This is a genomic window from Falsihalocynthiibacter sp. S25ZX9 (assembly GCF_041205405.1).
Taxonomy (GTDB): domain Bacteria; phylum Pseudomonadota; class Alphaproteobacteria; order Rhodobacterales; family Rhodobacteraceae; genus Falsihalocynthiibacter; species Falsihalocynthiibacter arcticus.
The window spans coordinates 112,498-169,097 of record NZ_JBGFCD010000004.1; the positions used below are offsets into that span (position 1 = coordinate 112,498).

Annotated in this window: 58 protein-coding genes and 1 riboswitch (2 of these 59 only partly in view); of the genes, 19 read left to right on the forward strand and 39 right to left on the reverse strand. The window is 52.8% G+C overall.

Going from position 1 to position 56,600, the window contains the following annotated elements; translation table 11 throughout:
* The 9 genes from AB9F29_RS06395 to AB9F29_RS06435 all read left to right on the forward strand — a co-directional run.
* On the forward strand, positions 1-845 hold the 3' portion of the coding sequence (locus AB9F29_RS06395) for a type II and III secretion system protein family protein (RefSeq protein WP_369755005.1). Its footprint begins 595 nt before the window's first position; the window shows 845 of its 1,440 coding nt (coding positions 596-1,440); the start codon falls outside the window, past its left edge; it ends in the stop codon at positions 843-845.
* Positions 846-849: 4 nt separating this feature from the next.
* Positions 850-1,497 carry an OmpA family protein gene (locus AB9F29_RS06400; protein WP_335585025.1) on the forward strand — a complete coding sequence of 216 codons (648 nt, stop codon included), beginning with the start codon at positions 850-852 and terminating at the stop codon, positions 1,495-1,497.
* 196 nt (positions 1,498-1,693) lie between these two features.
* Positions 1,694-2,944 (forward strand): AAA family ATPase, encoded by a 1,251-nt coding sequence (locus AB9F29_RS06405; protein WP_335585026.1) that lies wholly within the window; start codon positions 1,694-1,696, stop codon positions 2,942-2,944.
* A 9-nt stretch (positions 2,945-2,953) separates the two neighbouring features.
* Positions 2,954-4,387, forward strand: coding sequence for a CpaF family protein (locus AB9F29_RS06410; RefSeq protein ID WP_335585027.1), 1,434 nt, complete (start codon positions 2,954-2,956; stop codon positions 4,385-4,387).
* A 5-nt stretch (positions 4,388-4,392) separates the two neighbouring features.
* A complete protein-coding gene (locus AB9F29_RS06415) occupies positions 4,393-5,361 on the forward strand; it encodes a type II secretion system F family protein (protein WP_335585028.1) in 969 nt (322 codons plus the stop codon).
* Positions 5,362-5,374: 13 nt separating this feature from the next.
* Positions 5,375-6,355, forward strand: coding sequence for a type II secretion system F family protein (locus AB9F29_RS06420; protein WP_039001489.1), 981 nt, complete (start codon positions 5,375-5,377; stop codon positions 6,353-6,355).
* Between the two features lie 5 nt (positions 6,356-6,360).
* Positions 6,361-6,924 carry a tetratricopeptide repeat protein gene (locus tag AB9F29_RS06425; RefSeq protein ID WP_039001490.1) on the forward strand — a complete coding sequence of 188 codons (564 nt, stop codon included), beginning with the start codon at positions 6,361-6,363 and terminating at the stop codon, positions 6,922-6,924.
* 18 nt (positions 6,925-6,942) lie between these two features.
* Positions 6,943-7,797 (forward strand): lipopolysaccharide assembly protein LapB, encoded by an 855-nt coding sequence (locus AB9F29_RS06430; RefSeq protein WP_039001491.1) that lies wholly within the window; start codon positions 6,943-6,945, stop codon positions 7,795-7,797.
* 2 nt (positions 7,798-7,799) lie between these two features.
* A complete protein-coding gene (locus tag AB9F29_RS06435; protein WP_369755007.1) occupies positions 7,800-8,303 on the forward strand; it encodes a prepilin peptidase in 504 nt (167 codons plus the stop codon).
* Here the strand turns inward: AB9F29_RS06435 and AB9F29_RS06440 are convergent.
* Positions 8,250-9,926, reverse strand: coding sequence for a hypothetical protein (locus tag AB9F29_RS06440; protein WP_369755008.1), 1,677 nt, complete (start codon positions 9,924-9,926; stop codon positions 8,250-8,252). The two genes, AB9F29_RS06435 and AB9F29_RS06440, sit on opposite strands and share 54 nt — an antisense overlap.
* 153 nt (positions 9,927-10,079) lie before the next feature.
* On the opposite strand from AB9F29_RS06440, the gene AB9F29_RS06445 reads away from it, so the two are divergent.
* A complete protein-coding gene (locus AB9F29_RS06445; RefSeq protein ID WP_039001494.1) occupies positions 10,080-11,390 on the forward strand; it encodes an ATPase in 1,311 nt (436 codons plus the stop codon).
* 87 nt (positions 11,391-11,477) lie between these two features.
* Positions 11,478-12,275: a crotonase/enoyl-CoA hydratase family protein gene (locus AB9F29_RS06450; protein ID WP_369755009.1), complete on the forward strand. Its 798-nt coding sequence runs from the start codon at positions 11,478-11,480 to the stop codon at positions 12,273-12,275.
* Here the strand turns inward: AB9F29_RS06450 and folD are convergent.
* The 17 genes from folD to ruvC form a co-directional block, all read right to left on the reverse strand.
* Positions 12,272-13,174 carry a bifunctional methylenetetrahydrofolate dehydrogenase/methenyltetrahydrofolate cyclohydrolase FolD gene (folD, locus tag AB9F29_RS06455; RefSeq protein ID WP_369755010.1) on the reverse strand — a complete coding sequence of 301 codons (903 nt, stop codon included), beginning with the start codon at positions 13,172-13,174 and terminating at the stop codon, positions 12,272-12,274. The genes AB9F29_RS06450 and folD overlap by 4 nt on opposite strands.
* The gene (locus AB9F29_RS06460) at positions 13,155-13,481 is read right to left on the reverse strand and encodes a chorismate mutase (protein WP_369755011.1); all 327 of its coding nucleotides are present in this window, start codon (positions 13,479-13,481) and stop codon (positions 13,155-13,157) included. Before AB9F29_RS06460 ends, folD begins: the two co-directional genes overlap by 20 nt.
* Before the next feature lie 60 nt (positions 13,482-13,541).
* Positions 13,542-15,218 carry a formate--tetrahydrofolate ligase gene (locus AB9F29_RS06465; protein WP_369755012.1) on the reverse strand — a complete coding sequence of 559 codons (1,677 nt, stop codon included), beginning with the start codon at positions 15,216-15,218 and terminating at the stop codon, positions 13,542-13,544.
* A 149-nt stretch (positions 15,219-15,367) separates the two neighbouring features.
* Positions 15,368-15,592: a DUF6500 family protein gene (locus AB9F29_RS06470; protein WP_369755013.1), complete on the reverse strand. Its 225-nt coding sequence runs from the start codon at positions 15,590-15,592 to the stop codon at positions 15,368-15,370.
* A 67-nt stretch (positions 15,593-15,659) separates the two neighbouring features.
* Positions 15,660-17,582, reverse strand: a complete 1,923-nt coding sequence (gene ftsH / locus AB9F29_RS06475; RefSeq protein ID WP_369755014.1) for an ATP-dependent zinc metalloprotease FtsH — start codon at positions 17,580-17,582, stop codon at positions 15,660-15,662.
* 82 nt (positions 17,583-17,664) lie between these two features.
* Entirely contained in the window at positions 17,665-18,936 is a 1,272-nt protein-coding gene (gene tilS, locus AB9F29_RS06480) for a tRNA lysidine(34) synthetase TilS (RefSeq protein ID WP_369755015.1), read from the reverse strand.
* Positions 18,933-19,778, reverse strand: a complete 846-nt coding sequence (gene ybgF, locus AB9F29_RS06485; protein ID WP_369755016.1) for a tol-pal system protein YbgF — start codon at positions 19,776-19,778, stop codon at positions 18,933-18,935. Before ybgF ends, tilS begins: the two co-directional genes overlap by 4 nt.
* A 3-nt stretch (positions 19,779-19,781) precedes the next feature.
* Positions 19,782-20,294, reverse strand: coding sequence for a peptidoglycan-associated lipoprotein Pal (gene pal / locus AB9F29_RS06490; protein WP_335585333.1), 513 nt, complete (start codon positions 20,292-20,294; stop codon positions 19,782-19,784).
* 69 nt (positions 20,295-20,363) lie between these two features.
* The gene (gene tolB / locus AB9F29_RS06495; RefSeq protein WP_369755017.1) at positions 20,364-21,686 is read right to left on the reverse strand and encodes a Tol-Pal system beta propeller repeat protein TolB; all 1,323 of its coding nucleotides are present in this window, start codon (positions 21,684-21,686) and stop codon (positions 20,364-20,366) included.
* Positions 21,683-22,735 carry an energy transducer TonB gene (locus tag AB9F29_RS06500; protein WP_369755018.1) on the reverse strand — a complete coding sequence of 351 codons (1,053 nt, stop codon included), beginning with the start codon at positions 22,733-22,735 and terminating at the stop codon, positions 21,683-21,685. The genes tolB and AB9F29_RS06500 overlap by 4 nt, the downstream gene beginning before the upstream one ends.
* Before the next feature lie 9 nt (positions 22,736-22,744).
* Positions 22,745-23,221, reverse strand: a complete 477-nt coding sequence (tolR, locus tag AB9F29_RS06505) for a protein TolR (protein ID WP_335585330.1) — start codon at positions 23,219-23,221, stop codon at positions 22,745-22,747.
* Between the two features lies 1 nt (position 23,222).
* Positions 23,223-23,918: a protein TolQ gene (gene tolQ, locus AB9F29_RS06510; RefSeq protein WP_335585329.1), complete on the reverse strand. Its 696-nt coding sequence runs from the start codon at positions 23,916-23,918 to the stop codon at positions 23,223-23,225.
* Positions 23,919-24,030: 112 nt separating this feature from the next.
* A complete protein-coding gene (gene ybgC / locus AB9F29_RS06515; RefSeq protein WP_039001505.1) occupies positions 24,031-24,423 on the reverse strand; it encodes a tol-pal system-associated acyl-CoA thioesterase in 393 nt (130 codons plus the stop codon).
* A 57-nt stretch (positions 24,424-24,480) separates the two neighbouring features.
* Positions 24,481-25,119, reverse strand: a complete 639-nt coding sequence (locus tag AB9F29_RS06520; protein WP_335585328.1) for a hypothetical protein — start codon at positions 25,117-25,119, stop codon at positions 24,481-24,483.
* A gap of 69 nt (positions 25,120-25,188) precedes the next feature.
* Positions 25,189-26,226 (reverse strand): Holliday junction branch migration DNA helicase RuvB, encoded by a 1,038-nt coding sequence (gene ruvB, locus AB9F29_RS06525; protein ID WP_369755019.1) that lies wholly within the window; start codon positions 26,224-26,226, stop codon positions 25,189-25,191.
* 3 nt (positions 26,227-26,229) lie between these two features.
* Positions 26,230-26,913, reverse strand: a complete 684-nt coding sequence (gene ruvA, locus AB9F29_RS06530) for a Holliday junction branch migration protein RuvA (RefSeq protein ID WP_369755020.1) — start codon at positions 26,911-26,913, stop codon at positions 26,230-26,232.
* Positions 26,910-27,431, reverse strand: coding sequence for a crossover junction endodeoxyribonuclease RuvC (ruvC, locus tag AB9F29_RS06535; RefSeq protein WP_335585325.1), 522 nt, complete (start codon positions 27,429-27,431; stop codon positions 26,910-26,912). The genes ruvA and ruvC overlap by 4 nt, the downstream gene beginning before the upstream one ends.
* Before the next feature lie 303 nt (positions 27,432-27,734).
* Between ruvC and AB9F29_RS06540 the strand changes: the two genes are divergently transcribed.
* Complete coding sequence (locus tag AB9F29_RS06540) at positions 27,735-27,932, forward strand: DUF1127 domain-containing protein (RefSeq protein WP_335585324.1); 198 nt, start codon at positions 27,735-27,737, stop codon at positions 27,930-27,932.
* Positions 27,933-28,097: 165 nt separating this feature from the next.
* Here AB9F29_RS06540 and AB9F29_RS06545 read toward each other — a convergent pair whose 3' ends face one another.
* The 5 genes from AB9F29_RS06545 to AB9F29_RS06565 form a co-directional block, all read right to left on the reverse strand.
* Entirely contained in the window at positions 28,098-28,448 is a 351-nt protein-coding gene (locus tag AB9F29_RS06545) for a hypothetical protein (RefSeq protein ID WP_369755021.1), read from the reverse strand.
* A gap of 102 nt (positions 28,449-28,550) precedes the next feature.
* On the reverse strand, positions 28,551-29,423 hold the full coding sequence (locus AB9F29_RS06550; RefSeq protein WP_335585322.1) for a 50S ribosomal protein L11 methyltransferase: 873 nt from the start codon (positions 29,421-29,423) through the stop codon (positions 28,551-28,553).
* A 93-nt stretch (positions 29,424-29,516) separates the two neighbouring features.
* A complete protein-coding gene (msrA, locus tag AB9F29_RS06555) occupies positions 29,517-30,161 on the reverse strand; it encodes a peptide-methionine (S)-S-oxide reductase MsrA (protein ID WP_369755022.1) in 645 nt (214 codons plus the stop codon).
* A 58-nt stretch (positions 30,162-30,219) separates the two neighbouring features.
* The gene (locus AB9F29_RS06560; protein ID WP_369755023.1) at positions 30,220-31,449 is read right to left on the reverse strand and encodes an MFS transporter; all 1,230 of its coding nucleotides are present in this window, start codon (positions 31,447-31,449) and stop codon (positions 30,220-30,222) included.
* A gap of 42 nt (positions 31,450-31,491) precedes the next feature.
* The gene (locus AB9F29_RS06565; protein WP_369755092.1) at positions 31,492-33,642 is read right to left on the reverse strand and encodes a primosomal protein N'; all 2,151 of its coding nucleotides are present in this window, start codon (positions 33,640-33,642) and stop codon (positions 31,492-31,494) included.
* 185 nt (positions 33,643-33,827) lie between these two features.
* Between AB9F29_RS06565 and fsa the strand changes: the two genes are divergently transcribed.
* The 4 genes from fsa to AB9F29_RS06585 all read left to right on the forward strand — a co-directional run bounded on the left by fsa (position 33,828) and on the right by AB9F29_RS06585 (position 37,083).
* Positions 33,828-34,481, forward strand: a complete 654-nt coding sequence (gene fsa, locus AB9F29_RS06570) for a fructose-6-phosphate aldolase (protein WP_039001514.1) — start codon at positions 33,828-33,830, stop codon at positions 34,479-34,481.
* 228 nt (positions 34,482-34,709) lie between these two features.
* The gene (locus AB9F29_RS06575; RefSeq protein ID WP_369755024.1) at positions 34,710-35,414 is read left to right on the forward strand and encodes a DUF484 family protein; all 705 of its coding nucleotides are present in this window, start codon (positions 34,710-34,712) and stop codon (positions 35,412-35,414) included.
* Positions 35,411-36,331, forward strand: coding sequence for a tyrosine recombinase XerC (locus AB9F29_RS06580; protein WP_335585318.1), 921 nt, complete (start codon positions 35,411-35,413; stop codon positions 36,329-36,331). Before AB9F29_RS06575 ends, AB9F29_RS06580 begins: the two co-directional genes overlap by 4 nt.
* A gap of 50 nt (positions 36,332-36,381) precedes the next feature.
* Positions 36,382-37,083, forward strand: a complete 702-nt coding sequence (locus AB9F29_RS06585) for a phosphatidylcholine/phosphatidylserine synthase (RefSeq protein WP_039001546.1) — start codon at positions 36,382-36,384, stop codon at positions 37,081-37,083.
* Here the strand turns inward: AB9F29_RS06585 and AB9F29_RS06590 are convergent.
* Positions 37,076-37,531: a methylated-DNA--[protein]-cysteine S-methyltransferase gene (locus tag AB9F29_RS06590; RefSeq protein ID WP_335585317.1), complete on the reverse strand. Its 456-nt coding sequence runs from the start codon at positions 37,529-37,531 to the stop codon at positions 37,076-37,078. The two genes, AB9F29_RS06585 and AB9F29_RS06590, sit on opposite strands and share 8 nt — an antisense overlap.
* Positions 37,532-37,587: 56 nt before the next feature.
* Complete coding sequence (ileS, locus tag AB9F29_RS06595; RefSeq protein ID WP_369755025.1) at positions 37,588-40,491, reverse strand: isoleucine--tRNA ligase; 2,904 nt, start codon at positions 40,489-40,491, stop codon at positions 37,588-37,590.
* 250 nt (positions 40,492-40,741) lie between these two features.
* On the opposite strand from ileS, the gene AB9F29_RS06600 reads away from it, so the two are divergent.
* Positions 40,742-41,158 (forward strand): group III truncated hemoglobin, encoded by a 417-nt coding sequence (locus tag AB9F29_RS06600; RefSeq protein ID WP_369755026.1) that lies wholly within the window; start codon positions 40,742-40,744, stop codon positions 41,156-41,158.
* On the opposite strand, the gene AB9F29_RS06605 is transcribed toward AB9F29_RS06600, so the two are convergent.
* Positions 41,155-42,162 carry a YcjF family protein gene (locus tag AB9F29_RS06605; RefSeq protein ID WP_369755027.1) on the reverse strand — a complete coding sequence of 336 codons (1,008 nt, stop codon included), beginning with the start codon at positions 42,160-42,162 and terminating at the stop codon, positions 41,155-41,157. The genes AB9F29_RS06600 and AB9F29_RS06605 overlap by 4 nt on opposite strands.
* Positions 42,159-43,574: a YcjX family protein gene (locus AB9F29_RS06610; protein WP_369755028.1), complete on the reverse strand. Its 1,416-nt coding sequence runs from the start codon at positions 43,572-43,574 to the stop codon at positions 42,159-42,161. The genes AB9F29_RS06605 and AB9F29_RS06610 overlap by 4 nt, the downstream gene beginning before the upstream one ends.
* A 114-nt stretch (positions 43,575-43,688) precedes the next feature.
* Here AB9F29_RS06610 and truA point away from each other — a divergent pair, with 114 nt between their 5' ends.
* Both truA and pth read left to right on the forward strand, forming a co-directional pair.
* A complete protein-coding gene (gene truA / locus AB9F29_RS06615) occupies positions 43,689-44,492 on the forward strand; it encodes a tRNA pseudouridine(38-40) synthase TruA (RefSeq protein WP_369755029.1) in 804 nt (267 codons plus the stop codon).
* A complete protein-coding gene (pth, locus tag AB9F29_RS06620) occupies positions 44,489-45,175 on the forward strand; it encodes an aminoacyl-tRNA hydrolase (RefSeq protein ID WP_369755030.1) in 687 nt (228 codons plus the stop codon). Before truA ends, pth begins: the two co-directional genes overlap by 4 nt.
* Before the next feature lie 2 nt (positions 45,176-45,177).
* Here the strand turns inward: pth and trpB are convergent, their stop codons facing one another.
* The 12 genes from trpB to AB9F29_RS06680 all read right to left on the reverse strand — a co-directional run.
* A complete protein-coding gene (gene trpB / locus AB9F29_RS06625) occupies positions 45,178-46,413 on the reverse strand; it encodes a tryptophan synthase subunit beta (RefSeq protein WP_335585310.1) in 1,236 nt (411 codons plus the stop codon).
* The gene (locus AB9F29_RS06630) at positions 46,406-47,104 is read right to left on the reverse strand and encodes a phosphoribosylanthranilate isomerase (RefSeq protein ID WP_335585309.1); all 699 of its coding nucleotides are present in this window, start codon (positions 47,102-47,104) and stop codon (positions 46,406-46,408) included. The genes trpB and AB9F29_RS06630 overlap by 8 nt, the downstream gene beginning before the upstream one ends.
* Before the next feature lie 9 nt (positions 47,105-47,113).
* A complete protein-coding gene (locus tag AB9F29_RS06635) occupies positions 47,114-47,473 on the reverse strand; it encodes a lipopolysaccharide assembly protein LapA domain-containing protein (protein WP_335585308.1) in 360 nt (119 codons plus the stop codon).
* 4 nt (positions 47,474-47,477) lie between these two features.
* Positions 47,478-47,759 (reverse strand): integration host factor subunit beta, encoded by a 282-nt coding sequence (gene ihfB / locus AB9F29_RS06640; protein WP_039001524.1) that lies wholly within the window; start codon positions 47,757-47,759, stop codon positions 47,478-47,480.
* Positions 47,760-48,043: 284 nt separating this feature from the next.
* Positions 48,044-49,720: a 30S ribosomal protein S1 gene (rpsA, locus tag AB9F29_RS06645; protein ID WP_335585307.1), complete on the reverse strand. Its 1,677-nt coding sequence runs from the start codon at positions 49,718-49,720 to the stop codon at positions 48,044-48,046.
* Between the two features lie 225 nt (positions 49,721-49,945).
* Complete coding sequence (locus AB9F29_RS06650) at positions 49,946-50,563, reverse strand: d(CMP) kinase (protein ID WP_369755031.1); 618 nt, start codon at positions 50,561-50,563, stop codon at positions 49,946-49,948.
* Between the two features lie 84 nt (positions 50,564-50,647).
* Positions 50,648-51,394: a tRNA (guanosine(46)-N(7))-methyltransferase TrmB gene (locus AB9F29_RS06655; protein ID WP_369755032.1), complete on the reverse strand. Its 747-nt coding sequence runs from the start codon at positions 51,392-51,394 to the stop codon at positions 50,648-50,650.
* 69 nt (positions 51,395-51,463) lie between these two features.
* Positions 51,464-52,636 (reverse strand): methionine adenosyltransferase, encoded by a 1,173-nt coding sequence (metK, locus tag AB9F29_RS06660; protein ID WP_369755033.1) that lies wholly within the window; start codon positions 52,634-52,636, stop codon positions 51,464-51,466.
* Between the two features lie 4 nt (positions 52,637-52,640).
* Positions 52,641-52,689, reverse strand: a riboswitch (SAM-SAH riboswitch).
* A gap of 33 nt (positions 52,690-52,722) precedes the next feature.
* Positions 52,723-54,225 (reverse strand): apolipoprotein N-acyltransferase, encoded by a 1,503-nt coding sequence (gene lnt / locus AB9F29_RS06665; protein WP_369755035.1) that lies wholly within the window; start codon positions 54,223-54,225, stop codon positions 52,723-52,725.
* The gene (locus tag AB9F29_RS06670) at positions 54,218-55,123 is read right to left on the reverse strand and encodes a transporter associated domain-containing protein (protein WP_039001529.1); all 906 of its coding nucleotides are present in this window, start codon (positions 55,121-55,123) and stop codon (positions 54,218-54,220) included. Before AB9F29_RS06670 ends, lnt begins: the two co-directional genes overlap by 8 nt.
* Positions 55,124-55,188: 65 nt before the next feature.
* Positions 55,189-55,707 (reverse strand): rRNA maturation RNase YbeY, encoded by a 519-nt coding sequence (gene ybeY / locus AB9F29_RS06675; protein ID WP_369755036.1) that lies wholly within the window; start codon positions 55,705-55,707, stop codon positions 55,189-55,191.
* Positions 55,691-56,600 carry the 3' portion of a PhoH family protein gene (locus tag AB9F29_RS06680; RefSeq protein ID WP_082802165.1) on the reverse strand. It continues 137 nt past the right edge of the window, so 910 of the gene's 1,047 nt are visible here — the last part of the coding sequence; its start codon lies off the right edge, out of view — the gene reads right to left on this strand; the stop codon is at positions 55,691-55,693. The genes ybeY and AB9F29_RS06680 overlap by 17 nt, the downstream gene beginning before the upstream one ends.

Sequence of the window (56,600 nt, forward strand, 5' to 3'; positions counted from 1 at the left end):
GCCTTCTTGCAAATGGTTCGGTCGGCACAACGGCTGGTTCTGGCCAATATTCCAACAGCACCCTATTGAACAACGCGATCAATAATGGGTCCACAGCTTCGACCAACGCAGGTGATCGTGCTGGCGCGATGCTCTTTGGCTTCAATGCGGGTGCAACACAAGTTGCCGTAATGCTCGAAGCCCTTGAAAGCAAGGGTGTTGTTCGTACGCTCGCAGAACCAAACTTGACGGCTATTTCCGGACAAGAAGCTAAATTCTTGGCGGGTGGTGAATACCCTGTTCCAGTCGCAAGTGAAACATCAAGCGGTGGATCAACAACAACGGTTGAATATAAACCCTTCGGTATTTCGCTAAACTTCATTCCACGCGTTGTTGATAATGACATCATAAACCTGTCGCTCAACGCCTCGGTTTCGAGCCTCGATACTTCAAACGGTATTGACGTGAACGGCTTCCGCATTGACGCCTTCAAAACGCGCGAAACCTCGACAACAGTTGAGATGCGCGACGGTGAGAGTTTTGCCATCGCCGGTTTGCTAATGGATGACTTTCAGGACCTTAACAGTCAGGTTCCATGGGTCGGGGACATCCCTATTCTTGGATCTCTTTTCCGCAGCGCCGAATACCAACGGGCCCAAACTGAACTTGTGATCATCATCACACCTCACTTGGTGACCCCAACGCGCGGCGAAGCCCTTGCTCTTCCAACGGATCGCATTCGAATCCCGACTGAAAGTGAGCTCTTTCTATTTGGCAAAGTTGCCGGTTCAAAAACACCTAAAGGCGTTGCCGGGGAAGTTGCCAAGCAAGAATTTGGCGGATCCTACGGTTACGTGATGGAGTAAGTAAATGCAGCGGTTTATGTCTAAAGCAGCCTTCGTAAAATCTTTCGCAATGGTTAGTCTAGTTGCAGTCGCCTCTTGTAGTACAGAAGCTGGCTCGGAATTGGACGAGGGCAGTTTCGGAAACCCGACCATGAACAATATATTGGTCGAAACCGGGCAAAAATCTTATGCCGTTGATTTGGCAAAGCGTTTTGCTGAAGAAACACCGTCAACAATCAATTTCGCATTCAACTCATCCCAGTTGGATGACAACGCCCGCGCCGCACTTGCGATTCAGGCAAAATGGATTGCCCAGTTCCCTGAAATGAAGTTCAAAGTCTATGGCCACACCGATCTGGTTGGCTCTGTGGCTTACAACAAGGCCTTGGGACTGCGCCGCGCACAAGCTGCGGTTAACTATATCGAAAGTCAGGGAATTAGCCGCAGTCGCCTTGCGGCTGTTGTATCATACGGTAAGTCTCAGCCTTTAATTGATACCAACAATCCAAATCGCGAAAACCGTCGTACAGTTACTGAGGTGGACGGTTTCTTAAAGAATCACCCAACCGTACTCAATGGTAAGTATGCAGAAGTGGTTTTCCGCGAGTATGTTGCAAGCGCAACTTACCAAACCGAACTGACTGGGACGGGTGCTGCCGGAAACAGTCAATAGTCTCAAGATACCGCACAATTATAGCTTTTTGGCCCTAATGTTGCCCAGATTGACTGCCATTCTCAAAAAATGGGAGCAGTACACGCAGAATGACTTGCGTGTATGGGCGACAACGGGACGATCCATCACTTGAGCAGTGTAATGTGGGTTGTCATTTAGAACCGTTTTCGTCCTTTAACAGAAGGACGTGAGGCAAATGACGAGTAACGCAATGCTGCAGCCAGAGTTGGCACCGATCGTAGCGTGTACCATCTCTCGCGATGTGCAAAACTTCGATCTTTTGATCGAGGACATGGAAACAGAACTCGGCGAGAGCTGGGGAGACTTGACGTTCCAAGACGCACTCGCTTTTTTAGGACAAGATGAAGCCCAAGGGCTTGAGTTCGTCGCCATCGCGGTTGACGACCAAGACGAAGAGGACCTGTCCCTAATATCCAACCTGATCACTGCGGCGAAAACCTCGGAAGTTAAGGTGATATTAATCGCCGACGATGTGAGCCCCATTGCTCTGCACAAATTATTGCGGTTGGGCGCGGATGATTTCATCCCCTACCCGCTTCCAGAAAACGAACTGCATGAGGCCATCGAACGGCTTCGCCAGAAACCGAGCCTTGCAGCCGCAGCGGTGGCGGAGGTTCCACTTACGACCACGCTTAAGGCGACCAATGACCATAGTGGCGTTGTTCTACCGGTCCACGGACTTGCCGGAGGCACTGGCGCGACTACTTTCGCTGTGAACTTGGCGTGGGAACTCGCGACAATCGACAAAAAGAACCCACCGCGCGTGTGTTTGCTTGATCTGGATTTCCAGTTTGGATCCGCATCCACATTCCTGGATTTACCGCGTCGCGACCTCGTTTACGAAATGTTGACGGATACCGACACGATGGACAGTGAAAGCTTCATGCATACGCTTTTGTCCTATAACGAGAAGCTCCACGTGCTGACGGCGCCTGCGGAAATCTTGCCGCTGGATATTATTGGCCCGGAAGAAGTACTAAAAATCGTTGAAACCGCACGGACCAACTTCGATTACGTGGTCATTGATATGCCTTCGACTTTGGTTGCGTGGACAGAAGCGGTTCTTCAGCAAGCGCATATTTACTTCGCGATGGTAGAATTGGACATGCGCTCTGCCCAAAACGCATTGCGGATGATCCGCGCCCTGAAGGCAGAACAACTGCCCTACGAGAAAATGCGTTTCGTACTCAATCGTGGGCCAAAATTCACGGATATTGCGGGAAAAACGCGGGTCAAGCGGATGGCGGAAAGCCTGGATATACACATCGAAGTCCAGCTGCCAGACGGCGGCAAGCAGATCGTGCAAGCAAATGACCACGGTCAACCGCTAGCCGAAAGCGCTCCGAAGTCTCCGCTTCGCAAAGAAATTCACAAACTGGCCCTGTCGCTACACAAGCACAATTTGGCTGAAGCTACAGGATCGTAAGGGGTTACCATGTTTTCACGTTACAGCAAAAAAGACGCCGTCACTTCAGCAGCTAAACTTGTGGAGGCCGCTCCAAAGGTTACTTCGAGCGCGCCCAAAGCGCCGAGCCTTCGCAAGGCTTTGGTCGCAGGAGCCGCTGCGCCCCAAGACAAAGAAGTTAAACGCAAATCCCGTCTCAGCGAGATCAAAGTTGAGATTCACAGTCGCCTATTGGACAACCTGAACTTAGCGGCCTTGGAAAAAGCGAGCGAAAAAGATTTGCGCGCCGAAATTCTTGCCATAGCAAGTGAGTCCCTGGAAGATATGGGAGTTGTTCTCAATCGCGAAGAGCGGGCGGCGCTGAACGGAGAGCTTTTTGACGAAGTGACCGGCCTTGGCCCGCTCGAACCTCTCCTGAGGGATGAGACCGTGAACGATATTCTCGTGAATGGCCCACAGCAAATATTCGTGGAGCGCGACGGGAAACTGGAACTCACCAGCATCACTTTTAAGGACGAAAAGCACCTTCTGCGGATTATCGACAAAATCGTTTCCGCCGTTGGCCGTCGTGTTGATGAGAGCAACCCTTATGTGGATGCGCGGCTTCAAGATGGCTCTCGTTTTAACGCCATGGTGCCCCCGGTTGCCGTGGACGGCAGCCTGGTCTCGATTCGTAAGTTCAAAAAGGACAAGCTGGGCATTGATGATCTGGTAAACTTCGGTGCCTTCACCGAGGAAATGGCCGCCTATCTACAGGCCGCCGTTGCCACTCGCTTAAATATCATCGTTTCTGGCGGTACTGGTTCGGGTAAAACGACCACACTGAACGCGCTTTCGTCCTTCATTGATAACGCCGAACGTATCCTAACAATCGAGGATACGGCGGAGCTTCAACTCCAGCAAACACATGTTGGACGCATGGAGAGTCGCCCGCCAAACGTTGAGGGCAAAGGCGAAGTTTCCGCGCGCGACTGTTTGAAAAACGCCCTTCGGATGCGCCCAGACCGTATCATTGTTGGGGAGACGCGTGGCGAAGAAGTTATCGACATGTTGCAAGCCATGAACACGGGCCATGACGGCTCTATGACCACAATCCACGCCAACTCGGCGCGCGATGGTGTCAGCCGTCTGGAAAATATGATCGCGATGGCCGGCATTGAGATGCCGCTCAAGGCTGTGCGCAGCCAGATTTCTTCGGCTGTTAACCTCATCGTTCAAGCCAGCCGCCTTCAAGATGGCTCGCGCCGCATGACCTCGATTACCGAAATCACGGGCATGGAAGGCGACGTGATTTCGATGCAGGAAATATTTAGATATCAACGTGTTGGACTAACCCCCGATAACAAGATTATTGGTCACTTCACAGCCACAGGTGTGCGCAGCCACTTCTCAGAGCGGTTCCGCATGTGGGGTTATGATTTGCCAGCCACCTTGTTTGAACCCACCAAAATGGCCGCGGAGTAAATGTTATGATTATCAGTGCAGCCCCTCTCATTTACGTCCTCATTTTCGTATCGGTATTGGTCCTTGTCGAAGGAATCTACCTGACAGTTTTTGGCAAATCCATTAGCTTGAACAGCCGCGTAAACCGACGCCTTGACATGCTGGAAAAAGGCGGCGGGCGGGAACAAGTTCTCGAACAACTTCGCAAGGAAATGGGGCAACACCTCAAATCGCGCGGCATTCCTCTCTATTCACTGTTGGCTGTTAAGGCGCAAAAAGCGAACATCGCCTTTTCACCCGCACAGCTTATTCTCGTGATGGTCGGGATGGCGGGCGTTGCCTTCCTCGGTCTGACAATCGCCACGGGGGCTTCCGCGCCAATTCGCGTTGGACTCGCGATCTTGATGGGTATCACCGCCGTTTTTATGTGGGTGAATGGCAAAGCCAAAAAACGTATGGCACTGCTCGAAGAGCAACTGCCTGACGCAGTTGAGTTGATGGTGCGCTCCCTGCGTGTTGGGCACCCCTTTTCGTCTGCAATTTCCATTGTCGCAAAAGAAGTTGCCGATCCCTTGGGAACCGAAATGGGCGTCATTGCCGATGAAAATGCCTATGGTCGCGACGTTGGCGAAGCGCTAAAACACTTGGCCGAGCGCATGGATATGCAGGATTTACGCTTCCTAGCGGTTGCCGTGACAATCCAGCAGGTATCAGGTGGTAACTTGGCCGAAATTCTGGACGGGTTGGCAAAAGTTATCCGGGCGCGTTTCAAACTTTTCCGCCGCGTGAATGCGATTACCGCAGAGGCTAAATGGTCTGGTATGTTCCTCTCCGGCTTCCCGCTTTTGGCCCTTGTTGGCATCAGCGTCCTTCAGCCAGATTACTATGACGGCGTGAAAGAAACCTCTGTCTTTATCCCCGCTTGCCTCGTTGTGGCTGGCTTCCTCACGGCGAACATTTTCGTAATGAGATCGCTTGTGAACATCAAAGTTTAGATCGGAGCACATCATGGGACTTATTGATACTTTCAAAACAATGCTGATCGACAACTTTGGGGATGTCACTGTCGGGCTTGCGATTATTGCGGGCGCCCTCGGAATTCTCCTCATTTTGGGCACCCTTCCGTTCTTAATGCGCAAGACGGTCGACCCATTGGACAAGCTGCGCCAGACACGGACCAATGGTGAGCAAGGCAAAACGCAAGCCTTGCGGTCGGGCAAGAACGACAAGTTGGAAAAATATTCCAACTTCTTGGAGCCACAAGACGAAGAAGAATACTCCGCTGTGCGCTTGAAACTTTTACAGGCTGGCTATCGCGATAAAACCTCGGTGCGCACCTATCATTTTGCACAATTCGCATTGGGTATTTTGGCGCTTATCCTTGGGGCCATCTATACTTTGACCCAATCAGGTTCAGAAGATGCGGGCCTGCAATCGTCGATGATGAGCATCCTCCTTCCCGGAATTATCGGTTATATGGCCCCAAAATACTGGGTAAACCGTCGTCTCCAAATGCGCCAAGAGGCGATCATCAACGGCTTTCCTGACTCCCTCGACTTGATGCTCGTCTGCGTCGAGGCGGGGCAATCCATGGACCAATCCATCCTCCGCGTAAGTGAAGAAATCCGCGCAGGATTTCCAGATTTGGCCGATGAGTTTGCCATCGTTGCCCACGAATCCAAAGCGGGTAAGGACAAGGTGCAGGTTCTCAACGACATGGCCGAACGCTGTGGTGTGCAAGACGTACGTAGTTTTGTGACCGTTTTGAATCAGTCCCAGACCTTCGGGACATCCATTTCCGATGCGCTCCGTGTCTATGCTGAAGAAATGCGCGACAAACGGGTGATGCGGGCCGAAGAAAAGGCCAACAAATTGCCAACAAAAATGACTTTGGCCACGATGATGCTGACAGTTCCGCCACTATTGATAATTCTTATTGGCCCATCGGTTTATGGTATTGCCACAACACTAGGAAGTGCGGGACTCTAGGTGGCATGACAGCCACGAAATTTGTTCTCCTCTTTGCCAGCCTCTTCTTAACCGCCTGTGATCCCACGGGCGGTTCTGGCGTGAATGGTACTCTCGCTCCGGGTGTTAGCTCCGAAAACGGCGTAGATGGCCTTCTCGTGGGACACCGATTGATGGAAGCTGGCGAATATGAACTCGCCCTTAAAGCCTATTTACGCGCCGCCTCCGAGCAGGGAATGACCATAGATGTGCTCAGCGCGCTTGGCTCGGTGAACCTGCGTCTTGGCCGATTGGGGCAATCTGAAAAACTGTTGCGACAAGCAGTGAAGAAGGACCCCACTTTCGTTCCTGCATGGAATAACCTCGGGGTTGTCCTGATGGAAACGGGCCAAACGGGTGAAGCCAGCCGCGTATTCCAAACGGCTTATGCCTTGGATAGTGGCGAAAGCGACTCAATCCGCAAAAATCTTCGCTTAGCGCTCGAAAAAATTGACAATACGACCTATGCTGAAGAAGATGTAAGTAATTACGAGTTGGTTCGGCGTGGTAGCAGCAGCTATTTACTCCTCGCGACTCCACGAGAGAATTGAGCAGTAAAGGACGCAAAAATGCGCCATCCAATTTTTCTAACGCTGTGCTTGAGCAGTGCAATAGCTCTTGCCGCCTGTGAAGACTCGTCGAATTCAGCCGATGTCAAACGTGCGATAAAAGACATTAACGTCATTGACGAGAGCAACCTGAACGACATCATGTTGACGGTTGCAGATCCAAATGAAGGCGTTCTCTATTACAAAAAAGCCGTCCTCAGCGACCCCAGTCGAATGGATTTCCATCGGGGCCTTGCGGTGTCCTTGGTGCGTGCCAAGAAACCCGATGAATCTTTGAGCAGCTGGAAAACCGTTGTTGCAAGCAGTGAAGGGACAAGCACCGATCAGGTTGATTACGCTGACGCGCTGATCCGATCCAATAAGTGGGATGAAGCCGAAGTCGTGCTGGATCAAGTCTCCCCCACAGTCGAAACTTTTAAACGGTATCGCCTCGAAGCTATGGTTGCGGACTCGAACAAAGAGTGGACCAAAGCGGATAGTTACTATGAAACCGCGGTAGGACTGACAACGACACCGGCAAATGTTTTGAATAACTGGGGCTACTCGATGCTGACCCGTGGGAATTACGCACGGGCCGAAAAGCTCTTTGGCGAGTCAATTTCCTATGACACCAAACTGTTTACTGCCAAAAATAATCTGGTATTGGCTCGGGGCGCACAGCGCAATTACGAAATGCCTATTGTCCCCATGACCCAAGAAGAACGTGCTTTGTTGCTTCACACGATGGCCCTTACCGCCGTCAAGCAAGGGGATGTGGCTACCGGCAAAGGTCTCCTCAAGGAATCGATTGATACCCATCCTCAGCACTTCGAAGCTGCGGTTCGATCCCTGACTGCCCTTGAAGGTGGCGCTTAACTTTGGATTTAGCACTTTCCGCTAGCGCGGCGAAAGTCTTCTTGCCTTTCGTCCTGCCCATTTGTGTTTGGGTCATGTTTAGCGATCTAAAGTACATGAAAATTCGCAATACAGCCGTCCTAGCGTTGGTCGCGATCTACGCGGTTATCGGCTTTTTCGCCCTCCCTTTAGATGTCTATTTTTCCGGCTGGATGCAGGGGCTTGTTATGCTCGTCGTGGGCTTTGTTGCCGCAAGCATAGGTTTAGTGGGCGCAGGAGACGCAAAGGTATTTGCCGCGATTTCCCCTTTCGTTGCGCGAGCGGATATCCCGAAATTTACGATTTTACTCGCAACCTGTTTGCTCGTCGGATTTGTTGCGCACCGGCTTGTGCGTGCTTCGCCTTTGGCGAAAAAACTCGCGCCCGAATGGGAAAGTTGGCATCGCAAAAAAGAGTTCCCTGCGGGGATTTCTCTAGGATTTTTGCTCGCGCTCTACCTCATTCTTGCTGCTTTTTTCAACGTCTAAGACGTCGATCCGAAAGAACCCATAAAGCGGCGTTTCATCCAAGGGCGTCAACAAAACATTCTCGCGGGCTTGGATTTCCGCGAGCATGGCATTGCGTACCGACAGAAGCGCGGGGCATTTGGGAACAAGAAGAAACTCAGCGTTCTCAAACCCCGGAAGCCCACCATAGTACCACGGTGCCGAACCTTTTGCGGGCGTCATCCCCGCTTCGATCCAATGCGCCGAAATCACGTCGGCAACATAAAGTGCCCCGCCCTTCGCGGGAATAATCTGGGAAATCGCACCCGAAATCGCATGAACTGTCGCAACCACACCCGTTTGGTTCTGACACTCGGGGAACACTATCCCACCTAACACGCGTGGTTCCTTTTCTAGAGGCTCCGAAACAAACCCTTCAAGACCACTCGCACCGCCATCCACCCTCTGAAGGGTTGAAACGGATTGGCTTCGGATATTTGCTGTCTGAATGTCCGCAGCGACAATCGGAAGAAAGGGTGCGTAGGAGGCTGTGTTTACGGCGTAATGGTGCAGGCTACTCGTCAGGATGTTCAGATAAACAGGGGCAACAATTGCGAGCGCTGCGCCAGACATAATCGCCGCCACCCCTCGCATACTCCAGCCCATTACATTGCGCAAATCCCGATCCGGACGGTTGGCCATAAGGAAAACCATGAGGAAAATGAGCCAAATCGGATCATTACCGAAATTCTGGAAAGTGATGTAATAGAAGCCCGGCAAGCAAATCAGAAGGAGAAGGGCCGCTTTGCCTTGCCCTGACTGCCGAAGCGTAACGCAGGCCATAAATGCCACAATTGACGTTGCCAAATACTGCGGGGCGGTCACAAGAGTCATAAGACTTTCACCGGGAAATGGCCGATTTTTAGACGTGGCGACCCGCATCAAATCATCAAAATAGGCACCCCAAAATGTGGACCCCATCATCAAGGTTGTCGCCGCAACGACACCGAGGCCAGCCAAAATGGCAACGCCGAGGCCCTTTTTGTTTTTGTGCAAAAGAAGGCCGACCACAACAGGTATGGCGAACCCCAGAAAAAACGTAACCTTCAAGAGCGCCAAAACGGCCATAATGACCCCAATGGCTGCCCCTTCAAACATGCCCGCCCTAGAAGAGGGTATGCGCGGCACCAAAACAGCAAGCGCAAGGCATGGCAGGCCAATAGCCCAAGCCCACCGGTTGTAATGCACCGAAATAGAGGAGGATGTATCGGTTTGCCCGCCAACCATCGAGGTCGCAATCGCAAGGATACTCACGCCAAAAAACACCGCACCAACCGGCCCAAGTCGCGAAATGCCAACCCAAACAAGAGCGGGTAACAAACAAAGTGCGAGCCCCAATTGAACGATTGCGAAGCTCATCCCAAAACCAACGTCAAAATTAGCCACCCAAAGTACCGGCGCGAACGCAAAAACCCCGATGGGCGTTTGAATATCAGTGTGAATTTCCCCACCCAATCTTAATCGCTGTAAAATATCCAAGAGATGGAGGATGTCGGATTCGTGCTTCCCCAAATACATGCCCCCCTTGGCAAGGGTCAGGCCTGAAAAGACAATTGTGGCTGCGAATAAAATCGTAAAAAGGAGAATTGAATTAATTTGTTTCATGGGTGCCTGCGTTAACTTTTAAGCAACACTAGCTGCAGACCATACGTCTTGCAAAACCTCCTGCGCGATTTTTGTGGTCATTCCTACAAAGCGCGGTAGAATCACCACAAAAAGAGCAGTTCTAACCAATTGGCAAACAAACAGGTATTTCAAATGTCTTATGAATCCACGGGTGTTGTTGCCCCCCCCGCCCCAAAACGTCTCAACGAGATGAACCTCTCGCCTGTGATGATGCGCGACATACTTCTGAAAACGCTGTTTCGGCAGAATATCGAAATGGTGTCTGAAATTGCCAAGGCTGTGTGCCTCCCAATGCCCGTCACCCAAGAATTGGTGGATATGGCCCGCGAGCAACGCTTACTTGAAGCGACAGGGACCCTTCACGCCAACTCGGGCAATGAAATGGGCTACCAACTAACCGATCAGGGTAAAGCACGTGCCTTAGATGCTCTAAGCCAGTCCGAATATTATGGCGCCATGCCGGTCCCCCTCGCGGTCTATCAGGAACAGGTCAAACGCCAATCGATCAGGAATATCATGATCAACAGGGCGCAACTGAACGGCGCAATGGGGCATTTGATCCTACCGCCAACGCTCCTTGATCAACTAGGGCCTGCGGTGAGTTCTGGGCGCTCAATCCTGATGTATGGCCCTCCTGGCAACGGGAAGTCCTCGATTTCGAACGGGATTCGCGACGCGCTTGGCGACAAAATTTTCGTACCGCGCGCCATTGAATATGCCGGTCAGGTGATCACGGTCTATGACCCGATTGTGCACAGTGCTGCAGAAGCGCAGGAGGAGGATCCAAACTCGCTGCGACGTGCCTCCAACCGTTTTGACACACGCTATGTGCGGTGCGAGCGCCCCACGGTTATCACCGGTGGCGAGTTGTCTCTCTCCATGCTCAACCTTGTCTACAACCCAACTTCCCGCACCTATCAAGCGCCTCTCCAGCTTAAATCCACGGGCGGCGTCTTTATTGTGGACGACCTTGGACGCCAAGAGGAGTCACCACAGGCTCTCATCAACCGTTGGATTGTGCCGCTTGAAGAGGGCAAAGATATCCTATCTCTACAATCGGGCGAAAAATTTGAGGTTCCCTTCGACACGCTGGTCATTTTCTCAACCAACTTCCACCCGAACGAGATTTTCGATAGAGCGGCTCTGCGCCGGATCTTCTTTAAAATCAAAATTGATGGTCCCGACCAAGAAGATTACATCAAGATTTTTGCCATGATGGCACGTCGCCGTAAGATGCCTCTTGATGAAGCCGCATTGGTGCATTTGTTGAAAAAGAAATATCCCGAAATCGACAACGTTTATGCCAACTATCAGCCTATCTTCCTGATCGACCAAATGATCGCGATTTGCGAGTTTGAGGGGATACCCTATCAGATGTCCCCCGACCTGATCGACCGCGCATGGGCCAATATGTTCGTAAAAGACGAGGCGATTATTCACTGACGGCTTGGCCTTTCCCTCGCGGAAGGGCTTGGAAAAAGGTTGAAACCACGGCAATCTTCTCCCTGAATGTCAAAGGAGAATGCTATAATGAAACGTGTATCCCTATCGATTGATGGGCCTGTCGCGATTGTTGCGCTCTGTCGTCCAGAAAAACGCAACGCGCTTGATCTGGAAATGATCCAAGCTATTGTCGAAACGGGTGAAGCATTGATGGACCGCAAAGACATCCGCGCGGTTGTCTTATGCGGCGACGGCCCGTCCTTCTGTGCAGGCCTTGATACATCCACATTTGGTACGCTCGTTGTGCAAATGTCCAAAACCGGTGGCATTACGGCGCGTACGCATGGAGAAAGCAACCTTTTCCAACGCGCAACAATGGTTTGGCGCGACTTACCGATGCCCGTGATCGCCGCAGTGCATGGGCACGTTTATGGCGGCGGCTTTCAAATTATGCTCGGCGCAGACATGCGGATCGCACGGCCAGACAGTAAGTTTTCGATCCGCGAGGGCAAATGGGGGCTTGTTCCCGACATGGGAGGCATGGCCCTCATGCCGCAACTGGCCCGCGACGACCTTATCCGGAAGTACATATATTCCGCAGAAGTTTTTAGTGGCGATGCCGCATTGAACGCAGGATTTATCACCGAAATCAACGGTGATCCAAAAGCCCGCGCACTTGAGATCGCTTGTGATATTGCAACCAAAAACCCCGATGCCATCCGCGTTGCGAAGGGGCTAATTGCAGAAATCGAACATGCGAGTGTACCTGACGTACTCATGGCGGAATCTGTAGCACAAGCAAAACTCTTAGGTACACCCAACCAGATGGAGGCCATCATGGCTGGATTAGAGGGGCGAAAAATGAACTATAAAGACCCCGTCTAAGCCGTCAGCCCCTCAGGTTCAGCTAGCCCGTTCGCGCGGCAGGTTGCTGTCAGTGTGTTCGCCAACAAGCATGCAATCGTCATGGGGCCAACACCCCCCGGAACCGGTGTAATAGCGCCAGCAACTTCCTTGACCGACGCGAAATCCACGTCGCCAACAAGCCGTGTCTTGCCCTCGCCTTTTTCAGGGGCGGGAATGCGGTTAATCCCCACATCAATCACAGTTGCGCCCTTCTTAATCCAATCCCCCGTTACCATCGCTGGCCGCCCAACGGCGGCCACAACGATGTCCGCAGCACGGACGACACTTGGTAAATCCTTCGTGCGACTGTGGGCGATTGTGACCGTACAGCTATCCCCAAGAAGCAGACTTGCCATAGGCTTGCCCACAATATTTGAGCGCCCAATGACCACAGCATTCAAACCGGAAAGCGTACCATGAAACTCGCGCAACATCATCAAACAGCCGAGCGGCGTACAAGGCACCATAGACTTTTGTCCTGTCCCCAAGCGCCCAACATTGGAAATATGAAACCCATCAACGTCTTTGGCAGGATCGATGGAATTGACCACCAAATCCTCGTTTAAATGCGCAGGAAGCGGCAACTGGACCAAAATGCCATTCACGCTAGGATCGGCATTTAGCTTCGCAATCAGCGCCAACAAATCGCCTTCAGAGGTATCCGCTTCCAACTTGTGTTCAAACGAATTCATGCCAACTTCGGTTGTCATTTTTCCCTTTGCGCGAACATAAACCTGGCTCGCAGCGTCTTCACCTACCAACACAACAGCCAGCCCTGGTGTAATGCCATTTTCATCGCGCAATCGGGTTACGTGGGTGGCCACTTTCTGACGCACTTTGGCTGCAAATGCTTTGCCATCAATCAACGTTGCTGTCATCGGGGCTCTCCTTGGGTGAGTTTAGAACGGCTTCTTCACGGGCAATCGAAAACCCGATCATTTCGCGCCATATGGATTCTGCGAGTGCTGGTGCAAGGCCGACAATCCGAGCCTGTGACGTGACTTTTTCAACGACATCTTCGACTCGAGCGGGGATGTTTGCCGGCAGGCCATCACGCATTTTGATCTCGGCGGCACGGTCGATATACTTCAACCGTAACGCCAGTTTCGAGACCAATTCACGGTCCAGCGCATCGATTTCGACGCGCAATTCCATCATGTTTTTACAGTTTTCTGGGTCGCGCATGGGCATTCCATAGTTTAGGTCGCCTTCTCATACGCCAATACGCGCCCGCCCTCAATGCGTCTAAAACAACCCTTCAATTTCGCCTTGGGGATTGAGTTTTATGGTCTCTGCGGACGGCACGCGCGGCAGACCCGGCATCGTCATGATCTCCCCGCAAATCGCGACAATGAACCCAGCTCCCGCCGCAAGCCGAACTTCTCGTACTGGCACAGAATGCCCAACGGGTGCGCCGCGCAAATCTGGGTCGGTTGAGAAACTATACTGCGTTTTTGCCATACAAATGGGGAGATGGCCGTATCCAGCATCCTCCCATGTGCGCAGTTGATCTCGAATTTTCTTATCCGCAAGGACTTCGTCGGCACGGTAAATTGACTTTGCAATCCGTTCTATTTTTTCAAACAGTGGAAGGTCGTCGGGATATAGTGGCGCAAATTGGCTGATACCTGCATCCGCAATCTCTGCGACACGCGTTGCCAGTTCTGTGATTCCCGCAGAGCCCTTTTCCCAATGCTTACAGAGAATCGCTTCAGAACCTTGTGACGCGACATAGTCTTTGACCGCTTGGATTTCAGCGTCTGTGTCGCTTGTGAAATGGTTGATTGCAACGACGACGGGCACCCCAAAGGATTTCATGTTGCCAATATGGCGTCCTAGGTTCGAACAGCCATGCTCCACAGCCTCGACGTTTTCCGCGCCAAGATCGCCTTTGGCGACGCCCCCATTCATTTTCATGGCGCGCACAGTGGCGACCAATACGACGCAATCAGGCGCAATGCCCGCCTTGCGACATTTGATATTCATGAACTTTTCGGCACCTAGGTCCGCGCCGAATCCAGCTTCTGTCACAACATAATCGGCCAGTTTTAGGGCCGTAGTGGTGGCGATAACCGAGTTACAGCCATGTGCAATATTCGCAAACGGGCCACCATGAACAAAGGCTGGATTGTTTTCGAGCGTTTGAACAATGTTGGGTTGCATCGCTTGTTGCAACAACACGGTCATCGCCCCATCCGCCTTAAGATCCCGTGCGTAAACGGGTGTGCGATCCCGACGATAAGCGACAATAATATCCCCAAGACGTTTTTCGAGATCCTTCAAATCCGTGGCCAAACACAAGATCGCCATGACTTCGGACGCCACCGTAATGTCAAAACCTGTTTGGCGTGGGAAACCGTTCGCAATCCCACCCAATGACGTCACGGTGTCGCGTAGGGCACGGTCATTCATATCGAGAACGCGGCGCCAAACCACACGACGCTCGTCGATTTCAAGTTCGTTGCCCCAATAGATATGGTTGTCGATCATGGCCGCCAACAGGTTGTGGGCCGACGTTATGGCATGGAAATCGCCCGTAAAATGGAGGTTCATATCCTCCATTGGTATAACCTGCGCATAGCCACCACCGGCGGCGCCACCCTTCATCCCAAAGCACGGACCCAGCGATGCCTCGCGAATACAGATTGCGGTTTTCTTTCCGATACGATTGAGGCCATCCCCCAAGCCAACGGTCGTTGTGGTTTTACCTTCGCCCGCCGGAGTCGGATTAATCGCGGTCACAAGGATGAGTTTGCCGTCAGTTTTACCCTTGAGGCCTTTGATGAAGTCGGCGCTGACCTTGGCTTTGTCATGACCGAAAGGCAAAAGATGATCTGTTGGAATGCCAAGTTTTTCGCCAATTTCCTGTATTGGTTTCTTGTTGGCTTCGCGTGCAATCTGAATGTCGGTTTTGAAAGTCATTATGGCCTCTGGTTCAAGGGAGCTTCACAACTGCTATACCTTGCCAGAACCGGTGCCACAGGCGCAATTCCGACATATCCCCCATAGAAAGCGCCGTGATTTGTTTCACATGGGAAAGATTGGGGCCATTGAGTGGAAGAAAGCTTCGCTCACTCTTCGGATTCTGCGATCGCCATGGCCAGAATTTTTGTCGCTTTTTCAAAATGATCCAGCTTGTGAGTTTCAATCCACCACGTCGCGGCCTCCATCAATCTGACAGGGTCGTCATTTCGATTGGCGAAAAATGCATAGAACGATAGGCCGACGCCTTCGCCCTTTTGCGCAATTTTTTGGGTGCAAACTGTGATAATTTTTGCGCGTAGGCCGGCGTGCATAAAGTGTTCTTTCCAAAAAAAACGCCACGAGAATTCCCGTGGCGTTTAAAATCTTATGGGTGAAAAACTAAGCTGATGGCTCTGGCTCCATACCACCGTCCAACTTTGGCTTTTTCGGTTTCGTTTTTGGAACTGCTGTCAAACTTGGCTTGGAACCTTTGTCCGACTGGTCATCATTGTCGTCGCTCACATGAGGTGACTCGCCGCGCACAACGCGGGCGATTTCCTCACCCGTTAGGGTTTCGTACTCAAGCAACCCTTGCGCCAAACGTTCAAAATCTTCGGCGCGCTCTTCGATAATACGCACCGCAGTGGCATAGCCCTCGTCGATCAGCACTTTAACTTCGCTTTCGATCAATTCTTTTGTCGCCGCAGAAACCGAGAATCCGCCGACACCGCCCATGGAATCATACCCATTTGCCGCCTCCTGATAGTCGATATTGCCCACTTTATCGGACATGCCATAGCGCATGACCATGGCGCGCGCCAAAGCTGTCGCCTGCATGATGTCGCCTACGGGACCGCTGGAAACACTATCCGCGCCGTATTTGAAAATCTCGGCGGCTTTCCCTGCCATCGTCATGGCAATGCGTTGCTTGGCTTCGTCCTTAAACATTTGCAGACGGTCCATTTCGGGAAGACTCATCACCATGCCCAAAGCGCCACCACGTGGAATAATTGTGGCCTTGTAAACCGGATCACATTTCGGCAACGTAATCCCCACGATCGCGTGGCCAGCCTCGTGATAGGCCGTTTTTTCTTTTTGATCCGCCGTCAGAACCATGCTGCGACGCTCCGCGCCCATCATAACTTTGTCTTTGGCCATTTCAAAATCATGCATGGTCACAAAATTGCGCCCAATGCGCGCGGCCATCAAGGCACTCTCATTCACAAGGTTAGCAAGGTCCGCCCCAGAGAAACCTGGAGTACCGCGCGCAATGATCCGCAGATCAACGTCGGGGCCAACAGGGACTTTAGCAGCGTGAACATTCAGAATTTTCTCGCGACCTTTGATATCTGGATTTGGAACTTGAACTTGGCGGTCAAAACGACCGGGGCGTGTTAGTGCTTTGTCCAGAACATCGGCACGGTTTGTCGCGGCAAGAAGGATCACACCTTCGTTGCTTTCAAAGCCATCCATCTCGACCAGAAGTTGGTTGAGAGTTTGCTCGCGCTCGTCATTGCCGCCGCCATGGCCGGAACCACGATGGCGCCCAACCGCGTCAATTTCGTCAATAAACACAATACAAGGTGCGTTCTTTTTGGCCTGTTCAAACATGTCGCGCACGCGGCTTGCGCCCACGCCGACAAACATCTCAACAAAATCAGAACCCGAAATGGTGAAGAAAGGCACACCCGCTTCGCCCGCAATCGCACGCGCTAGCAATGTTTTACCGGTACCTGGAGGGCCCACAAGCAAAGCACCTTTAGGAATTTTACCACCCAAGCGGCTAAATTTTTGTGGATTGCGCAGGAATTCTACGATTTCTTCGAGCTCTTCCTTAGCTTCGTCAATACCTGCAACATCATCAAATGTTACTCGGCCTGATTTCTCAGTCAGCATCTTGGCCTTAGATTTGCCAAAGCCCATCGCGCCGCCTTTGCCGCCACCTTGCATACGGTTCATCATAAAGAACCAAAATCCAATCAGGAGAATGACAGGACCAAACAGCCAAATGATACGACTAACCGATGAGGCTTCCTGAGAAACGGCGGTTACTTCGACGCCTTGATCAAGAAGCATTTTCGTAACTTCAGCGTCCTTTGGAATGATCGCCCAAGCCTCTTTGTTGTCGAGGCCAACAAAGGTGACGCGTTCGCCATCGACTTTTGCTTGCGTGATTTGACCGGCCTCAACCGCAACGGCAAAATCCGAATAGGCGTACTCACTGCTAGACAGTGTCGTTTGATTGCCGCTGAAAAGCTGGAACAATGCAATAAAAAGCAGACCCAAAACGATCCAAAAAGCGAAACTTCGAGCGTTGCCCAAGGGACATCTCCTTACGAAAATTAACAGAACGGTAGAATCCGAGCGTCGTCACCTACCTAAAATAAGGATCACAGCGAAATCTTCAATGCGATAAAAGGATTCTGATCAAATCTTCCTTATCACGAAGAGGTGTCGCCACCAAGTATTTGTGCTTTTTGGCCAGTGGCGCCGCAACGAGTTCTGCGCCGACCCATACCGATGGAGAGGACAGGAGCGACTGCCTCTTGCGCCCAGATGCACGCCACTCGGGGCATGCAGCGAGGCCCTGCTCCCCGAGTGCACCGACCCTAGCATGTTCTGGAATTCCTCCAGAAATATGCCAACGATTATCCCAGTCGAACGCGGCACTTCCATGCGCCTCAACGGGTTCCGAGACCGCAGAAAGTTCACGAAAAATCCTTATTTTACTGGACTTCAATGTCAAAATGCAGCCCGAAAGCGTACTCGCTCCTTGGTCAATTAGCTGCGCAAATACTTGCGCCAATGCCCGCGAGCGTGGAGAGTATTCAGATGGAGAAACCCAAGAAAGTGCACCGACAAGCAAGCGCCTTTGGATGTCCTCTGGCATTTTTTTAAGCTGCTCCCAGTCGAGCAACACATCGCAATCTTCAACCTCCATCGCCGCTTCGGCTTCCTTGGCCGCGTAAGTTTTCAATGCAATTGAAGCCTGTTTTAAATTTTCTGCGACCTGCGTTATTTTTTTTGTTTCCAGCCCGCATGTTTCCAATTCCCGCAAAACTGAGCGCATTTTCACCCGCTCAAATTTGGAATCTTGGTTAGAGGGGTCCTCGACCCATGTCGCACCACGTTCCCGAAGAAACATTCGCAACGACTCGCGGCGCATTGATAGGAGTGGACGCGTAAAGAGCATTCCTTCTCGCTCAAACTCTGACCGCATACGCGCAAGACCGTCGACACCAGAGGAACGTGCAAGACGCATCAAAAACGTCTCGGCCACGTCGTCGGCGGTATGCCCGAGGGCAACGGTTGCTACCCCGCCGGCAACGGCCCACTCTGCGATTAAATGATAGCGCGCGCGGCGGGCCTGTGCTTGCAAATTGCCCTGACCGTCCCAGTTTTCCCAAACCAAAATGTCATGGAGAATTCCGCGTTGTGCGCAAATTCCCGCAACCCACTTAGCTTCGTTTCGCGCCTCTTTACGCAATCCGTGGTCAACCGTCGCAACCCGCAATTCGCTGTTGGTTTCGCGTGCCCAATCCGCAGCTAATTCAAGCAATGCCCTCGAATCCGAACCACCCGAAACTGCGAGCCCAAGGGTACGACCGACAAAAGGCGCCAGCTTTTTTGCCAGCGCCTTTTGCAAATCTGTGTCCTGAATTTTGGGTTCGATCAACTGCAGCCCAAACCACTCATAGATGACTGCGCTTGGCCTATGATTTCGGAGGACGGGAAGCGTGTTTCGACCTCGCCAAGCATCAAACAGGCTTCATTTGTTTGGCCAAGCGCACCCAAAGAAACGCCCAGCTTAAGCAAGGCTTTTGGCGCGAACGCTCCGTTGGGGTCGCCAGAGAAACTGGCCAAAAAAGCCCGCGCGGCTGAAGAGGTTTCCGATAGGGATTCATAGGATGTCCCGCGTAAAAAATGGGCTTCCTGCGACAGTCTGCTACCTGGATAGTTCGTGGTGAAAGCGTCGAATTTCTCCACGGAGTCAGTGAAATTTCCGGCGTCCATCGCCGCTTTCGCCGCTGCAAAGTCGGCCTCTTCACCAACCGCCAATTGCACGCTATCTGTAGGTGCCTGAGCCGTATTCACAGCCGACGTATCGCCGCCCAATGTGCTGCCCAATGTCAAACTACCGATGTCGCATTTTGGTTCAAGCTCACAAATCCGGAATTCTAAATCCCCAATCCGATTGGTGCCATCCGTGACAACCCGGTCAAGCCGCAATTCAATCTCTTCTGAACGTGCGGTTACACTTTGCAGCTGGGCCTCTAGGGTCTCAATTCGCTCAATCAAACTGCCATTGTTCTGGCCACCATTTGCACCACCCGTCGTGGACAATTCCCGCTTAAGCTTTTGTATTTCTACATAAACAACGGAAAGTTCCTGACGGATGTCGGCAAGGGTCTGATCCTGTGCTGCGGCAACCCCACCCATTCCAAAGCTCAGGAACGAAGCTGCAACAATACCTGTCAGTGCCCTACGAGATGTTGAAAAACCAATCTGATACCGCATGCGCTAGACTCCAGCACCAGCGGCTACAACGGTGACAGAACGGCGATTGAGCGCGTAACAACTTTCCTGGGAACAAATCTCGATTGGGCGTTCTTTGCCATAGCTCACCACTTGCAGACGGCTGCTTGAAACGCCTTGTGACACCAAGAATTGCTGTGCGGCGTTTGCACGACGCTCGCCAAGTGCAAGGTTGTATTCACGCGTGCCTTGTTCGTCCGCGTGCCCTTGTACGATCGCGGTATAGGCCGTGTTTTCCATCAACCAACGGGCTTGAAGCGTTAGAATATCTTTCCCCTGTTCGCTTAAGGTGCTTTGATCCACGGCAAATAGAACGCGGTCGCCAATCGTTGTGTTGAAATAGGCCACACTGCGCGGATCATTTGCATCGCCATAGCCACCGCTGGTGCTTGAACCGTCGCCATAGCCACCGCTTCCTAACGCGTCTGCATTTTTATTGCTACATGCCGCGAGCCCAAGGACTGCAATCAGCAAAACCACTTTCGAAATATGTACCATTAGAAGTTCCACTTCGTTTTTACAAAGGGGATCCCTTTGCATTTCCCTCGTTATTTCAGCTTCGCCGCCTTATTTCAACAGCGGTGACCATGCGGGATCACTTGCCGCCCCTGGGGTGCTTATCCGTTTAAGGTTACGCCCAGTTGCATCCACGGAATAGAGCGCCGCGGTTCCACTTGCACCGGAGGTTTCGCGGGTAAACATAATCACACGCCCGTTTGGCGACCAAGTAGGCCCCTCATCAAGAGTCGACGTTGTTAACAACCGCTCTTCGCTGCCATCCGTGCGCATAACACCAATGTGGAAGCGGCCCCCATCTTGCTTGGTGAAGGCGATCAAATCACCACGCGGAGACCACACCGGCGTACCATAACGACCGGACCCCTTGCTGATCCGGCGCGCTTCACCGCCGTTGGACGACATAATATAAACCTGCTGCCCACCGCTTCGGTCGCTCTCGAACACGATCTGGCTCCCGTCAGGCGAATAGCTCGGCGCTGTTTCAATTGCGGGTGTATTGGTCAGGCGTGTCGGCACTCTTGACGCAAGGTTGAGCGAATAAATATCTGTATTGCCCCCCCGTGAAAGGGAATAGACGACCGTTTGGCCATCTGGCGAGAAACGCGGTGCGAAACTCATACTGCCTTCTTGGCTTTCGAGGAGACTGCGCCCCACAGTGGCCACATCCAAAAGGTAAATCCTCGGAAAGCCAGAGTCATAGGACGTATAAAGGACGCGATCACCCGTTGGGGAAAAACGCGGCGCAAGCACCAAGGAGGAATCATTGGTCAAATATTGAACGCCCGCCCCGTCATAATCCATCACCGCAAGCCGTTTTTTACGGTTATCCTTAGGGCCACTTTCGGCAACATAAACAACGCGACTGTCAAAATATCCACCTTCACCCGTGATCCGGCTATAGACGGCATCCGCAACCTTGTGGGCCATCCGACGCCAACTATCTGTGGTGCCAACGAATTGGAGCCCCTCGCCCTGCGCTTGCCCTGTTACGACATCAAACAGACGAAACTTCACAGTAAGGCTTGATCCGTTGACGCTCACCGCCCCCGTTACAAGGGCTTGGGTGTTGATCGCGCGCCAATCCGAATATTGGATTGGGCTGGCGAAACTGGTGACTTGGGAGATAAACGCGCTTTGCGGGATTTCCCGAAACAAGGCGCTTCCTTCTAAATCGCTTACTACAACACGACTGATTTGCGTGGCAATATCCGTCGCCGCCGCGTTTTCGCCAATGAAGTTTGGCACCGCAATTGGCATGGGCTCAATCTGACCCTGATCAATTGTGATCCGCAGGGGTTCTGCCAAAACGGGTGTAATTGCGCTCGCAAAAGTGAGGGCAACCAACATAGTTAATTTACGGAACATAGTCATCTATTCCTCATCTTTTCTGGGTCAAACGTAATTTCAATTTCTTTCCAATGATCGTATTTTTCGGCCGGAAGATCAAAACCTTTGGCACCGCACCGAATAATTGCGCGACGTGCCGCCTCAAAGGCTTGGTTTGCAGCGGCTTGTCCACCGCCACTAAACGAAATCATACGCAGGGAACTGCTAACAGGCTTGCCGTCCAATCCCACATCCAAACCAACAATTACAATCGTGCGCAAGGCTTCACTTGATAGCGTACCAACATTCCAACATTCGGAAACCGAGATGCGCAACGCGTCTTTCTCCCCTTCAGATAAGGGGGGACCACTTGGAGCGGATTGCGTCACTGGCGCTACATTTGCTTCATTCAAGGCCGCCATAATATCCGCGTTTTGGGTGGACGGTGGCGCTGGGGGCGTCGTCGGTGTCGGCGTAACCGTGGGGGTAGGTTTTGGCCGTTCTGGGCGCGCGGGAGGGCGCGCGGAAGAGGCTGGCGCAGAAGCGGGGGGAGCCACGGCTTCGGAAACGATACGGTCACTTGTCTCCTCGGGGGCGGTCGTTTGTTCAACCTCTGGCGCAGGTTCAGGGATTTGCGCCGGTTCATCGACAGATTCTATGGCCTCTTGGGGAATGTCATCCACCGCCGCGTCAGGGGTTTCATTCACAACAGGTTGCGGGGCGACACGCTGCGATGGCCGTGGAGACGCGGTGGGTGCCGTTGGGGCGAGCGGCACCACAAGGGGGTCTGGCGATTGAATAGTTGATGGGGGCTGATCATCCACAACCGTTGGCGCGCTGGGTTGAATGGGTTCGTCTGGTGCCGCCGGCTCTGGTGCATCGGGCGTCGCGGCCTCCGGCTGACTAGGCTGAGCACCGGTTGCGGCCGGAAGCTCGGGTGGCGACAACGCCGCGAACTCCTCTGACGTCAAAAGAGAAACCTGTGTGTTTTCAAGCGTAGGTGAATCCTCGGCACGCAAAAACAGGCCCCCCAAAAGAAGCCATATTATTATGCCTGCATGCGCAGTGCCTGAAGTATAGAAGCCGGTTTTCACGTTGTACCGTTATCCGTCGTTGCCGTTCAAACGGGGCCCGCCCGTCTCGGTTACTAGGCCGATATTGTTGAACCCGCCAGCATTCAGCGCACCCATGATCTGGACCACGTCTGAATAGGGAATACTGCCGTCTGCACGCAAAAACACCTTGTTATCATCACGCTCTTCCGCAATTGCGATAAGCTTGGTGAGCAAGTCCTCACGGGCGATTTCCGTACTCATGAGTACAACTTGCCCCTCTGCTGTCAGGGTGATTGTCAGGGGTTCTTCCTGCTCGCTCGGCAAGGCTTTCGCCGCCGTTTTGGGCAACTCTACTGGCACACCAACCGTCAACATTGGCGCCGCGACCATAAAAATGATCAGCAAAACCAACATCACATCCACAAACGGAGTAACGTTAATTTCCGCCATTGCTTTGGATCGACCACGGCCGCGACGGCCGCGACGGCCGCCACCGCCACCACTTTGCACCACTCCCGCGCCCATATCAGCTATCCAACTGACGGCTTAGAATGGTCGCAAACTCATCTGCAAAACCTTCATAACTTGACACGATCCGATCGCTATCGGCAGACAGCTTGTTATAAAACACAACCGCTGGAATCGCCGCAAGTAGGCCAAGTGCGGTAGCAAGAAGCGCCTCCGCAATCCCGGGCGCAACAACTGCTAGGTTCGTGCTTTGCTGCATCGCGATTTCCTCAAAGGCGTTTTTAATGCCCCAAACTGTACCAAAAAGCCCAACAAAAGGTGCCGTCGCGCCGACCGTAGCCAAGAACGACAGACCATGCGTAAGAGATTCGCTTTCCTTTGAAATCGCCACATCCATGGAGCGGTCAATCCGTGCCTGCGCGCCTGCGATTAAGCCGCCATCCTGACGATGCGACCGCCGCCACTCTAACATTCCTGCTGAGAAAATCTTCTGCGAAGACCCTTTTGGGTCGCCTGCGATTTGGTCAAAGAGCTCGTCCAAAGGTTCGCCCGACCAAAAAGCTTGATCAAAGTCGGTAGATTCTCCACGCGCACGCTTAAATCCAATGGATTTTTGAATAATGATCGCCCACGACCAAAAAGACGCGATAATCAGAAGGATCATCACAAGTTTTACGGTGAAAGTTGCACGTAAAAAAAGCGCCATGAAGGAGAAATCAATCTCCTGCGCCATCGCAAGGGTATCTGTTTCCATATGCCTGCTCGTTTATAAAGGCCGGTGTTCCGGCTCTGATTAGTTGATGTTTTATAGCACTCCCACAGGAAAAGCTATGATTTGCAAACAGCACGCCAAAAATGACGCATAATTAGGAGGCGATGTGGCGAATTTCCGCCGGTAATCGCGTTGGGGCCCCATCCGACAGGCGAATTGCAACCAATGTTACAAGTGCCGTGAATAAAATCGTATCGCCACGCTTAACGTCTTGCGCCATTGCCATCCGCGCGCCAGTGACCGCCTCCAACGAAGTTTCGACCGTGAGAACATCGTCAAATAAAGCTGGTGCCAGATAATCCGCCTCAAGGCGGCGTACGGCAAAAACCACGCCTTTTTCTTCCTTTAAACTTACCTGATCAATACCGTGGTCGCGGACGAATTCTGATCGTGCGCGCTCGATAAACTTCAAATAATTCGCATAATATACAATGCCCGCCAAATCGGTATCTTCGTAATAAACGCGCAATGGGAAGCGATGAATCATTCGGCACTCACAGGTTTTGGCGGCAGGGCAAAATGCACCATGCCAACGCTTAATGGATTAGACAACTGAAGACGTAGGCGGAATCCGTGCAAAAAGGCGAAGCGCATGACTGCTGTCGGTTGCGACGGAGGGAAGGATCGGGTCGTATCCCGCTTGGATAATCTGCGCGATTTCGGGCCGTAAAACTGTGTGACCCGTATCAGGGTGGATTGCCAAAGGGGACGCCGTGGCAAAAGCCTGATCGCCCCACAGCAGTATCATTTGCACCATCTGACCAAGCGAAAGGACGTCGGCTGGAATTTGCGAGAGGGCCTCATCCATTCGCAAAAATAGGAAACCAGCTTTGATCGCGCCGTGGGTATCAAACCTGAAAAAGCGATACTGATTGGCGTTGGCATTGGTCAGTCGCGGCAAAAGCGCATCCATTTCGGGGATAAGGCCATCCATATCTGGCACGCCCTTAAGTTCGTCCCAGTCCCGTAGGAAAAACACCCACAGGTTAGACCCAAACTCTGGGTCCGTTTCCACAATGTCGTGCCGCGCAAGCGCGGTGACTGCTTCAAGAGCGCCCTTCACCACGGCCAGTGTTTCGTCTTCAACCCCAAAAACAACGGGCGCGATAGGCCTGCCCCAACGGGAAAACCCATAAGCACCGTTTCGCTGAAACAGCGCCGAAATATCTTCAGGTGAGGTCATCACATCGTTCCCTTTGACATCGGATTGAACCGAGATTGGGATATGTTTTCAAGGGCAGCAATGCAAGCTTTAGTCGTCAAACATTTGCGTTTGCCCTGGGGGGAGGGGCGCATTTAGCCCAAGGTGGGTCCATGCTTTTTGAGCCAGCATCCGTCCGCGTGGCGTGCGCTGAATCAGACCTTGCTGAAGGAGGAACGGCTCAATGACCTCTTCCAAGCTGTCGCGACTTTCAGACAGCGCCGCCGATAGGGTTTCAATGCCTACTGGCCCCCCACCATAATTTTCGGCGACGAGCTTAAGGTAGCGACGATCCGCACCATCCAAACCGAGGTGATCCACCCCAAGCCGCGTCAGTGCATGATCCGCGAGCTTGCGGGTAATCTTGCCACCGTTTTCAACAAGCGCAAAGTCCACAACGCGGCGCAAAAGCCGTCCTGCGATCCTTGGTGTCCCGCGTGCGCGCCGCGCGATCTCCATTGCCCCATCGGGTTCTGTCGGGACATGCAAAAGCCTTGCGCCACGGGTCACAATTTCATGCAATTCCTCGACGGTATAAAATTGCAAACGCGTCGGAATGCCGAAGCGGTCGCGTAGCGGCGTTGTCAAAAGCCCCATGCGGGTGGTCGCCCCGACAAGCGTAAACGGCTGAAGCTCAATACGGACAGTACGTGCCGCGGGCCCTTCGCCAATCACCAAATCAAGCTCGAAATCCTCAAGCGCTGGATACAAAACCTCCTCAACAGCCGGATTTAATCGGTGAATTTCGTCGATGAACAAAACATCTTTGGCCTCAAGATTGGTGAGGATGGCCGCAAGATCACCTGCCTTTGCCAGCACAGGCCCACTCGTCATGCGGAAATTCACGCCCAACTCGCGCGCCATAATCTGGGCAAGCGTGGTTTTGCCCAAACCGGGAGGGCCGTGAAACAAGACGTGATCCATAGCCTCGCCGCGCTGCTTGGCGCTTTCGATAAAAATCCGGAGATTGGCCCGAACTTCCGCCTGGCCGATAAATTCTTCCAGGACTTGAGGACGCAATGCGCGGTCCGTATCTTCGGGACGCACTTCTGGCCGCAAGTCTGGGTCGGGTTGGAACACATCACTCATAGTCTAGCCCTTCGGAGCAAGCAGGCGCAGCGCTGCGCGAATAAGGTCGGGCGTTTCAACGTCGGGGGTATCCATAGCGGCCTGCGCCACGCCTCGCGCGGCTTCGCTTGGATTATACCCCAAATTGGTCAGCGCCGAGAGCGCCTCGGATTGCGCCGCAGCGAAATTTCGAACAGGCACCGATGAAGTGGCTTTCGGAGTCTCGATCACGACATCATCGTCCGCATCCACAACAGGCGCGACCGTCCCCTGCGCCATCGACAACGACCCGCCCAGTGCCATCACATTTGGCGCTTTGTCTTTAAGTTCCAAAACAACACGCTGTGCCGTTTTTGGCCCAATGCCTCGCGCGGCTTTAACGGCATTCCAGTCGCCCAGCGTAATCGCGCGGCCAACGCCTTCGGGCCCAAGGGCGCCCAAAATCGCCAAGGACGCCTTAGCCCCAACTCCTTGCACAGACAAAAGCAAACGGTGCCATTCCTTTTCAACCAAGCTTGTGAAACCAAAAAGTTGCAACAAATCTTCGCGCACCAAAAGCTCCGTATAGAGAGCCACTGCTTCGCCGATCTGTGGCAACGCGGCCAAAGTGCGCTCAGAAACATAGACCAAATATCCAATGCCGCGCACGTCGATCATCACATGATCGGTGCTGCGATATTCCAAACGCCCTGAAATCTTGCCTATCATGCGGCCCCCTGTCGCTCTGCACGTTTCACTGCTTTTTCCAAATGGTTGGCGGATTGTGCATGATGAGCATGACAGATCGCAATCGCAAGAGCATCCGCGGCATCAGGCCCCGCAAGAACACATCCCGGCAACAACATAGACACCATATGCGCAACCTGCCCTTTGTCGGCATGGCCAACCCCGACAACAGTTTTCTTTACTTTGTTTGGGGAATATTCGCCAACGGGCAAACCCGCTTGAGCAGGAACCAACATCGCAATACCGCGCGCCTGACCCAATTTAAGGGTGCCCGCGCCATCCTTATTCACAAAGGTTTGCTCAACGGCCGCTGTATCTGGGGCGTATTGCTTAAGGACGCGCGTCAACTGGCTGTGCAAGGATAATAAACGTTCCGCCAATTCGGCCTTTGCATCCGACGTACAAACCCCGTTTGCCACATGTGACAGGCGCACCCCCGTGACATCAATAACGCCCCATCCAAGATTCCTAAGACCGGGATCGATTCCCAATACACGCATATTACATCCTGTCTGCTCTGGATTTGGCGTTTGCCGCCATTATCGCTTGCGGCCAGCAATAGCACGAAACGCGAACATTTGCCAAGAGATTGCCGCACGAACCTTGTTTTTATGCCCAGAAGACACATCGTTTTCGGAGCGTTTACAGGGGTTTCCGCCCGTTTTTGACCACCAAGGTTTCAGCTATGCACAAAACGCATGCGGGATATGCGGGTGTCGCCACTTGTTTGGGCGATTTAATAACCCTATTTGCCATTCAAGATAAAACGAAATCATCAATACACACAAAAAAGGATGCCTAGCATGGCTGTTACATATTCTTCCGGAACAATCGCAAACGGCGCCTCAATTGGTGGTCGCGTTTTCGGCGCCCTCGCAACTCTTTTCGGAACATTCGCTGACTGGAACGACACCCGCGCAACACGCAATGCACTGAGAAAACTTTCCGACCGCGAATTGGACGACATCGGCCTTTGCCGCCAAGACATCGAACGCATTTAAAAAACGACAACACTCACGGTGAGAACCTGCGTCTATTTTAGGATAGCGCGGGTTTTTTGCGTTTTTGACTCCTCAAATAGAAAAAGCCGCACCAGAGGCCATGGTGCGGCTTTTTCGAAGTAAAACTGAAGGATCGAGAGAGACACCAATCGAATCCGGCACATATTACTTTAAGTATTTCCCGATAGTTTCCGCCGTCATTTTGGTGACCGGATCGGCCGCCATGGCGAATGCACCGACCTTTTCAAAGGCGGTTCCCGCTTCAAGCTTGGCAACTCGAGCGTCGTAGGTAGCCGCGCCAAGGTGCGCAAGCAACATCCCTTTAAGAACGAAAAAGACAGCAAGCGTTAGAAAAACACCACGCCAAGGAAAACGAGGGGTACGGCGGAGCGTACGCGTCGTAATCAGGCCGTCATCGTCCACGACCAACGTAGAGCCATTTCTGGCCTGCTTGTGTTTACGCTTATTAATGCGAGACACACGCTTGGCAAAATCTTGCATATTTGCATCAGCCATATCCGGCTCCGTCAGTTGGCCCCCACCAACAATGTTATTCTCAAGGTGAAATGTGGCAAAATCAAGGCGAATAAGGCAAAATCAGGGAGTTTCACCCTCACCTCAGCCTTTTTTCTGGAGCAAAAGAGTGGTCCATTCAACAATCTCGGTGCGAGAGATAAGATTGAACTCATTCTGTGCATAAACCTCGACCACAGAATCTGCCTGCTCGTTCAGAATCCCCGAGAGAATCGCATAGCCCCCCGCTTGAATATTAGCCTTCATGTCAGGCGCGAGGCCAATAAGAGGGCCCTTGAGGATGTTTGCAAACACCAAATCATAGGGTGCTTTCGCTACAAGTGTTGGATGATTAAAGCCCGCAGCTTCGACACACTGCACCTGCTCCAAAAGGTCGTTAGAGCGCACATTGGTCATGGCAACGTCGACCGCAACTTGATCGATATCGCTCGCCATCACCCTGTTAGGCCAAATGCGCGCGGCGGCCATAGCGAGTACGGCGGTTCCACACCCGATATCCGCCACATTCTTGCCGACAAAACCACCACTCGCCAAACCGTCCAGCGCCCGAAGGCATCCCAATGTCGTGCCGTGGTGGCCCGTTCCGAAGGCCATCGCGGCATCGATCAACAAAGGAATGGAATCCTCAGGAACCGTATCCGCATCGTGGGTGCCGTAGACATAAAAGCGGCCCGCCTTAACGGGCGACAACTCGCGACGCACATGTGCAACCCAGTCGACGTCTGGCACCTCGGACACGACAAATGGTTTTGCACCCGACATCGTTTCAAGCAATGCTAATTCGGTCACATCGGGCATCTCGGTGAAATAGCCCCCAACTTCCCAAAAACCAGACCCGTCCTCCACTTCGAACACGCCTACGCCCGTGGGTTCAGACGTCATATTCTCCATGGCTTCGCCAAGCGAAGTCGCTGCGGCTTTGCCGTTGAGCGTTGTGAGTGCGGTATAAGTGGCCATAAGGTCCTCGTGCAGAATACGCCAATTGGTTTCTGTTCTATTCTGGCGTAAGGTCTTGTCTCGCACGGGTCAAGACGCGTTGATCAATCCCGCCTAGACGGCCACACCGATAGGGCATGTCACCCCTGTTCCTCCGATACCACAATACCCACTTGGATTTTTCTCAAGGTATTGCTGATGATACCCTTCCGCGAAATAGAAAGTGTTCGCGGGCAGAATTTCAGTGGTAATCGCACCATGCCCATTGCGCCGCAAACGATGTGCATAGACCGCCATGCTGGCCTCGGCCTTTTCAGCTTGCGTGTCATTGAACGTGTATATCCCAGAGCGATACTGTGTGCCGCGATCATTGCCCTGACGCATGCCTTGCGTTGGGTTATGGCCTTCCCAAAAATGCTGCAGCAGGGTTTCATAGGAGATTTTCTTGGGATCAAAGATGATCCGCACAACCTCATTGTGGCCAGTTTTTCCGGTGCAAACTTGCTCATAGGTGCAGTTTTCGGTGAAGCCACCGGAATAGCCAACCATCGTCAGGTAAACGCCCTCGACTTGCCAAAAAATCCGCTCAACGCCCCAAAAACATCCCATGCCAAACATGGCTTCTTCCATGCCCTCCGGCACGTCAGAATTGAGGGGAATACCAGAAAGAAAATGAACTTCCGCATTGGGAACCGGTGTTTCTTGCCCCGCAAGCGCGCGACTTTCTGTCACCATTTTCTCTTTTTTCGTACCAAACATGACGCGCTCCCATTTCTATTCCGTATATCGTCAATATAGGAGCGATGTAACGTAATTGCTACTCTGCCACCGCCAAGTCACGTCCAGAAAAAACCGTTTCATATCCAGGTGTGGGATGGCGCGGGATGAGCAGCGCGAGGAGGAACGAGCCGCATGCGATCCCTGCGGCCGCAAAAAACACGGCGGCCGGAGACACGACCCATAACAGGCCAAGTAGAATGGGCAAAAACACCGCCGCGATATGATTGATCGTAAAGGCAACAGCGGCCGTAGGGGCAATATCACTGGGGTCTGCGATTTTCTGAAAATAGGTTTTGAGAGCCAATTTCAACGCAAACAACATGTGATCGACCACATAAAGCACCATCGCCAAAAGCACGCCCCAATTGAAGAAATAGATACCGCCATAAGCTAAAAACACCAAAACGAGGCCCGTGTACTCAATCAAAAGCATACGCCGCTCGCCAAAACGCGCGACCAATCCGCCAAACATCGGCGACAATGCAATATTGGCAACAAGGTTGATCATAAAGAGCCCCGTCACTTCGTGCACGTCAAAGCCAAACCGTTCAACCAGCATGAAGCCTGCGAAAACAACAAAGATTTGCCGACGCGCACCCGCAAAAAACTCCAACGCGTAATAGAGCCAATAGCGTTTGCGCAAAACGACCTCGCGGCGTTGCACCACTTTGTTCTCAAACTGCGGAAAGCCAAACATGCAATACAGGGCAATCAACGCGCAACTACCTCCCGACAGCAGGAACACAATGTTATACGTGAGCGCCAGCGGCTCCCACAGAAGGACAATCAACCCGTAAGCCACCAAAGTCGCCGCCGATCCAACGGCCCCAAGAATGCCCAGTATTTTTGGCGCGCGTTCCTTCGAGAGCCACTGAAGTTGCAGCGATTGATTGACCGTCTCGAAATAATGGAACCCAACAGAACTCAGGAAGGTAATCGTCAAAATACCCCCAAGGCTTGGGAAATGCGCCGTTACTGCGGTCGAGACTCCAAGCAGGATGAGGGAAACCATTGCCAAAACCTGTTCGCGCACGAACAGCAAAACGGCGATCACACCGACGGCCAAAAAGCCCGGAATTTCACGCACGGAATGGAGCATGCCGATATCCGCACCGTCAAATTGAGCGACCTCGATAACGAAGTTATTTAACAGTGCCGACCACGTCGCAAAAGCCAGTGGAAGCGCAATCGCCGTCAAAACCAAATAGGCAATGGGGCGGCGCCATACGGGAAGTTGATCCACGTCTTCGAGAGGGTAAGTTTTCATTCGATTTTCCTACGCAGAAATTTGCGCCAAGGGAAGCAAAGTTTAAAAAAAGTTCTGCGGATCAATGTCGACCGAAAGGCGCAGGGTGTTTGGGATTTTAAATTGCGCAATCCACTTTGTCAGTGCCTTTTGCAGCGGTACATTTTTTGGGGCTTTCACCAAAAGGCGCACGCGATGGCGGCCACGGACGCGGGCAATTGGCGCTGGTGCTGGGCCGAAAACTTGCGCGCCAATGGCCCGCAATGGCCCGTCTAAACGCGCCATTTCCCCTCCCAAATCAAACACTTCTTGTATATCGGTTGAGGATAAAACAATTCCCGCCATACGCCCATAGGGCGGCACGCCCGCCTCCATACGTTCCGCCGCTTCTGCCCGCCAAAACTGTTCTTCTTCACCCGACAAAATTGCCCGAATAACAGGATGCTCCGGTTGAAACGTTTGCAAAAGCGCTGTGCCTTTTTTCGCCGCGCGTCCTGCCCGTCCAGACACCTGTCGCATCAATTGAAAACTGCGTTCGGCGGCGCGCAGGTCGCTTCCCTGAAGGCCCAGATCCGCGTCAATAACTCCGACCAAAGTGAGGTTCGGGAAGTTATGCCCCTTGGCCACAAGCTGCGTGCCAATAACGATATCCGCGCCCCCTTGGGCAATCGACACAATTTGCTCTTTCAAGGCGCGGGCTGAACTAAACAAATCGCTCGACAATACCGCCACGCGGGCGTCGGGGAAAAGTTCGGTCACTTCTTCTGCTAAGCGCTCAACACCGGGCCCGACAGGCGCAAGTTTTCCCTCAACCTTGCAACTTGGACATTCAATCGGCATCGGCTTGGTCTCGCCACACTGATGGCACACCAGACGCTTTTGAAAACGGTGCTCCACCATGCGGGCGTCGCAAAAATCGCATCCGATTTGCTCGCCACAAGCCCGACACAGAGTCGTTGGCGCATAGCCACGACGGTTGATGAAAAGCAACGCTTGCTCCCCTGCATCAACGCGCATTTGCACTGCGGCTTTTAACGTCGGCGAAATCCAGTGATTGCTTGCCAACTTCTCACTGCGCATATCAATCGCACGCATTTCCGGAAGTTGCGCTTCACCAAACCGGCTGGAGAGATCAAGACGTTTATACTTGCCCGCCTCCGCGTTGGCCCAAGTTTCAAGGCTAGGGGTAGCCGACGCCAAAACAACTTCCGCCGCGCAATATGTGGCCCGCAAAACCGCCATATCGCGGGCCGAATACAAAACGCCTTCTTCCTGTTTATAGGACGTGTCGTGCTCTTCATCGACAACGATCAACCCGAGGTCGCGAAAGGGCAAAAACAGCGCAGATCGTGCACCAACAACCAACTCGGCCCCGCCCGCCCCGACCATCCGCCAAACACGACGGCGCTCGGTCATGGTAACGCCGGAATGCCACTCAGCAGGTTTCGCACCAAAGCGTTTTTCAACCCGCGTCAAGAACTCTGCCGTCAAAGCAATCTCGGGCAAAAGGACCAACGCCTGCCGACCCAAACGCAAACATTCTGCGACCGCCTCAAGATAAACTTCGGTTTTCCCCGATCCGGTCACACCCTTCAAAAGCACCGTCGAATAGGCCCGATCCGCCACGCCCTCGCGCAATTCAAGCGCCGCGCCATTTTGATCGCCCTCAAGCGCGACACCGCTAAAGTCATGCCGCAACAGTGGAAATGGCACGTCGCGTGGCGTGTCTTCTTCGCGCACAGCCCCCTGTTTTGCGAGGCCTTTTACAACCGACGACGTTACCCCTGCCATGTCGGCCAATTCCTTGAGCGTAAAGGACATGTCGCCATAATCCTCTAGCACAGCCAATACTTTTTCACGCGCGGGCGTCATGCGGTCGGGTGTTCCAGTCCCCATGCGAAAAATTTTACGCATCGATGGCGGATTAAAAAGCCCCGGCGCGCGGGTTGCCAACCGAACCATTTGGGACAAAGGCGTTAGGGTATATTCCGCTGACCGCACGAGGAATTCGCGCATATCTTGGCCCATTGGCGGCACATCCAACACACGGCTTACCGCGCGAATTTTCGACGGATCAAACCGCCCTTCACCAACGCCCCAGATAACACCCAAAACTTTGCGTGGCCCCAAAGGCACCTCGACAAAATCGCCCGTATTGCATCCGCCCTCTGGTGATTTATAATCCAAGAACCGATCAATCGGTTGGGTGGTCATCACGGCAACCTGCGCGCCGCGCGCAAATTCTTGCCCTTCGTCAGACGCAAAATCAGACTCGCCACCAAAATCAGCCCCAAAGCCAAACTGATCAGACATGTTTCGCCCCCTTTTGGGGTTCCAGCAAAGTCTGAGTTGAGGTACATAGGCGCCGGATAGAGCCCAACCTAACTAGGAATACTCTCATGAAATTCTTTGTAGATACCGCAGACGTCGCCGCCATTGCCGAACTAAACGACCTTGGCATGGTAGATGGGGTTACAACAAACCCCTCCCTCATTATGAAATCCGGCCGCAATATTCTGGAAGTCACAAAAGAAATCTGCGACATGATCGACGGTCCGGTTTCAGCCGAAGTCGTTGCCCTTGAGGCCGACGAAATGATCGCTGAAGGCCGCAAACTAGCCGAGATCGCAGAAAACATCTGTGTCAAAGTTCCTCTTACTTGGGCCGGCTTGAAAACATGTAAGACGCTTAGCGATGCAGGCACCAAAGTCAATGTCACTTTGTGCTTCTCCGCTAACCAAGCCCTGCTCGCAGCAAAAGCTGGTGCCACATTCATTTCGCCCTTCATTGGTCGTTTGGATGACATCAACATCGATGGTTTGGACGTGATCGCGGACATCCGCACGATCTATGACAACTACGCGTTTGAGACTGAAATTCTGGCGGCCTCAATTCGCTCCGTCAACCACATGAAAGATTGCGCCCTTCTGGGAGCCGACGTTTGCACGGCCCCTCCTGGCGTTATCTTGAAAATGGCTGACCACGTTCTTACGGATGCAGGCCTCGCAGCTTTCATGGCTGACTGGGCGAAAACAGGTCAAAAAATCCTGTAATCCTACGAACTAAATTACAACAAACAGCCTCTGTGAAAGCAGGGGCTGTTTTGCTTTGTGCTCCTAAGCGTACATTCGCACAGAATTTCAATTCTGCTCAAAAACCTGATGCAATGAATCCCCCCCCATGTTAGAAAAGATCAAGCAGGCGGTACAATTCAGCGCATTTAGACGGAAAAATCCGCGAAATGTGCAAGTACCATATAAAAACAAAAACGAGGCAGGCACTTGAGCAACGCGATTTTGCAAGAAGATCTCCGTGAAAAAATAATGACGGACCCCGAGTTCATTCTTGAGGACAAAGACGTCATGCGCGCCCTTGTGGCGGCCAACGAAAAGGCCCTTGGCGGCAATATCGTGGATTTGCGCGGGATCGCGATGGACCGCTTAGAGGCCCGTCTTGACCGCCTCGAAGACACACACCGCTCCGTCATCGCAGCGGCCTATGAAAATCTCGCAGGTACCAATCAAGTGCACCGCGCGGTTCTTAAACTGTTGGACCCCACAGATTTTGAAGCCTTCCTTCAAGAACTCGGAACGGGCATCGCCGAAATCCTGCGGGTTGATGCCGTGCGCCTTGTTTTGGAAAGCGTTCAAAAAGGCGAAGATCCCGTCGTCAAAAAGCTTGGCCATGTTCTAACCGTCGCTGAACCGGGTTTCGTTGACACATACCTCAAAGCGGGCCGCCAATCCGAACCGCGTCCTGTAACTTTACGTCAGTATCGCCCAGCGGATGACGAAATCTATGGTACGGGTTCTGAATATATCCGGTCCGAAGCGGCCCTTAAGTTGGACTTTGGCAATGGCCGCCTCCCAGGGTTGCTGCTTCTGGGGTCAGAAGACCCACATATGTTCAAATCGGACCAAGGCACTGACCTTTTAGCGTTTTTTGCGGGAACTTTTGAACGTGCAATGGCGCGTTGGCTGTCATGACATCCGTTTCGCCAGCCGCCAGCGCTTTGCTGTCTGGGTGGCTTGAAATGAAGCAATCCGTTCAAGGATTGTCAGAAAACACGATATCAGCCTATCAAGCAGACCTCCTATGCTTTTTCGCATTTATGGGGGAACGTTTTGGTACAGACCTCGGCGTCGCCCCCCTAAAAAGGATTTCGATCCAAGACATGCGCGCCTGGCTTGCCCGTGAACGAGGCCGCGGAATTGCGCCGCGCTCCCTCGCCCGCGAACTTTCCGCCGTCAAAAGTTTCTACAACTGGTTTGCAGAACGCGACGGATTTGACGCCACTGCCATCCTTGCGACCCGTGCGCCAAAATTCCAACAAAAACTACCGCGCCCCGTTGAAAAAGAGGCCGCGCGCGCCCTTCTTGAAACCATCGCTTATCAAAGCGAAAAACCTTGGGTCGCTCAAAGGGATACCGCAGTCTTAACACTCCTCTATGGCTGTGGGCTGCGGATTTCCGAAGCACTCTCGCTCAAGGGAAGCGACTCCCCGCTTTCCAGCAGCCTGCGCATTATCGGCAAGGGCGACAAAGAGCGCGTCGTCCCCGTTTTGCCCGTAGCCCAAGCCGCAGTCGCCGCCTATGTCGCGGATTGCCCCTATGAGTTGACCGCGAAATCGCCACTGTTTTTCGCGGTACGTGGTGGCGCACTCACGCCGCGTACGGTCCAAAAAGCGATGGCAGCAGCAAGAATGCAGCTTGGCCTTCCAGCAAGTGCAACGCCACATGCTTTGCGCCACTCCTTCGCTACGCATCTGTTAAGTGCTGGTGGTGATCTGCGGACAATCCAAGAACTTTTGGGCCACGCCTCCCTTTCTACGACCCAAACTTACACGGCGGTGGACACAGCAAGATTGATGGAAGTCTATGAGCGGTCCCACCCGCGCGCCTAGCCAAAGTTTTGCCCCATTGCATGGCGGCCAATTTTGAGCCATTAAACCTCATGTCCAAAGAACTTCGCGCTTATGCCGTCCATCTCTTAACCGCAACTGGTGCGGTTTTCGCAATGCTTGCCCTTTTGGCAGCGGCCGATCAGGCATGGAGCCAAATGTTCCTGTGGCTTGTCGTTGCGTTTTTTGTGGATGGGATCGATGGACCTTTAGCGCGGCACACTGACGTCAAAACAAACGCCCCCCAGATCGACGGCGTGCTCCTCGACCTCATTATCGACTACCTCACCTATGTCTTTATTCCGGCATTTGCCCTCTTTAAATCAGGTCTCTTACCGGGGTGGACAGGGTGGATTGCCATCATCGTGATCACCTTCACCAGTGCTCTGTATTTTGCTGATACGCGCATGAAAACCAAGGATAATTCCTTCTCTGGATTTCCGGGATGTTGGAATATGGTGGTCTTGGTGTTCTTCGCGGTTACCCCGAATTTTTGGGTCATGCTTGCGATTATCGTCGTGCTCGCCGTCGCAATGTTTGCACCGCTCAAATTCATCCATCCAGTGCGTACAGAACGCTGGCGCAACCTGTCGCTTCCCATTGCTTTGGCTTGGACATGTTTTGCTGGCTGGGCCGCGTGGGTGCGCTTTGAGCCGCACGATTTTGCGCTTTGGGGGCTGATCGTCACCTCCCTCTATCTGCTGGGTGCAGGCATTGCCCAAGAGATTATTCCCGAGCGCAAGACGGCTAAATAAGCAATCCAGCCGCGCCCTCATGTATCAAAAGTTTCACTTTGGTCTCGACGGCACCCTCACCGGAAAAGCCCCCTAATCCCTGTGCCCCAAGGACACGATGGCAAGGGATGATAACGGGTATGGAGTTGGTTCCACAGGCATTGCCAACAGCTTGCGCAGAGGCGCCAATATCTTTGGCTATCTCACCATAAGTCCGCGTTTCCCCGTAGGGAATAGCGCGCATCGCCGCGTTCACTTTTTGCTGAAAAGCGCTGCCTGAAGGGCGCAAAGGAAGGTCAAATCCCGCCTTTCCCCCATCGAAATACGCAGAAAGCTGATCTGCCGCGCGCTTTGAAACATCTGTACTCGGCGCGGGAGCTTGGCTGTGCCACGTCAAACGAATGATCGCGCCCTTGTCCTCAATAAGTCCAAAGGTACCCATGGAAGTAAGGACACTGGATTCGATCATGGCTTCGCCCCCAAAAGAAATTGCCCGCCACAGTTTCCTGCGGCGGGCAAAATTAACTAGCTCAGTGCCGCATCGCAACGGCCACAAACACCTTCGTGTTTGTGCTTCCCAACATCAGGAAGCGTTTTCCAACACCGTTGGCATTTCACACCCTCGGCAAGTTCAAACACAACGCCAACACCTTCGATTTCGGGAAGGCGGAAGGCCTCGTCTGGCAGCGGATCATTGGTCAGCGAAACCGCCGACGTGATGCAAATATCCTCGAAAGGCAACTCTTGAAGCGCCTTCAAAACTTTGGCGTCCCGAACGTGAACCGTGGGCGCCGCTTCAAGGCTCGCGCCAATCACTTTGTCCTGCCTCTGGATTTCAAGCGCAGCAGTCACAACACGACGGGCCTTGCGAACCCCGTCCCACTTTGCGGCCAATGGCTCGTTCAACCAATCCGCAGGTGTTTCAGGGAAGTCCACCAAATGCACGGAACTGTCCTCACCAGGGAAGCGTTCAAGCCAAACTTCTTCCATCGTAAAGATCAGGATCGGTGCCAGCCAAGTTGTCAGGCGATGGAACAAAATGTCCAAAACCGTCCGCGCAGCCCGCCGCTGTACTGTATCCCCATCGCAATAAAGCGCGTCTTTGCGAATATCGAAATAGAACGCCGAAAGATCGAGCGTTGAAAAAGTAAAGACCGCTTGGAATACACCTTGGAAATCAAACGCCGCATAGCCCTTGCGCACCTCATGATCCAACTCGGCCAAACGGTGCAAAATCAACTGCTCCAACTCGGGCATATCCGCAGGGTCCATGCGATCTGCTTCGGTGAATTCCGCCAACGATCCCAACATATACCGCATCGTATTGCGCAAACGACGATAGCTGTCAGAAACCCCTTTCAGAATCTCGGGACCGATGCGTTGATCAGAAGTATAATCAACCTGAGCAACCCAAAGACGTAGGATATCAGCGCCGTATTGTTGGATGATTTTTTCAGGCACAATCGTGTTGCCGATGGATTTGGACATCTTCATGCCCTTCTCGTCCAAGGTCATGCCGTGTGTGACAACATTGCGATAGGGCGCGCGCCCATTGGTGCCGCAGCTTTGCAGAAGCGAGCTGTGGAACCAGCCGCGATGCTGGTCTGTACCCTCTAGATAAACATCTGCAATGCCATCCTCGGTACCATCTTCACGGTCCCGAAGAACGAAGGCGTGTGTGGAGCCCGAGTCAAACCAAACATCAAGAATATCAAAGACTTGATCGAAATCTTCTGGGTTTTGCAAACCGCCAAGAATCCGGTCTTTGGAGCCATCGGCATACCACGCATCCGCCCCTTCGGCCTCAAATATTTCAACAATCCGTGCGTTCACAGCTGGATCCCGTAGAAGGAAGTTCTCATCCGTTGGCAAGGCACCTTTGCGCGTGAAACACGTCAAAGGAACACCCCAAGCGCGCTGCCGCGAAAGGACCCAATCAGGGCGAGACTTGATCATCGAATGTAAGCGGTTGCGGCCCGATTGGGGCGTCCATTTCACATTGTCGATTTCAGTCAAAGCACGTTCGCGGATGGTTTTGCCATGCATGTCTTTGCCGTCGCCGATTTCACGATCAATCGCTGCAAACCACTGTGGCGTGTTGCGGAAAATGATGGGCGCTTTTGAACGCCATGAATGCGGATAACTATGCGTGATACGGCTGCGGGCAATCAGGCCGCCAGCTTCAACCAGTTTATCGATAACGGTGCTGTTTGCTTTGCCCTCTTTGCCTTTTTGATCAAAGACTTGAAGGCCCGCGAACAACGGAACATGTGGCAAGAACTGGCTTTCTTCGCCAACATTATGGGTCATGCGGTCGAGCCAATTGCGCTTAACGAAACATTCATAGTCATCAGCACCGTGGCTTGGGGCCGTGTGAACAAACCCCGTCCCAGCATCGTCCGTAACGTGATCCCCATCAATAACCGGAACGTCGTAATCCCAGAAACCTTCCGCGCCTTCAAAACCGGCCAATGGATGGCTACAGGTAATGCCAGCAAGCTCGGATGCACTCACCTCACGCACACGCGTGAACTCGGTTGCGCGGGCTTTGGTCAGAACCTCGGAGGCAAGGTCGTCGGCCAAAAGATAGAGATCACCCTCCGCCGTCCAGCTTTCATCTTCGGTCGCTTCAACGCGATACAGCCCATAAGCAATGCTTGGATTATAGGCGATCGCCTTGTTCGACGGGATCGTCCAAGGCGTTGTCGTCCAGATTACGATCCGCGCATCGGCAAGATCATTGCCCCCAGACCGCACCTTAAACGGTACCCAAATCGCGTGGCTTTTGTGATCGTGGTATTCGATCTCAGCCTCCGCCAAGGCGGTTTTTTCAACAGGCGACCACATCACGGGTTTGGACCCTTGATAGAGCGTGCCATTCATCAGGAACTTCATGAAGTCCTCGGCGATCACGCGCTCGGCGTGGAAATCCATCGTCAGATAGGGCTTATCCCACGTTCCGGTAATGCCCAACCGCTTGAACTCGTCGCGCTGAATATCAACCCATCCCTGCGCGAACTTACGACATTCGGCACGGAAATCATTGATCGGAACTTCGTCTTTGTTCTTACCCTTTTGGCGATATTGCTCTTCAATCTTCCATTCAATCGGAAGTCCGTGGCAATCCCAACCCGGAATGTAACGCGCATCAAAGCCCATCATCTGGTGGCTGCGCACGATCACATCTTTAATGGTCTTGTTCAACGCGTGACCAATATGCAGGTGGCCGTTGGCATAGGGAGGGCCATCGTGGAGCGTAAAAGGCGTACGGCCCTTTTTCTCGCGCAACTGGCTGTAAACATTAAGTTTATCCCATTTCTCAAGCCATTCCGGCTCGCGTTTGGGAAGCCCCGCGCGCATTGGAAAATCGGTTTTGGGCAGGTTTAAAGTAGATTTGTAGTTCAGAGTCTCGGGCGTATCGGCGCACATATCTGCGGTCCTTAAACGGGGAATTTGAATTCAGTGGGCGGCGCGCGTTGCAGGCGCCTTGTCCCGGCGGCTCATCGTCAGAGCGCCGGGCAAATAATTCGTATAAGGGGCAAGTGAAACATCCTCATACGGCCTTATAGTTCGACGTTCCAACGGGGTCTAGTGCAATGGGAACCTCTCGTCTCCCTGCGACATTTACGTGGTTGCGTGCACTTCTCAAAGGCGTACCACTAATGCGAAGGGATACCACATGGCTTCCAAGCTCGCCCGTTTTGACATCACACCAGACGAAATTGCCCGCGTGGTAGCCGCGTTCTATTTCCGCATTCGTGCGCATGACGTTCTGGGGCCTATTTTTATCGGCCGCTTAGGAACTTCCACCGAGGTTTGGCAACCCCACGAAGCAAAAATCGCCGCGTTCTGGAACAATGCAATCCTGTTTGATCGCGCGTATTCTGGCAATCCGATGCAGGTTCATATGGGCGTGCCCGAAATCAAACCAGAACACTTCGCCCTATGGTTGGAGCTTTTTGACAACGTCTTGGAAAAAGAATTGAAGCCGGAAACCGCACAGGCTTTTTCCGCCCTCGCCCACCGAATTGGCCGCGGATTGCGCATGGGCATCCAAGCCGTCAGACAACCAAAAGACGGACCTCCGATCTTTTAGCTGTCTGCTGTGTCGCCATTTTTTTTCCCGGAAAACAAGCCAGCCATAGCCCGCTGAACCAGAGTCGTCACGCGTGGACGCTTCTGCGTGACAAAGGGCATTGGCCGACAGACCTCAAGCGCCGCAACACCGACCCGCGCCGTAAGAGCTCCATTAATAATCCCCTCACCAAATCGGCGCGACACTTTTGACATCACACCGCCGCCCGCAATCGATCCAATCAAATCATCCCCGACGGCAACGGCTCCCGTCGCAACAAGGTGGCTTAAAACCACTTTGGTTAACCGCCACGATCCAAGCGTTCCCGCACGGCCCCCGTATATTTCCGCAATCCGTCGGATCATCCGCATATTCATCGTCAACGCGGCGATCACATCCGCAAAAGCCATCGGCACAAAGGCCGTCACGGTCGCAACTTGGCGGGCTGCAGACTGAATTTCCAAAATAGCTTCCGCGTCCAAGGGAGCTAGAATTTTATTCTCGGCCAACGACATAAGGTCAGTGGCATCAAACTGTTCCTCAGCGCGTTCATGAAAGGCCGCGAGTCCCCATTCGGCTTCATGGCGGTTTTTATAAAGTTTTTGCAATTTTGCCGTAAAATGCTTCGCGCGACCGATGTCATGCGAGGCCTGCACTTCAGCCGCCTCTTTTTGCAACGAATCAATCCGCCCCAATCGCAAAAAACCAGCTATTTCGCGCAGGATGACCGCGCACAAAACAGCTAAAAATGCCAAAGCGATCGCAAGCACCGCACTGCCAAGAACTTCATTTCGCGCCAATAAACTCGTGACAAAGTCCCAAACCGCTACCGAAACAAACGCGCCAAGAAGTGCGGCCAGCAATCCCCAGAACAGCGAGCCAATGCGGGAGCGCGGACGTGAGGCAAACCGTGCAGCGCGCTGCATTGTGGCCTCGGAAGTTTCCAATATTATCGGAGCATCGGCGGGAGAAAGTACCTCCTCAACGTCCAGTTCAACGAGGACAGGCTTATCATCTGAGGTCAAAACTGATCTCCAATCAAAAATTCAACGGCCTTGTCGAGACGGATGTGTGGCAAACCTTCACCGGATTTTAACTCAAGAATTGCGGGGTCAAATTGCTGATTTTGAATGGTAAATCCACCCCAATCGGCCTGCCCCATTTGCGCCGCCGAAAGGATGCGTGCCGGATCTTTGGGCAGCGCCCCTGCATAAAACGCAACGGGCTTTGCGTTCTGCGCAATCCGCCCCTGAACACACTCAAGCTTACGTCCCTCGTGGTTTAACGTAGTCTCGGTCGTGGTTCGTAACGCCGCAATTGCCATTGCCTGTGTTTTGGCCCCCGCGAAATCCGCTCTGGACTTAGCTTGCGCCAAAAGCGCCTGTGTTATCGCGGCAAGTTGCGGATGCTGACTCTGGTGCAAATGGTCTGATTTTGTTGCGGCGAAAAGTATCTTTTCCACCCGTTTTCCGGCCAAAAGACCGCTCAGCCACGCGTTTCTCCCCGGCCTAAAGCCTGCCAAAATATCCGCCATAGTTTGTTGCAAATCATCGACGGCCTTAGGCCCCCGATGAAGCGCCGCAAGCACATCAACAAGAACAACTTGGCGGTCAATCCGCGCAAAATGGTTCCGAAAGAACGGCCGCACCACTTCGGAACGATAGGCATCATAGCGTCTTTCCATTTCACGCCATAACGACCCTCGCGGCGGTCTTTCAACGGGAAGCAGTGGGAAAAATGTCAAAACCGGCGAGCCTTCAAGTTCCCCTGGCAAAACAATCCTCCCCGGAGCGCCGCTACTCATGCCGTCGTCGTGCGCAGAACGCGCAAATCGAGCGTATTCCGCGGCATGCGTCTGCAAGGTGACTTCATCCATCGGTTTCGCCCCATCAACCTGTTCAAGCTGATACGAAACCTGCGCCCCGATATCCTGTGCCCCCATTCGACCAAGGGCGTCCGCCGACCATTCCCGATAGGATTTTCCCATCAAGGCAAGATCGAGAAGCCACTCGCCCGGATAATCTACGATATCAAGGTGGAACGTTTTCACGCCCCGTAATCCCCCCAACAAACCTGCGGGATTCACGCGGAACGAGAGGCGCAACTCGCTGACATTTCGTGTATTTTCCGGCCATTTAGGGGTGCCGCCCGTGAGGGACGCGAGGTGCTTTTCATACGGAAACCGTGCGATTGTATCGTCAGGCTGCGGCTGCAAATAGACCGTTTGCAAACGCCCGTTGTTTGCGGCGCTAAATTGCGGCATGCGTCCGCGCTCAAGCAAGTTTGAAACAAGCGACGTAATAAACACGCTTTTTCCCGCGCGACTAAGGCCCGTCACACCCAACCTCACAGTTGGTTCAAACAATGCCTCATTCACGCGTGAGCCAAGGCTTTCGACATCACGTAAAACGCTATCGGTAAAATCTGCTAAACCCAATTCATGCCCTCAAATTACTTGCCATACACTTAATCCCTTATAGGCAATTTTCCTAGGGGCCGTGCCAAAACACGTTCCTGTTGCCATTGTCATCGCAAGAATGTATCGCGGGGGATGCCTCGTTTTGCACTAAAAATTGAATATCAAGGGACACCGTTTTACGGGTGGCAGCGGCAAAAGACGCTCCCTTCCGTACAGCAGGCCATTGAAGATGCTCTTCTGAAAATCGACCCGACCAATAAAGGGATTGCCGCCGCAGGCCGCACCGATGCGGGCGTTCATGCGACCGGCCAAGTCGCGCATTGCGATCTCGCGCGCCATTGGGATTCCTTTCGTCTGGCCGAAGCCTTAAATTATCATCTCAAGCCCAACCCGATTGCAATTGTAAACGCGGCCCCCGTTGCGGATGATTTCCACGCGCGATTTTGGGCGCTAGAACGGCGGTACATGTACCGTCTTATTTCACGCCGAGCCCCTCTGACGTTTGAAGCAGGAAGAATCTGGCGCGTGCCCCACCTCTTGAGTCGGGAAGCGATGCAAGAAGGCGCGAATTACCTGCTCGGAAAACATGATTTCACGACCTTCCGCTCAACTCTCTGCCAAGCCCCTTCCCCCGTTCGCACCCTCGATGAATTAACCGTAGAGGAAATCCCACTCGCAGACGGCACCGAGTTTCGCTTTCACGTCCGCGCACGCGCATTTTTACACAATCAGGTACGCAGCTTTGTCGGCACATTAGAGCGCGTCGGCGGCGGAAGTTGGGCGCCAATTGACGTGAAAACCGCACTCGAAACCCGCAGAAGAGACGTTTGTGGGCCTGTCGCCCCCTCGCAAGGTCTATATTTGCGAGAAGTGTGCTATGAAACGGACCCCTTTGCGGGCCACACTGCAGGCGAATCAAACGAGGGAACCCCATGAAACTTTTTGTCGGCCTTGGAAATCCTGGTGCGAAATACGCGCAAAATCGCCATAACATTGGCTTTATGGCGCTGGATGCAATCGCCTCGGACCATGGATTCGCTCCATGGAAGAACAAGTTTCAAGGTTCTGTGAGCGAAGGTAAATTGGGCAGCGAGAAGATTATTCTCCTCAAACCTGAAACCTTCATGAACCTGTCGGGCCAGTCGGTCGGTGAGGCCATGCGCTTTTACAAACTCACACCAGACGACGTGATCGTTTTTCACGACGAACTCGATCTTGTGCCAGGAAAAATTCGGGTAAAACAAGGTGGAGGCCACGCGGGTCACAATGGTTTGCGCTCTATGCATCAACATATTGGCGATACCTATGGACGGGTTCGCATGGGCATCGGCCATCCCGGTCACAAGGATCGCGTTGCGGGATATGTTTTGCACGACTTCGCAAAGGCGGAACAAAACTGGCTTGAGGATGTTCTACGTGGTGTTTGCGATGGGGCCGTTGATCTTGCCAAAGGGGATAGTGGACGTTTTATGAATGCCGTTGCCCTGCGCGTTCAAGCGCCCCGCGAGACGGAAGCGAAGCCAGCGAACAAGCCGCAAAAGGCAGCCCCCAAAGAAAAACCCGAGGTGAAAGATACACGCTCGGGTCTTCAAAAACTCGCTGATAGATTCCGCAGCTAGACTTAGTCTGCGTCGCTCATATCAAAACCGAGCGCCTTGGCCACGGTGAAGATATCCTTGTCGCCACGGCCACACATGTTCATCACGATGATGTGGTCTTTTGGCAAAGTTGGTGCAATTTTCATGACATGCGCGAGTGCGTGGGAGGGTTCCAAAGCCGGAATAATCCCCTCTTGCGTACAGCAATATTGGAACGCTTCGAGCGCTTCCTTGTCTGTAATCGCGACATATTTGGCGCGGCCAATCTCATGCAACCAGCTATGCTCTGGGCCAATTCCGGGATAATCAAGCCCCGCAGAAATCGAGAAGCCCTCAAGGATTTGGCCATCGTCATCCTGAAGCAAATAGGTGCGGTTGCCGTGCAAAACCCCCGGACGACCACCGGTAAGGCTCGCGCAATGCTCCATTTTATCGTTCACACCCTTACCGCCAGCTTCGACGCCGATGATATTTACGCTTTCATCGTCCAAAAACGGATAGAACAAACCAATGGCGTTTGATCCCCCGCCAATAGCGGCGATCAACGTGTCTGGAAGGCGGCCTTCGCCCTCATGTTCTTGCAATTGTTCACGGGTTTCCTTGCCAATGATCGACTGAAAATCACGAACCATGGCAGGATACGGGTGAGGCCCAGCCGCCGTGCCGATACAATAAAACGTGTCGTCTACATTGGTCACCCAGTCGCGCAACGCATCGTTCATCGCATCCTTAAGCGTACCCCGACCGGATGTCACGGCAATCACTTCGGCCCCAAGAAGACGCATCCGAAACACGTTTGGCGCTTGGCGTTTCACATCATGCGCGCCCATATAGACGATACATTTGAGGCCAAAACGCGCACAAACCGTCGCCGTGGCAACGCCATGCTGCCCCGCGCCAGTCTCGGCAATAATCCGTGTTTTCCCCATCCGTCGCGCGAGCAATATCTGCCCCAAAACGTTGTTAATCTTATGCGCGCCCGTGTGGTTAAGCTCATCCCGTTTGAGATAAATCTTCGCGCCACCAAGATCTTCGGTCATACGTTCGGCAAAATACAGCGGGCTCGGACGGCCAACGTAATGCTTCCACAAATCGTCCATCTGGGCCCAAAACGTTTCGTCCGTCTTTGCGCGCTCATATTCCTCTTCGAGGCTGAGAATCAACGGCATCAACGTCTCGGAAACGAAACGGCCACCAAAATCGCCAAACCGCCCGTTTTCGTCTGGGCCGTTCATAAAACTATTAAAGAGATCATTCATGGTAGTGCTCCTTTTGCGCGGCTTGCACGAAGTCGGCGATCAGTCCTTGGTCCTTGATTCCGGGCGCGGATTCAACCCCTGAGGAGACATCAACTTGACGTGCTCCTGTTAATTTTATCGCCTCGGCCACGTTCTGGGCAGAAAGCCCACCCGCCAACATCCAAGGCTTTGCCCATCTGCGTCCAGCAAGGAGGCGCCAATCAAAAGACATCCCGTTCCCGCCCGGCAAAACCGAACCCGGCGACGGCTTCGCGTCGACAAGGATTAGGTCCACAACGGCCTCATAAGCGGCGAGTTGCTCTAGGTCGTCACGCGTTGCGACTCCAACGGCTTTCATCACTGGAAGGCCGTAGCGCGCCCGAATTTCGGTGACACGCTCTGGTGTTTCGCGGCCATGCAGTTGCAACATATCCAAGGGGACTTTATCCGTGAGCTCATCCAGAAAACTGTCGCTGGCATTAACGGTCAAAGCAACTTTCGCCACCCCGACGGGAACCTCGATTGCCAACGCACGCGCCACATCTATCGACACGTTGCGCGGGGATTTTTCGAAAAAGACAAACCCGATATAGGTCGCGCCCGCCTCAACAGCCGCCGCGATGTCCTCCGCATTGCGAAGGCCACAAATCTTAACGTTCACATCGCTCGCGGATTGCGAAACGACATCTTCTGGGTTTTGAATACGTATCATGAGTAGGGTTTAACGCGTGGCGTTACTATCCTCAAGTAGAGCGAGCACATCATCTTTGTGCTCCCCCTTTTCTTCTTTCAAACGGGCCACTTCAGCCCGCAAACCGTTAAGCTCTCTGCGTGTACGGTTCGCCTCGGCACGTTGCTTATACTCCCGAATCCATTCCCAAACGAATCCGATCAATAATCCCGCAACGATCCCGCCAAAAATGACTATAAAGAGCGGCAACTGCGCTGCATATTGAACACCGAGGAAAGCTGCGAAATCGTTTGGCAGGACTTGAACCGAAACATCGGCACGATTGGCGAGCGCAATTGTAACGAGCACCAGCCCGAGGGCCGCGAGAAACGCATAGCGAAAATAACGCATTGGATTACTTTCCGTTCAAACGGTCTCGGAGACGTTTGCCAGTTTTAAAGAAAGGCACGTGTTTTTCTTCGACGGCAACACTCTCGCCAGTCCGCGGATTGCGACCCGCGCGCGCATCACGCTTCTTAACAGAGAACGCACCGAAGCCACGCAATTCAACTCGGTCGCCACGAGACATCGCTTCGATAATCTCTTCGAAAATCGTATTCACGATGCGCTCAACATCTCTTTGATAGAGATGTGGGTTTTCATCGGCAATCTTTTGAATCAGTTCCGAACGGATCATCCGTAGTCCCCCTCGTTGTGGTTATTTGCGCTAGCAGACAGTGTGCGCCGGTTCCCGCAACTATAGGGGTAATTTCTCGTCTGAGAAAGATTTTCCAATGGGTTGTCGGTAAAAAATCGCTCAAGTTTGCGTCCAAAGGTCCGATTTTTCTGAATTTTAACCTAGGGTTGCACGGAATTTCCAAATTTACCCGCCCAGCAAACTTTTGGGAGCCATTGATTCGCAAAAAAACGGCCCCACCAAAGTGAGGCCGTTTCAAATTCATACATCAATTGATGTGAAGATTATTCGTCGCCTTTAAGCGCCGCACCAAGGATATCACCGAGCGATGCGCCGGAGTCCGAGGAGCCATATTGCTCAACTGCTTCTTTTTCTTCTGCAATCTCACGGGCTTTGATCGACAGACCAAGGCGACGTGTTTTCGCATCAACGTTTGTTACACGAACGTCGAGCTTGTCGCTAACGCTGAAGCGCTCAGGACGTTGCTCTGCACGATCACGCGACAGGTCGGAGCGACGGATGAAGGATTTCGCGCCTTCATATTCGACTTCGATGCCGCCTTCTTCGATCGCAGTTACTTCAACGGTGATGATGGAGCCGCGTTTCACGCCTTCAACTGCACCAGAGAAGCTATCGTCGAGCGCTTTAACGCTCAGTGAGATGCGTTCTTTTTCAACGTCAACTTCGGTGACAACTGCTTTAACAACGTCGCCTTTAACGAAGTCGCCAATAACGTCTTCGCCACGGCCTTCCCATGTCAAATCTGACAGGTGAACCATGCCGTCGATGTCGCCCTCGAGACCGATGAAGAGACCGAATTCAGTGATGTTTTTGACTTCACCTTCAACGTTTGTGCCAACAGGGAATTGCTCAGCAAAGACTTCCCATGGGTTGCGCTGTGTTTGCTTGAGGCCAAGCGAAACGCGGCGTTTTGCACTGTCGATTTCCAGAACCATAACTTCGACTTCTTGCGAAGTAGAAACGATTTTGCCTGGGTGTACGTTTTTCTTTGTCCAAGACATTTCAGAAACGTGCACAAGACCTTCAACGCCTGGCTCAAGTTCAACAAACGCGCCATAATCGGTGATGTTTGTTACGCGGCCTTTGTGGACCGACTCAAGTGGGAAGCGTTCTTCAACGAGGGACCATGGATCGTCTTGGAGCTGTTTCATGCCCAAGGAGATACGGTGTGTCTCTTTGTTGATTTTGATAACCTGAACTTTAATTGTTTCACCAATTGTCAGGATTTCGGATGGGTGGTTCACACGACGCCAAGCCATGTCAGTCACGTGGAGCAAGCCGTCTACGCCGCCAAGGTCAACAAAGGCACCGTATTCAGTGATGTTCTTAACCACACCGTCAACCGCATCGCCTTCGGCCAATTTGCCGATAACTTCTGCACGTTGTTCAGCACGTGATTCTTCAAGAATAGCGCGACGCGAAACAACGATGTTGCCACGACGACGGTCCATTTTGAGGATCTGGAACGGTTGCTTAAGACCCATCAATGGGCCCGCATCGCGAACGGGGCGCACGTCAACTTGGGAGCCGGGCAAGAAGGCCACTGCACCACCAAGGTCAACTGTGAAGCCACCTTTAACGCGGCTAAAGATTGCGCCTTCAACGCGCTCTTCGTCACCGTATGCTTTTTCGAGGCGATCCCATGCTTCTTCACGGCGAGCTTTGTCGCGCGAGATAACAGCTTCGCCTTTGGCGTTTTCAACACGGTCGAGGAAAACCTCGACAACGTCGCCAACAGCGATTTCAGGAGCTTCGCCTGGATTTGCGAATTCTTTTAGGTCAACGCGGCCTTCCATTTTGTAGCCTACATCGATGATGGCTTGGCCAGCTTCGATTGCGATAACTTTACCTTTGACAACGGAACCCTCTTCGGGTGTGTCAATTTCGAAGCTTTCAGCAAGAAGAGCTTCGAATTCGTCCATAGAATTTATTTGAGCCATGTGGTCTCAGTTTCCTTTACATAGTTTTTTTACGGGCCGTGCGGTTGTCTCCGCCGGTCTTTGGATTACGAATTGGCCGATGCGACGGGTCACCCAACAAAAATAGGCCGGAGTAAATTACCCGACCCTGTATATTCTGCTGCGTGGCGATTCCGCCTTATCGACACGCGCTATATAGAAGCATTTCTGCTCGCAGGCAAGGGCTTCGCACATATCAGGGCGCAATTACGCCTGTGACTGGAGTGCCGCTTCTATGGCCGCCACCGCCCGCGCAGTCGCGGCCTCGATGGTCAAATCACTGGTGTCGATCAAAACGGCATCCGAGGCCGCGACCAAAGGGGCGGTTGCGCGCTCGCTATCCCGTTTATCCCGCGCGATGACGTCCGCAAGAACCTCAGAAAGGCTGGTTTCTACGCCCGTTTGGGAGAATTCTTGAAACCGACGCGCGGCGCGCACTTGCGCACTTGCGGTCACAAACAATTTCACGTCTGCATCTGGGCAAATCACTGTGCCAATATCGCGGCCATCCAAAACGGCCCCCCCGTCGCGCGCAGAGAAACTACGTTGAAACTCTAACAAAGCCGCCCGAACTTCGGGAATAACCGCAATTTCACTGGCCGCATGCGCAACTTCATTGGTGCGTAGGTTTGATTGTTCTAGATCAGACACAGCGAGGGACTGCGCGGCGAAAATCGCCTCATCTCCACTAATAACGCGCGCGCCAACGGCCCGATACAAAAGGCCTGTGTCCAGATGTGCAAAACCAAAATGCGCGGCCACAGCCTTGGAAATCGTTCCCTTCCCCGCCGCTGCAGGCCCGTCAATCGCCACCGTAAATTGCATAAACTACCCGCATTTTTTGTTTCGCCGCTAAATGGTATTACAGCCAGTGGCGTTGAAAGAAAGAAAAATAAACCAAAGTTCGCTTTAGGATGCGTTGCGCTGAAACGTCAGATAATGTGGTTTGCGGCCTTCGCGATACGCTTTTTGCTCATAGCGCGTAGAAATCCAGTCATCCCATTTATCCTGCCACGTGTCGGAGTCAGGATTGAGCAATGTGAACCCCTGAAGCGGCACTTCTTTGATCGTCTGGCGCACATAATCAGGGATATCCGTCGCCACCCGAAAAATCGCGTTTGGTTTCAATACGCGCGCCAAAGGTGCCAAATGTTCGGGCGTCACAAAGCGGCGACGATGATGGCGGCGTTTGGGCCACGGGTCTGGATACAGAAGAAATGCACGCGAAATCGACGCTTCGGGCAGGACGTCAAACATATGGCGCACGTCCCCCGGATGCACGGCGACGTTCTCAACGCCTGCAGTTCGGATTTTCCCCAAAAGCATCGCCACCCCATTGATATAGGGTTCGCAACCGATGATCCCAACCTCCGGATAAGTCACAGCTTGGTGCACCATATGCTCCCCGCCGCCAAAACCGATTTCAAGCCAAACATCCCGTTTGCCAAACAAAGCTTCAAGATCAAGGTTCTCGCGATCAGGATTTTCTTCCCACGTCACTTTACCAGGGGAAAGCGAAGCGAGGTCTTGCTCCAGATACTCTTCTTGGGAATCGCGTAGGGTTTTCCCTTTGAAACGGCCATAGAAATTGCGCCATGGAGCCCCAGTGGGATGCGAGCCAATGTGATCGGCGTCGTCAGTGTGATCATCATTCATAGAAAAAGGCCCCGAAGCTATGTTGGGGGCCTTTCCTAGTGATTTAATCGCCGCCGTCAAGCAGTGCGCTTAAAGGGCGGATTTAATCGCCTCAATAAGGTCCGTTTTTTCCCAACTAAAGCCGCCGTCCGCATCAGGCGTCCGCCCAAAATGGCCATAGGCCGCTGTGCGTTGATAAATCGGGCGGTTCAATTTCAAGTGTTCGCGGATTCCGCGAGGCGTTAGGTCCATTGCTTTTGCGATGGCAGCCTCAATCGCGGCCTCCTCAACCTTACCAGTTCCATGCGTATCGACATAAATCGACAAGGGGCGGGCAACGCCGATGGCATAAGCAAGCTGCAACGTGCATTTTGTCGCGAGCCCCGCAGCAACGACGTTCTTCGCCAAATAACGCGCGGCATAAGCAGCAGAACGATCAACTTTTGTTGGATCTTTGCCAGAAAACGCACCGCCGCCATGGGGGGCCGCGCCGCCATATGTGTCGACAATGATTTTGCGTCCCGTAAGACCTGCGTCGCCGTCGGGGCCACCGATCACGAATTTTCCAGTAGGGTTCACCAGCCATTCGGTTTCATCCGTGATCCACTCCGCGGGGAGTGTTTCGCGAATATACGGCTCAACAATTGCACGCACATCGCGCGACGTAAGTGTTTCGTCCAAATGCTGCGTCGAGAGCACAATCGAGGTCGCACCCATAGGGCGGCCATCAACATATCGCAGCGAAAGTTGGGACTTCATATCTGGCCCCAAGACCGCCGCAGGTCCAACGCCTGACTTACGCTCCTGCGCCAAACGGGCCAAGATAGCGTGCGAATAATGAATTGGCGCAGGCATAAGGACTTCGGTTTCATCCACGGCATAGCCGAACATAATCCCCTGATCCCCAGCACCTTCTTCTTTGTCATCCGACGCATCTACGCCCATGGAAATATCCACGGACTGCTCATGCAAAAGGTTGGTGACCTCTAGCGTGTCCGCATGAAAACCGTCCTGAGTGTAGCCAATGTCACGAACGCATTCGCGCACGATGTCCTCAACACTGTCTATTACCGCCTGAGGGCCGCGCACTTCGCCCCCAACAACTACACGATTGGTGGTCGCGAATGTTTCGCATGCGACCCGCGCTTCGGGAGCCTGCTCTAGAAATGCGTCCAGAATAGCGTCGGAAATACGATCGCAAACTTTGTCTGGATGCCCCTCAGAAACGGATTCCGAGGTGAATAAGTAGTTTTGTCGTGACATGAATTGCTCCAGTTAAAGTTGCCCGCCACTTCAGGAAGCCGTTGTGGGGGAAAGATGAATGTCGCTACCCGTGAGATGAATGGGCGTCAACGTGAAAGTCGGTATCTATGCACTGATAGACTTAAGATAAGGGTAAAGAAAAAGAAAATAAGTGGAATATTTCCTGTTTTACTAAAAACTGTGGCAGAATTGGGGGCTGGAAGGGCAACGTCCAGCGCTCCTGCGACGCCCAAAGGTAAACTATCAATCACCCGCCCATACGGGTCAATAGCGGCCGAAATCCCTGTATTTGCGGCCCGAACCACCGGAAGCCCCTGTTCAATTGCGCGCATTCTAGCTTGCGTTAAATGCTGATAGGGCCCTGCTTTTTTGCCAAACCACGCATCATTTGTAATATGCAAAATCCAATCAGGCCGATCCTTGGCGACATGTACATCACGCGGGAAAACCGCTTCATAGCAAATTAACGGCAACGCGCGCCCCAACCCACCAAGGTCTATTAGTTGCGTACCACTTCCCGCTTGATATCCGCCACCCAACTGGTCTGCGATTCCAGAAAGGCCAAGTTTTCGGGCCACCGTACCAAAAGGAATATACTCCCCAAATGGAACGAGATGGCTTTTGTCATATGTCTGCGCGATGCTGCCATCTCCGTTAAGAACGACCATTGAATTATAAAAACCATCGCCATCCTCCCGCTGAATTCCCGCGACAATTGGAACCCCACCAGAAGCCTGAACCATAACGTCAAAGGCCCTGCCCGCCTGCTCCATCAAATACGGAACAGCCGTTTCAGGCCAAACAATCAAATCAGGTTTGTGGTCAGAATTTTGCGCCGTAAGCGCGAGATTTCGCTCCCAAAACAAAGAGATTTTGCCTGATTGCCATTTTTCACGCTGCGCGGCATTGGTTTGCACAAGGCGAATAATGGGAGCATCCGAACGAAGGGATGACCCCTTCGACAGTTGCGAAGCGCCAAATACGACAGCAATAACAGCAACAAATGCCGCGCCACTAAGCGCCACCCATTTTTGCCGCCCAGCGAGGCCAAAGCCCCCGCCCAAAACGAGAAATGTTAGGAACGTCAGGCCGTACGGCCCAATGATTGAGGCAAGCTGCGCAACGGGTGTGTCCACCCAAATATAGCCTACAAGGCCCCAAGGCAGGCCGGTAAACAGATATCCACGCAACATTTCGGCAGCGCCCCAGCCAAGCGCTAACGCCAAGCCCGGCGCACGCGTTCTCCATTTCGCCCATCCAAATCCAGCACCCCACAAGAGCGCCAATCCTGCAGAAAGAAAAACAAGCGCGAATGGAGCCATCCAACCATGGCGTGCCGCGTCGACCTGAAAAGGCGCCATGATCCAATAAAGCGATCCCGCGAAATAGACCGTCCCGACAAGCCAGCCCAAAAGGGCTGCCTGTAACGGAGTGGAGACTCGGAGGTTTAGATAAAAGACGCCAAGGATGCCAAGAACCGCGAGCCACCAAAGCGAGAACGGAGCTTGGCCCAGCGCCATTGCGCCCCCAGCCAATGCCCCAAAAAGCAATGTTGCCTTAAACGCGGAAGGCCGCAAAATGCTAGCCATCCACAGGTTCAACGATCCGCGCCCGCAAGCGTTTTATCTTACGCAAATCGGCATCGACGATTTCAAACTCAACCCCATTGGGATGGCGCACAACCTCTCCGCGGGACGGAACATGTCCCGACAAAAGAAAAACAAGCCCGCCAAGGGTATCAACTTCGTCCTCATCCACGACCGACCGCAAATCGACGCCGATCTCGTTTTCAAAATCCTCAAGCGGAGTGCGTGACTGCACCAAATAGCAGCCATTTTTTTCCAAATTCCAGTAGGTGTCTTCTTCGATGTCATGCTCGTCTTCGATCTCGCCAATAACTTGCTCGATCAAATCCTCAAGGGTGACTAATCCGTCGACTCCACCATATTCATCAATAATCAACGCCATATGGCGCCGCTCACTCTGCATTCTTTGCAGCAAAACGCCGATCGGCATTGAGGGCGGCGCGAAAATAAGGGGCCGCAAAAGGGGCTCTAACGCAAACTTTTTGGAGCGGTCGCCATTGAACCCATGCTGAAGCGCCAAGTCTTTGAGGTGGATCAGGCCAATGGGCGTATCCAATGTACCGTCAAAAACAGGTAAGCGCGTCAATCCGGACTCGCGAAACAGGGACACCAATGCGTCCTTGTCTATGTCTTTTGGAACAGAAACGATTTCCGCCTTGGGGATAGCTACATCCTCGAGGTTAAGGCGCCGTAAATTGATCATGCCACCGCCAGATTGCGCCGGCGTTCGCGGCACATCCGTTGGACTATCAACGATCTGGGTTTCTTCTGTCGGGCTCAGGGCGCCAACGATGCGGCTAAAAAAGCCGCGTGTCTCCGGAGGGATTTCTTCAGTTTGCGCGCTCTGCGCTGCGCTAGAGGAGTCTTCGCTCCCTCCATCGATTGATTGAGTGTCGCCCATGGGCCCTTTCCAAAATACATAGTACGAATGTGCACATATGCTTCGTTAACGAAAAATAGTTAATACTATGTTTTATATGGGTCTGGAATAGATAAAGTTTCAAGTATGTCGCGCTCTAAACCTTCCATTAAATCCGCATCTTTTTCGCGAATGTGATCGTAACCCAACAAATGAAGGACTCCGTGCACAATCAAATGGGTTACATGGTGGTTGATTGGCTTGCTTTCATCGGCAGCTTCACGCGCACAGGTGTCATACGAAATCGCAATATCGCCCAACTCATCCGGCATGCCAAAATCTGCGGATTGCGAATCCGGTTCTGGATTTTCTGGCGATTCCCCATCGATTTCCGCAGCTCGCTCTTCGCTCGGCCACGATAATACATTCGTCGCGTCGCCTCTATCGCGAAACTCCGAATTCAATTCCGCAATACGATTGTCATCGCAGGCCAGAAGGCTGATCTCAAACCCATCGGAGATTTTGAGGAAGCCAAGAGTCGCCGCCGCAGCGCGCTGCGCCAATTCCTCAATCCCAACATCATCCCAACGTGCGTCTTCCGTCGTAATATCAACGATTTGTTTCATCGGAACTTTCATAGGCCTCAATAATGCGTGCAACCAACGGATGGCGCACAACATCTTTGGACGTGAAGTAATTGAAATCGATTTTCTGGATATTCTTCAACAATTCTTCTGCTTCTCTCAAGCCGCTTTTGATCCCTCGCTGAAGGTCGATCTGTGTGCGGTCACCCGTAATCACCATGCGACTCCCCTGCCCTAGACGGGTAAGGAACATCTTCATTTGCATCGTCGTCGCATTCTGTGCCTCATCCAAAACAACAAAAGCGTTGGACAATGTGCGCCCGCGCATAAAGGCCAAGGGAGCAATCTCAATCTTTTTGTCCTCAATCAGCTTAGCCACTTGTTTTGAAGGCAAAAAATCATTGAGCGCGTCGTAAAGCGGTTGCATATATGGATCGACTTTATCTTTCATATCGCCAGGCAAATAGCCCAATTTTTCGCCAGCTTCGACCGCAGGCCGCGACAAGATTATTTTATCTACATGCCCGTTGATAAACATATTCACCCCGACGGCCACCGCCAGATATGTTTTCCCCGTCCCTGCAGGTCCGATCCCAAAAACAAGCTCATTGTCAAACAGCGACTTAACATAGGCTTTTTGCGCCTCAGTTCTGGGCTCAACGAGCTTCTTACGCGTTTTGATCTCTACCTTATCGCCAACAGATAACTCAAGCTGGTCTCCAGTGAGGACACCAGTTCCTTTATCAGCTCCCCCCATGCGGATTTCACCATCTATTTGGCCGCTTTCAACATCGCCGCCGCCTTCTAGACGCAAATATAGCGACGAGAGAACATCCTTGGCTTTTTCTATGGAATCGGGCTCGCCCATAATATCAAGATGATTGCCGCGGCGAACGATCTGAACTGTTAAGTCAGTTTCAATTTTCGCCAAATGG

What these genes read in the sequence shown, in the direction of transcription:
- AB9F29_RS06400 (WP_335585025.1), top strand. Translation starts at nt 850, where the DNA reads ATGCAGCGGTTTATGTCTAAAGCAGCCTTCGTAAAATCTTTCGCAATG.
- AB9F29_RS06405 (WP_335585026.1), top strand. Translation starts at nt 1,694, where the DNA reads ATGACGAGTAACGCAATGCTGCAGCCAGAGTTGGCACCGATCGTAGCG.
- AB9F29_RS06410 (WP_335585027.1), top strand. Translation starts at nt 2,954, where the DNA reads ATGTTTTCACGTTACAGCAAAAAAGACGCCGTCACTTCAGCAGCTAAA.
- AB9F29_RS06415 (WP_335585028.1), top strand. Translation starts at nt 4,393, where the DNA reads ATGATTATCAGTGCAGCCCCTCTCATTTACGTCCTCATTTTCGTATCG.
- AB9F29_RS06420 (WP_039001489.1), top strand. Translation starts at nt 5,375, where the DNA reads ATGGGACTTATTGATACTTTCAAAACAATGCTGATCGACAACTTTGGG.
- AB9F29_RS06425 (WP_039001490.1), top strand. Translation starts at nt 6,361, where the DNA reads ATGACAGCCACGAAATTTGTTCTCCTCTTTGCCAGCCTCTTCTTAACC.
- AB9F29_RS06430 (WP_039001491.1), top strand. Translation starts at nt 6,943, where the DNA reads ATGCGCCATCCAATTTTTCTAACGCTGTGCTTGAGCAGTGCAATAGCT.
- AB9F29_RS06440 (WP_369755008.1), bottom strand. Translation starts at nt 9,926, where the DNA reads ATGAAACAAATTAATTCAATTCTCCTTTTTACGATTTTATTCGCAGCC.
- AB9F29_RS06445 (WP_039001494.1), top strand. Translation starts at nt 10,080, where the DNA reads ATGTCTTATGAATCCACGGGTGTTGTTGCCCCCCCCGCCCCAAAACGT.
- AB9F29_RS06450 (WP_369755009.1), top strand. Translation starts at nt 11,478, where the DNA reads ATGAAACGTGTATCCCTATCGATTGATGGGCCTGTCGCGATTGTTGCG.
- folD (WP_369755010.1), bottom strand. Translation starts at nt 13,174, where the DNA reads ATGACAGCAACGTTGATTGATGGCAAAGCATTTGCAGCCAAAGTGCGT.
- AB9F29_RS06460 (WP_369755011.1), bottom strand. Translation starts at nt 13,481, where the DNA reads ATGCGCGACCCAGAAAACTGTAAAAACATGATGGAATTGCGCGTCGAA.
- AB9F29_RS06465 (WP_369755012.1), bottom strand. Translation starts at nt 15,218, where the DNA reads ATGACTTTCAAAACCGACATTCAGATTGCACGCGAAGCCAACAAGAAA.
- AB9F29_RS06470 (WP_369755013.1), bottom strand. Translation starts at nt 15,592, where the DNA reads ATGCACGCCGGCCTACGCGCAAAAATTATCACAGTTTGCACCCAAAAA.
- ybgF (WP_369755016.1), bottom strand. Translation starts at nt 19,778, where the DNA reads ATGCGGTATCAGATTGGTTTTTCAACATCTCGTAGGGCACTGACAGGT.
- pal (WP_335585333.1), bottom strand. Translation starts at nt 20,294, where the DNA reads ATGGTACATATTTCGAAAGTGGTTTTGCTGATTGCAGTCCTTGGGCTC.
- tolB (WP_369755017.1), bottom strand. Translation starts at nt 21,686, where the DNA reads ATGACTATGTTCCGTAAATTAACTATGTTGGTTGCCCTCACTTTTGCG.
- tolR (WP_335585330.1), bottom strand. Translation starts at nt 23,221, where the DNA reads ATGGGCGCGGGAGTGGTGCAAAGTGGTGGCGGTGGCGGCCGTCGCGGC.
- tolQ (WP_335585329.1), bottom strand. Translation starts at nt 23,918, where the DNA reads ATGGAAACAGATACCCTTGCGATGGCGCAGGAGATTGATTTCTCCTTC.
- ybgC (WP_039001505.1), bottom strand. Translation starts at nt 24,423, where the DNA reads ATGATTCATCGCTTCCCATTGCGCGTTTATTACGAAGATACCGATTTG.
- AB9F29_RS06520 (WP_335585328.1), bottom strand. Translation starts at nt 25,119, where the DNA reads ATGACCTCACCTGAAGATATTTCGGCGCTGTTTCAGCGAAACGGTGCT.
- ruvB (WP_369755019.1), bottom strand. Translation starts at nt 26,226, where the DNA reads ATGAGTGATGTGTTCCAACCCGACCCAGACTTGCGGCCAGAAGTGCGT.
- ruvA (WP_369755020.1), bottom strand. Translation starts at nt 26,913, where the DNA reads ATGATAGGCAAGATTTCAGGGCGTTTGGAATATCGCAGCACCGATCAT.
- ruvC (WP_335585325.1), bottom strand. Translation starts at nt 27,431, where the DNA reads ATGCGTGTATTGGGAATCGATCCCGGTCTTAGGAATCTTGGATGGGGC.
- AB9F29_RS06540 (WP_335585324.1), top strand. Translation starts at nt 27,735, where the DNA reads ATGGCTGTTACATATTCTTCCGGAACAATCGCAAACGGCGCCTCAATT.
- AB9F29_RS06545 (WP_369755021.1), bottom strand. Translation starts at nt 28,448, where the DNA reads ATGGCTGATGCAAATATGCAAGATTTTGCCAAGCGTGTGTCTCGCATT.
- AB9F29_RS06550 (WP_335585322.1), bottom strand. Translation starts at nt 29,423, where the DNA reads ATGGCCACTTATACCGCACTCACAACGCTCAACGGCAAAGCCGCAGCG.
- msrA (WP_369755022.1), bottom strand. Translation starts at nt 30,161, where the DNA reads ATGTTTGGTACGAAAAAAGAGAAAATGGTGACAGAAAGTCGCGCGCTT.
- AB9F29_RS06560 (WP_369755023.1), bottom strand. Translation starts at nt 31,449, where the DNA reads ATGAAAACTTACCCTCTCGAAGACGTGGATCAACTTCCCGTATGGCGC.
- AB9F29_RS06565 (WP_369755092.1), bottom strand. Translation starts at nt 33,642, where the DNA reads ATGACCACCCAACCGATTGATCGGTTCTTGGATTATAAATCACCAGAG.
- fsa (WP_039001514.1), top strand. Translation starts at nt 33,828, where the DNA reads ATGAAATTCTTTGTAGATACCGCAGACGTCGCCGCCATTGCCGAACTA.
- AB9F29_RS06580 (WP_335585318.1), top strand. Translation starts at nt 35,411, where the DNA reads ATGACATCCGTTTCGCCAGCCGCCAGCGCTTTGCTGTCTGGGTGGCTT.
- AB9F29_RS06585 (WP_039001546.1), top strand. Translation starts at nt 36,382, where the DNA reads ATGTCCAAAGAACTTCGCGCTTATGCCGTCCATCTCTTAACCGCAACT.
- AB9F29_RS06590 (WP_335585317.1), bottom strand. Translation starts at nt 37,531, where the DNA reads ATGATCGAATCCAGTGTCCTTACTTCCATGGGTACCTTTGGACTTATT.
- ileS (WP_369755025.1), bottom strand. Translation starts at nt 40,491, where the DNA reads ATGTGCGCCGATACGCCCGAGACTCTGAACTACAAATCTACTTTAAAC.
- AB9F29_RS06600 (WP_369755026.1), top strand. Translation starts at nt 40,742, where the DNA reads ATGGCTTCCAAGCTCGCCCGTTTTGACATCACACCAGACGAAATTGCC.
- truA (WP_369755029.1), top strand. Translation starts at nt 43,689, where the DNA reads ATGCCTCGTTTTGCACTAAAAATTGAATATCAAGGGACACCGTTTTAC.
- pth (WP_369755030.1), top strand. Translation starts at nt 44,489, where the DNA reads ATGAAACTTTTTGTCGGCCTTGGAAATCCTGGTGCGAAATACGCGCAA.
- trpB (WP_335585310.1), bottom strand. Translation starts at nt 46,413, where the DNA reads ATGAATGATCTCTTTAATAGTTTTATGAACGGCCCAGACGAAAACGGG.
- AB9F29_RS06630 (WP_335585309.1), bottom strand. Translation starts at nt 47,104, where the DNA reads ATGATACGTATTCAAAACCCAGAAGATGTCGTTTCGCAATCCGCGAGC.
- AB9F29_RS06635 (WP_335585308.1), bottom strand. Translation starts at nt 47,473, where the DNA reads ATGCGTTATTTTCGCTATGCGTTTCTCGCGGCCCTCGGGCTGGTGCTC.
- ihfB (WP_039001524.1), bottom strand. Translation starts at nt 47,759, where the DNA reads ATGATCCGTTCGGAACTGATTCAAAAGATTGCCGATGAAAACCCACAT.
- rpsA (WP_335585307.1), bottom strand. Translation starts at nt 49,720, where the DNA reads ATGGCTCAAATAAATTCTATGGACGAATTCGAAGCTCTTCTTGCTGAA.
- AB9F29_RS06650 (WP_369755031.1), bottom strand. Translation starts at nt 50,563, where the DNA reads ATGCAATTTACGGTGGCGATTGACGGGCCTGCAGCGGCGGGGAAGGGA.
- AB9F29_RS06655 (WP_369755032.1), bottom strand. Translation starts at nt 51,394, where the DNA reads ATGAATGATGATCACACTGACGACGCCGATCACATTGGCTCGCATCCC.
- metK (WP_369755033.1), bottom strand. Translation starts at nt 52,636, where the DNA reads ATGTCACGACAAAACTACTTATTCACCTCGGAATCCGTTTCTGAGGGG.
- lnt (WP_369755035.1), bottom strand. Translation starts at nt 54,225, where the DNA reads ATGGCTAGCATTTTGCGGCCTTCCGCGTTTAAGGCAACATTGCTTTTT.
- AB9F29_RS06670 (WP_039001529.1), bottom strand. Translation starts at nt 55,123, where the DNA reads ATGGGCGACACTCAATCAATCGATGGAGGGAGCGAAGACTCCTCTAGC.
- ybeY (WP_369755036.1), bottom strand. Translation starts at nt 55,707, where the DNA reads ATGAAACAAATCGTTGATATTACGACGGAAGACGCACGTTGGGATGAT.